Source organism: Pirellulales bacterium (genome assembly GCA_019636335.1).
Lineage (GTDB): Bacteria > Planctomycetota > Planctomycetia > Pirellulales > JAEUIK01 > JAHBXR01.
The window spans coordinates 1-57,671 of sequence record JAHBXR010000026.1 but is presented as its reverse complement, the minus strand read 5'-3'; the positions used below and the strand labels follow the sequence as shown (position 1 = coordinate 57,671).

Annotated in this window: 50 protein-coding genes (1 of these 50 running past the window's edge); 23 read left to right on the top strand and 27 right to left on the bottom strand. The window is 63.1% G+C overall.

Annotated elements, in window-relative coordinates:
• Positions 1–714, top strand: partial view of a hypothetical protein gene (locus tag KF708_20955; GenBank protein ID MBX3415167.1) — the 3' portion only. Its footprint begins 705 nt before the window's first position; the window shows 714 of its 1,419 coding nt (coding positions 706–1,419); its start codon lies beyond the left edge, outside the window; it ends in the stop codon at positions 712–714.
• Positions 715–725: 11 nt separating this feature from the next.
• Complete coding sequence (locus tag KF708_20950) at positions 726–1,838, top strand: aminotransferase class I/II-fold pyridoxal phosphate-dependent enzyme (GenBank protein MBX3415166.1); 1,113 nt, start codon at positions 726–728, stop codon at positions 1,836–1,838.
• 71 nt (positions 1,839–1,909) lie between these two features.
• Here KF708_20950 and KF708_20945 read toward each other — a convergent pair whose 3' ends face one another.
• The 7 genes from KF708_20945 to KF708_20915 form a co-directional block, all read right to left on the bottom strand.
• A complete protein-coding gene (locus tag KF708_20945; GenBank protein MBX3415165.1) occupies positions 1,910–2,344 on the bottom strand; it encodes a hypothetical protein in 435 nt (144 codons plus the stop codon).
• Positions 2,345–2,357: 13 nt separating this feature from the next.
• Positions 2,358–2,894: a CBS domain-containing protein gene (locus KF708_20940; protein MBX3415164.1), complete on the bottom strand. Its 537-nt coding sequence runs from the start codon at positions 2,892–2,894 to the stop codon at positions 2,358–2,360.
• Positions 2,895–2,925: 31 nt separating this feature from the next.
• Positions 2,926–3,369: a universal stress protein gene (locus tag KF708_20935; protein ID MBX3415163.1), complete on the bottom strand. Its 444-nt coding sequence runs from the start codon at positions 3,367–3,369 to the stop codon at positions 2,926–2,928.
• A 61-nt stretch (positions 3,370–3,430) separates the two neighbouring features.
• A complete protein-coding gene (locus KF708_20930) occupies positions 3,431–3,889 on the bottom strand; it encodes a hemerythrin domain-containing protein (GenBank protein ID MBX3415162.1) in 459 nt (152 codons plus the stop codon).
• Positions 3,890–3,951: 62 nt separating this feature from the next.
• Positions 3,952–4,290 carry a thiamine-binding protein gene (locus KF708_20925; GenBank protein ID MBX3415161.1) on the bottom strand — a complete coding sequence of 113 codons (339 nt, stop codon included), beginning with the start codon at positions 4,288–4,290 and terminating at the stop codon, positions 3,952–3,954.
• Between the two features lie 241 nt (positions 4,291–4,531).
• Complete coding sequence (locus tag KF708_20920; GenBank protein ID MBX3415160.1) at positions 4,532–5,233, bottom strand: response regulator transcription factor; 702 nt, start codon at positions 5,231–5,233, stop codon at positions 4,532–4,534.
• Positions 5,223–6,254, bottom strand: a complete 1,032-nt coding sequence (locus tag KF708_20915; protein ID MBX3415159.1) for a PAS domain S-box protein — start codon at positions 6,252–6,254, stop codon at positions 5,223–5,225. The genes KF708_20920 and KF708_20915 overlap by 11 nt, the downstream gene beginning before the upstream one ends.
• Positions 6,255–6,488: 234 nt before the next feature.
• On the opposite strand from KF708_20915, the gene KF708_20910 reads away from it, so the two are divergent.
• From KF708_20910 to KF708_20865, 10 genes are all read left to right on the top strand, one after another.
• On the top strand, positions 6,489–6,776 hold the full coding sequence (locus KF708_20910) for a hypothetical protein (protein ID MBX3415158.1): 288 nt from the start codon (positions 6,489–6,491) through the stop codon (positions 6,774–6,776).
• A 135-nt stretch (positions 6,777–6,911) separates the two neighbouring features.
• Positions 6,912–7,289: a hypothetical protein gene (locus KF708_20905; protein MBX3415157.1), complete on the top strand. Its 378-nt coding sequence runs from the start codon at positions 6,912–6,914 to the stop codon at positions 7,287–7,289.
• A gap of 63 nt (positions 7,290–7,352) precedes the next feature.
• Positions 7,353–8,516 (top strand): c-type cytochrome, encoded by a 1,164-nt coding sequence (locus tag KF708_20900; protein MBX3415156.1) that lies wholly within the window; start codon positions 7,353–7,355, stop codon positions 8,514–8,516.
• 5 nt (positions 8,517–8,521) lie between these two features.
• Positions 8,522–9,136, top strand: a complete 615-nt coding sequence (locus tag KF708_20895; protein ID MBX3415155.1) for a hypothetical protein — start codon at positions 8,522–8,524, stop codon at positions 9,134–9,136.
• Entirely contained in the window at positions 9,133–10,539 is a 1,407-nt protein-coding gene (locus KF708_20890; GenBank protein ID MBX3415154.1) for a cbb3-type cytochrome c oxidase subunit I, read from the top strand. Before KF708_20895 ends, KF708_20890 begins: the two co-directional genes overlap by 4 nt.
• Positions 10,540–10,570: 31 nt before the next feature.
• Positions 10,571–11,224 carry a cbb3-type cytochrome c oxidase subunit II gene (locus KF708_20885; protein MBX3415153.1) on the top strand — a complete coding sequence of 218 codons (654 nt, stop codon included), beginning with the start codon at positions 10,571–10,573 and terminating at the stop codon, positions 11,222–11,224.
• Positions 11,221–11,538, top strand: coding sequence for a hypothetical protein (locus KF708_20880; GenBank protein ID MBX3415152.1), 318 nt, complete (start codon positions 11,221–11,223; stop codon positions 11,536–11,538). The genes KF708_20885 and KF708_20880 overlap by 4 nt, the downstream gene beginning before the upstream one ends.
• A gap of 30 nt (positions 11,539–11,568) precedes the next feature.
• On the top strand, positions 11,569–11,757 hold the full coding sequence (locus KF708_20875) for a hypothetical protein (GenBank protein ID MBX3415151.1): 189 nt from the start codon (positions 11,569–11,571) through the stop codon (positions 11,755–11,757).
• Complete coding sequence (locus tag KF708_20870; GenBank protein ID MBX3415150.1) at positions 11,754–13,970, top strand: cation-translocating P-type ATPase; 2,217 nt, start codon at positions 11,754–11,756, stop codon at positions 13,968–13,970. The genes KF708_20875 and KF708_20870 overlap by 4 nt, the downstream gene beginning before the upstream one ends.
• Positions 13,930–14,709: a sulfite exporter TauE/SafE family protein gene (locus KF708_20865; GenBank protein MBX3415149.1), complete on the top strand. Its 780-nt coding sequence runs from the start codon at positions 13,930–13,932 to the stop codon at positions 14,707–14,709. Before KF708_20870 ends, KF708_20865 begins: the two co-directional genes overlap by 41 nt.
• Before the next feature lie 91 nt (positions 14,710–14,800).
• Here the strand turns inward: KF708_20865 and KF708_20860 are convergent, their stop codons facing one another.
• The 3 genes from KF708_20860 to cadA form a co-directional block, all read right to left on the bottom strand.
• Positions 14,801–16,141: a DUF1552 domain-containing protein gene (locus tag KF708_20860; protein ID MBX3415148.1), complete on the bottom strand. Its 1,341-nt coding sequence runs from the start codon at positions 16,139–16,141 to the stop codon at positions 14,801–14,803.
• A gap of 10 nt (positions 16,142–16,151) precedes the next feature.
• Positions 16,152–18,032 (bottom strand): DUF1592 domain-containing protein, encoded by a 1,881-nt coding sequence (locus tag KF708_20855; protein MBX3415147.1) that lies wholly within the window; start codon positions 18,030–18,032, stop codon positions 16,152–16,154.
• Positions 18,033–18,607: 575 nt separating this feature from the next.
• Positions 18,608–20,587, bottom strand: coding sequence for a cadmium-translocating P-type ATPase (gene cadA / locus KF708_20850; GenBank protein MBX3415146.1), 1,980 nt, complete (start codon positions 20,585–20,587; stop codon positions 18,608–18,610).
• 234 nt (positions 20,588–20,821) lie between these two features.
• Between cadA and KF708_20845 the strand changes: the two genes are divergently transcribed.
• Both KF708_20845 and cls read left to right on the top strand, forming a co-directional pair.
• Positions 20,822–21,076: a hypothetical protein gene (locus KF708_20845; protein ID MBX3415145.1), complete on the top strand. Its 255-nt coding sequence runs from the start codon at positions 20,822–20,824 to the stop codon at positions 21,074–21,076.
• Between the two features lie 173 nt (positions 21,077–21,249).
• Positions 21,250–22,686 carry a cardiolipin synthase gene (gene cls, locus KF708_20840; protein ID MBX3415144.1) on the top strand — a complete coding sequence of 479 codons (1,437 nt, stop codon included), beginning with the start codon at positions 21,250–21,252 and terminating at the stop codon, positions 22,684–22,686.
• A 60-nt stretch (positions 22,687–22,746) separates the two neighbouring features.
• Here the strand turns inward: cls and KF708_20835 are convergent, their stop codons facing one another.
• From KF708_20835 to KF708_20815, 5 genes are all read right to left on the bottom strand, one after another.
• Positions 22,747–24,231 carry a DUF1501 domain-containing protein gene (locus KF708_20835; GenBank protein MBX3415143.1) on the bottom strand — a complete coding sequence of 495 codons (1,485 nt, stop codon included), beginning with the start codon at positions 24,229–24,231 and terminating at the stop codon, positions 22,747–22,749.
• Between the two features lie 4 nt (positions 24,232–24,235).
• Positions 24,236–26,755, bottom strand: coding sequence for a PSD1 domain-containing protein (locus tag KF708_20830; protein MBX3415142.1), 2,520 nt, complete (start codon positions 26,753–26,755; stop codon positions 24,236–24,238).
• Positions 26,756–26,959: 204 nt separating this feature from the next.
• Positions 26,960–28,471: a GTPase domain-containing protein gene (locus tag KF708_20825; protein ID MBX3415141.1), complete on the bottom strand. Its 1,512-nt coding sequence runs from the start codon at positions 28,469–28,471 to the stop codon at positions 26,960–26,962.
• 27 nt (positions 28,472–28,498) lie between these two features.
• Positions 28,499–29,716, bottom strand: a complete 1,218-nt coding sequence (locus KF708_20820; GenBank protein ID MBX3415140.1) for a DUF697 domain-containing protein — start codon at positions 29,714–29,716, stop codon at positions 28,499–28,501.
• A gap of 123 nt (positions 29,717–29,839) precedes the next feature.
• The gene (locus KF708_20815; protein MBX3415139.1) at positions 29,840–30,547 is read right to left on the bottom strand and encodes a TetR family transcriptional regulator; all 708 of its coding nucleotides are present in this window, start codon (positions 30,545–30,547) and stop codon (positions 29,840–29,842) included.
• Between the two features lie 146 nt (positions 30,548–30,693).
• Here KF708_20815 and KF708_20810 point away from each other — a divergent pair, with 146 nt between their 5' ends.
• The 7 genes from KF708_20810 (at position 30,694) to KF708_20780 (ending at position 40,747) form a co-directional block, all read left to right on the top strand.
• Positions 30,694–32,124 carry a c-type cytochrome gene (locus tag KF708_20810; protein MBX3415138.1) on the top strand — a complete coding sequence of 477 codons (1,431 nt, stop codon included), beginning with the start codon at positions 30,694–30,696 and terminating at the stop codon, positions 32,122–32,124.
• 68 nt (positions 32,125–32,192) lie between these two features.
• Positions 32,193–33,875 (top strand): DUF3556 domain-containing protein, encoded by a 1,683-nt coding sequence (locus tag KF708_20805; protein MBX3415137.1) that lies wholly within the window; start codon positions 32,193–32,195, stop codon positions 33,873–33,875.
• Positions 33,868–35,310, top strand: coding sequence for an NAD(P)/FAD-dependent oxidoreductase (locus tag KF708_20800; protein ID MBX3415136.1), 1,443 nt, complete (start codon positions 33,868–33,870; stop codon positions 35,308–35,310). The genes KF708_20805 and KF708_20800 overlap by 8 nt, the downstream gene beginning before the upstream one ends.
• A 403-nt stretch (positions 35,311–35,713) precedes the next feature.
• A complete protein-coding gene (locus KF708_20795; protein MBX3415135.1) occupies positions 35,714–38,137 on the top strand; it encodes a hypothetical protein in 2,424 nt (807 codons plus the stop codon).
• Positions 38,138–38,583: 446 nt separating this feature from the next.
• Entirely contained in the window at positions 38,584–39,009 is a 426-nt protein-coding gene (locus tag KF708_20790) for an Rrf2 family transcriptional regulator (protein ID MBX3415134.1), read from the top strand.
• A gap of 59 nt (positions 39,010–39,068) precedes the next feature.
• On the top strand, positions 39,069–39,455 hold the full coding sequence (locus tag KF708_20785) for a DUF488 family protein (protein MBX3415133.1): 387 nt from the start codon (positions 39,069–39,071) through the stop codon (positions 39,453–39,455).
• Positions 39,452–40,747: a hypothetical protein gene (locus KF708_20780; protein MBX3415132.1), complete on the top strand. Its 1,296-nt coding sequence runs from the start codon at positions 39,452–39,454 to the stop codon at positions 40,745–40,747. The genes KF708_20785 and KF708_20780 overlap by 4 nt, the downstream gene beginning before the upstream one ends.
• A 30-nt stretch (positions 40,748–40,777) precedes the next feature.
• Here the strand turns inward: KF708_20780 and KF708_20775 are convergent, their stop codons facing one another.
• The 5 genes from KF708_20775 to KF708_20755 are packed head-to-tail and all read right to left on the bottom strand — an operon-like array spanning position 40,778 to position 44,716.
• Entirely contained in the window at positions 40,778–41,494 is a 717-nt protein-coding gene (locus tag KF708_20775; protein MBX3415131.1) for an MOSC domain-containing protein, read from the bottom strand.
• Complete coding sequence (locus KF708_20770) at positions 41,491–41,817, bottom strand: cupin domain-containing protein (GenBank protein ID MBX3415130.1); 327 nt, start codon at positions 41,815–41,817, stop codon at positions 41,491–41,493. Before KF708_20770 ends, KF708_20775 begins: the two co-directional genes overlap by 4 nt.
• A gap of 26 nt (positions 41,818–41,843) precedes the next feature.
• The gene (locus KF708_20765) at positions 41,844–42,059 is read right to left on the bottom strand and encodes a DUF542 domain-containing protein (protein ID MBX3415129.1); all 216 of its coding nucleotides are present in this window, start codon (positions 42,057–42,059) and stop codon (positions 41,844–41,846) included.
• Entirely contained in the window at positions 42,056–44,281 is a 2,226-nt protein-coding gene (locus KF708_20760; protein MBX3415128.1) for a nitric-oxide reductase large subunit, read from the bottom strand. The genes KF708_20765 and KF708_20760 overlap by 4 nt, the downstream gene beginning before the upstream one ends.
• 27 nt (positions 44,282–44,308) lie before the next feature.
• Positions 44,309–44,716: a heavy metal-responsive transcriptional regulator gene (locus KF708_20755; protein ID MBX3415127.1), complete on the bottom strand. Its 408-nt coding sequence runs from the start codon at positions 44,714–44,716 to the stop codon at positions 44,309–44,311.
• 336 nt (positions 44,717–45,052) lie between these two features.
• Here KF708_20755 and KF708_20750 point away from each other — a divergent pair, with 336 nt between their 5' ends.
• Positions 45,053–46,762: a hypothetical protein gene (locus KF708_20750; GenBank protein MBX3415126.1), complete on the top strand. Its 1,710-nt coding sequence runs from the start codon at positions 45,053–45,055 to the stop codon at positions 46,760–46,762.
• Between the two features lie 52 nt (positions 46,763–46,814).
• Here the strand turns inward: KF708_20750 and KF708_20745 are convergent, their stop codons facing one another.
• The 4 genes from KF708_20745 to KF708_20730 all read right to left on the bottom strand — a co-directional run bounded on the left by KF708_20745 (position 46,815) and on the right by KF708_20730 (position 53,356).
• The gene (locus tag KF708_20745; protein ID MBX3415125.1) at positions 46,815–47,741 is read right to left on the bottom strand and encodes an ABC transporter ATP-binding protein; all 927 of its coding nucleotides are present in this window, start codon (positions 47,739–47,741) and stop codon (positions 46,815–46,817) included.
• A 118-nt stretch (positions 47,742–47,859) separates the two neighbouring features.
• Entirely contained in the window at positions 47,860–50,193 is a 2,334-nt protein-coding gene (locus KF708_20740; protein MBX3415124.1) for a hypothetical protein, read from the bottom strand.
• Positions 50,190–50,519, bottom strand: coding sequence for a nucleotide pyrophosphohydrolase (locus KF708_20735; protein ID MBX3415123.1), 330 nt, complete (start codon positions 50,517–50,519; stop codon positions 50,190–50,192). Before KF708_20735 ends, KF708_20740 begins: the two co-directional genes overlap by 4 nt.
• Complete coding sequence (locus tag KF708_20730; GenBank protein MBX3415122.1) at positions 50,516–53,356, bottom strand: tetratricopeptide repeat protein; 2,841 nt, start codon at positions 53,354–53,356, stop codon at positions 50,516–50,518. Before KF708_20730 ends, KF708_20735 begins: the two co-directional genes overlap by 4 nt.
• A 329-nt stretch (positions 53,357–53,685) precedes the next feature.
• On the opposite strand from KF708_20730, the gene metG reads away from it, so the two are divergent.
• Positions 53,686–54,021, top strand: coding sequence for a methionine--tRNA ligase subunit beta (metG, locus tag KF708_20725; protein ID MBX3415121.1), 336 nt, complete (start codon positions 53,686–53,688; stop codon positions 54,019–54,021).
• Positions 54,022–54,088: 67 nt separating this feature from the next.
• Here the strand turns inward: metG and KF708_20720 are convergent, their stop codons facing one another.
• The 3 genes from KF708_20720 to KF708_20710 form a co-directional block, all read right to left on the bottom strand.
• On the bottom strand, positions 54,089–55,453 hold the full coding sequence (locus KF708_20720; GenBank protein MBX3415120.1) for a hypothetical protein: 1,365 nt from the start codon (positions 55,451–55,453) through the stop codon (positions 54,089–54,091).
• Between the two features lie 302 nt (positions 55,454–55,755).
• The gene (locus KF708_20715; GenBank protein ID MBX3415119.1) at positions 55,756–56,757 is read right to left on the bottom strand and encodes a lipid-binding SYLF domain-containing protein; all 1,002 of its coding nucleotides are present in this window, start codon (positions 56,755–56,757) and stop codon (positions 55,756–55,758) included.
• A 300-nt stretch (positions 56,758–57,057) separates the two neighbouring features.
• The coding region (locus KF708_20710; GenBank protein MBX3415118.1) for a hypothetical protein at positions 57,058–57,671 on the bottom strand (614 nt) is incomplete at its 5' end.

The following is a 57,671-nucleotide window of genomic DNA, read 5'->3' as shown; positions in this document are numbered from 1 at the left end:
GCGCTGCGCCCCTTGCGGTTCGTCCTCGATACGTCGTGCCAACCGTTGCTCACCGCGCTCGAACAACTCACACGGAACGTCGCGTGCGAGGTGATTTCGCTGGGCTTTGGCAGCCGCACGACCGCTTCGCGGAACGCGAACGCAACCACCGAATTGGCAACGACGGTGCGAGACAGGCGTCGCTCCCCCCCTGCCCTGCCCCGCGCTTCCTTGCCGGCCCTGGTCGCGCCGGATGAGGCGGCTCGACGTGCCGCGGCCCTCGAGCAGCGCGTCCGCTCGGAGCGCGCCCACTTCGGACTGGCGATCGACGCCGCCGGCGAGGCCTGCCGCATGGTGGACGAGCTGGGACGCTCCATCGACGGGGACCACTGGTTCGCAGCGCTGGTTCAGTTCTGGCACGAAACCCATCCCGGCATGCCACTGACGATAGCCTTGGAAGAAAACACCTCGTCCAAGGTGCGAGTGGCTCTAGCGGCTCGTGCGGCTCGGGTCGCGGTCGGCGGCGCATCGCGCCAGGGCATGCACGCACTCGTTCGTACCCAGCAAGCCACCCTGGGGGGCGGCCCAAGCGGCCGCGTCTGGCAAGGCAAGGGGGGGGTCGCGGCCGATGCCCTCGCAACGCTTGGGCTTTGGCTCGCCGCGCTCAGTCAGACCGATCGTCCCGTCTCGCAGGTCGTGGCCGACGCCCTGGCGACCGAGGTGTGCCCGAGCTAAAATCGCCCCCCATGGCACACCAATGGATCGCAGATCGGATGGGAACGTTCGACAGCTCGGGCATCCGTAAGGTGTTCGATCTGGCGGCGAAATTGCAGAACCCGGTCAATCTTTCGATCGGACAGCCCGACTTCGACGTGCCCGACAAGGCTCGCCAGGCGGCCATTCGAGCCATCGAGTCGAGCAAGAATGCCTACACGCCTACCCAAGGGTTGGGCACGCTGCGCGAGCGGCTGCTCGCCCAGGTGCAGGCCGAGTATCCCGACTCGGGACGACAGCTCGTGGTGACCAGCGGTACCAGCGGGGCACTGGTGCTCGTGCTGATGTCGCTCGTGAATCCGGGCGATGAAGTGATCGTCTTCGATCCTTACTTCGTTATGTACCCAGCGCTGGTCTCGCTCGTCGGCGGCAAGATGGTGCTCGTCGACACCTATCCCAATTTTCGCATCGACCTGGATCGCGTCCGCCAGGCGATCACGCCCCGCACGAAGGCGATCCTGTTCAACAGCCCGGCGAACCCGACGGGAGCCGTCGCGTCGGAAGCGGAAGTGCGCGGATTGGCTGAACTGGCCAAGGAGCACGACGTCGCGCTCGTCAGCGACGAGATCTATCGCCTCTTCTCCTACGACGCCCCGCTCGTGTCACCGGCGCGTTACAACCCCGACGCGATCGTCATCGATGGCTTCAGCAAGACGTACGGCATGACGGGGTGGCGAGTCGGATTCGCGCACGGGCCCGCCGCCGTGATCCAAGAGCTCATCAAGCTGCAGCAGTACACGTTCGTGTGCGCGCCGCAGCCGATGCAGTGGGGCGCGTTCGAGGCGCTCGACGTCGACATGAGCGGCTACGTCGCCGCCTACGCCAAAAAGCGAGATTTTCTCTATCAAGCCCTCCGTGACGACTTCGATCTGGCCCCCTCCGGCGGCGCCTTTTACATGTTTCCGCGCGCGCCGTGGGGAACGGGCACCGAGTTCGTGCATGAGGCCATCGAGAACGAATTGCTGATTATTCCGGGCAACGTCTTCAGCCGCGCGGACACTCACTTCCGCCTGTCGTATGCCGCCTCGGACGAAACCCTCGAGCGCGGCGCAGAGATCCTGCGCCGACTGGCTCGCGCGAGGTAGATTCACGCGTCGAGGGAAGCGATTGTCACCCACCGATCGCGACAGATACGCTCAGGCCTTGCGCGGCATGTTCAAGGCAGCCGGACCATGCGAACGCCACGCACGTACTTGTGGCAGTGGACGCACTTCATGGTCAATTCGACATAACGAATCGCGGCCGCGTCGAGATTTTTTTCCTTGGCGGCCTTGGTCAGCGCATCGGCCGTGCGGCGGAACTCGCCACTCTGCTGCAGATATTCTTCGGTCTGCAGCACGTTCCAGCTTGCCGCCTGGCTCAACAAGCTCAAGTCTTGTGCGTTCTTGGCGATCTGGTCGAAATCCTCGACGGCCAGACCTTCGAGAACCTCTTGCGAATGCCGCAGCTTGAGCTGCATGAAGTCGGCCACCTCGTTCGGTTTCGCTCGCTGCGGCGGCGCCGAGCGCACGCTCGAGACCAGTCCCAGCATCGCGACGACGGCTACCAGAACGAATGCCACCAGCATGGACGTGTTCATCATGCTTTTCACGGAAACGCATCCTTTACGTGGGAGTTACCGACGGTTGAAGTCGAGTTTGCTGACTCGGTCGTTGTTCTTCGACTGCATTGAAAAGTGCCGCTACCAGATCGAGCGAGGTAATCACTCCACACGGACGACCGCTCGCGTCGATGACGGGCAAGCGATGCACGTGTTCGGCGCACATGATCTGCGCGGCGCTGAGCAGGCTGGCGCTGGCCGCGATCGTCTGCACCCCCGGCGACATGAAGCGCGACACATGGTCGTGCGGCAACTCGTCCACGCGATACGGACGGTCATCGCCTGCCTGCCCCAAGGCGTTACCACCGGCCGAGGCGATCTGGGGAGCATCGCAACAATGTGCGCGCCGCACGAAATCGATGGCGCTGAGCATGCCGACGAGTCGCCCTTGCTCGTCGACGACCGGCGCCCCGCTCACTTCGTGCGCGAGCAAGGTCGCGGCCGCGTGCGTCATGCCATCGTGCGCGGCAACCGTCACGACGTCGCGATGCACGAGATCCGCGACCTTCAGCGAAAGCAGACGTTCCCAAGCGTTCGACACGATCGTCTCTCCCTCTCGAAGCACAGCCGACTCAGGCAGTGGCTGCCTTCGGGATCGATTCTTTGAGGGTAAACACCGGGCATGGCGCATGCCGCACCACGGCCTCCGCCACGCTTCCCATGAGCATCCGTTTCAGGCCCGTACGACCGTGCGTGCCCATGACGATCAGGTCGACCCCTTCTTTCTCGGCAAGCTGCACGATCTCGGCTGCCGGCTCCCCCACGACGAGGCGATGTTCGTAATGCACCTCGGGCGAAGTCGGCACGACCGCCTTCAGCATCTCGGCAATGGCCGCGTGATCGGGATTGGGAACGCCGTAGTACATCTCACCGCCGCCGTAGGCCAACGGCGGTTCCTCGACATGCACGATCAACAGCGTGGCGCCCGACTCGCGCGCCAGCACGGTCGCGTGTTGCAGTCCCGCGTCGCTCGAAGTCGAAAAATCGGTCGGGAAGAGAATCTTCTTGGCGTTCATGGCATGCTCCTTTCCTCGGCCATCGCACACGGCTCTAAGAACTCACGCGTGTGCAGGTCGATCACGTATCATCGGGGGCTACGTTGAAGACTTCCGCGATCAAGCGCGCTTCGCGCTGTTCGTGGTTGCCCAACTGCGCAAGCAATTCCTCGATCTGGCCGGCGAACAGATTCCAATAGTCGGGCCGGTTGTCATCCAGATCGGCCGCGTCATGGAAGCGGTCGAGCGCCGCCAGGATCTCATGGTGCTCCTCGCGCAAGTCATCGATACGCGGCGCGCAAGTCGGCATGATCGCGACCGCGTCTTCAAAGCAGCCGTCCTCTTCTTCGTGCGCAAAGTGCTGGGTGGCATAATTCCTCAGTTGGCACAAGGCTCCCCCCGCTTCCAGGGCAGCCTCTTCCGTCCAGCCATGCAGCCGGCCCTGCTCGAGCTTGTCGCGCAAAGTCTGGGTCAGCTTGTGCATCTGCTGGTGCTCACGGACCAGGTCATGGAGGAACGGTCGTAGCGTTTCGTGGATCATCACACACCTCCTTCTACCTCGTTCCCCACGTCCCGTCCCAGGTTGTTAACCTCAACCTCGCTTCAGAAATCTCGGTCGACCGATGATGCCCAGTAGGCACTCTGCCGCGTCTGCCGCCACAACGGTCGCTCAGCGTTCTTGACCATTTCGTCGATATCTCGCGGGCCGTTGGCCTCGTCGTCGATGACGATGGTCGTGACTACATGCTTGTATTGCGCAGCCGTGGCGGCGTGACACTGCCGAATGGCCGCGATGATTTCGTCCCATTCTCCTTGCACCACGGTACCCATCGGGCCGACGCGGTACTTCAAGCCCGCTTGCTCCAAAATACAACTCGAACGCGAAGCGCCATTACCGCCAGGATCGACATCCACCGGCTGTATCGTGAAGATGACAAACATGGCGGCAATGTCGCGTCACGAAGGTCTCGCGCCGGCTGCTCTCGACGGAGCCGCTGGCGCCTGTTTCCAGGCATTTCCTCATCCTCCTATTGAATCATCGCCATCCGCGAGCTTGGGAGGTATCAGGAGCATGCCCGTAGTCTCCTAGAGACTTTCTGCAATGCGACATCGGGGAATCCCCGATAGTCCGTTGCGCTGGTGGAGAAGAAAAGGACCGAGGGTCCAGCCAGACGCGCGCCGCTCAGCCCTGCTCGAGCATCCAGCGGACGGCGTGCTGTGTCAGCTCGGACGAATTCTTCAGATGCAGCTTCTTCTTGAGGCTTTCGCGGTAGGTCTCGATCGTCTTGACGCTGAGCTTCATGCGCCGGGCAATCTCCCGGGTCGTCGCGCCGTTGCCGATCTGCTGAAATACCTCGAGCTCGCGATTCGAGAGCGTCTGTGTGGGATCGACATGGGCGTCGTGCGGCGATGCCGCCAGCCGGCCCAGAATGCGGTTCTTCATGACAGGGCTGAGATAGATCCCCCCGGTCAAGATCTCGCGAATCGCCACGATCAGCACGTCGAGCGCGTTCTTCTTCGAGACGAAGCCGTGGGCGCCGGCGCGCAGGGCACGCTCGGCATAGAGCTCTTCGTCGTACATCGACAGGGCCAGGGTCCGCGTCTGGGGAGCTTCGTCGCGGATGCGTTCCATCAGGTCGATGCCGCTGCTCTCTTTGAGCGAGACATCCACGATCGCCAACTCGGGTAGTTCGGCACGCAGGATGGCAAGCGCTCCTTGCACGTCCTCGGCCTCGCCGCAGATCGATAAATCGGCCTCGGCCCCGATTAAGCCCGCCAGGCCCGATCGCACGATCGGATGATCGTCGACCAACAAGACCTTGAGCTTGCGCTGCAGCGCGCGAGCGCCATTGGTCCGGCCGGTAGAGCTCTTCTTAGCGTTCACGATTGCTATCCACGGGAAGTATGCATTTGATGATCGTGCCGTGCGTGGGGGCGTTCGTCACGCTGAACTGCGCGCCAATGATCCCCGCCCGATAGCGCATCGTGTGGAGGCCCAGGCCTCCTTGGCGCCCGCGGCCGGAACCGATCCCGACCCCATCGTCCTCGATGGCGAGCGTCAACTGCGTCGTTTCGCTACGGAGCGTGATGACGACCTCGCTGGCCTGGGCGTGTTTAACGACATTTTGTAACGCCTCCTGCGCAATGCGGTAAAGGTGGGTTGCCGCGTGGCGCCCGCTGAATTCAGTGAACTCGGTGCTGTTCACGCGACATCGGATTCCCGAGGTAGCTTCGATCTGGTGGGCCAGTGCCTCGAGAGCTGCCACCAGGCCCCGCGGATCGATATCGACCGGTTGCAGCCCGTGCGCGAGTCGATGGGCCTCGTCGAGCGCCAGACGCAACTGTTCGGTTACTTGCCTGGCTGTATTCGCGTCGGGGAGTTCCAAGGCTTCGAGCTTGCGTTCCAGCGCCTTGGCCAGCATGGCAGCGCCGGTGAGCCGTTGTCCCAGATTGTCGTGAATCTCCTGCCCGATGCGTTGCTGTTCGAGCGTCGTGCATTCGATTACCTCGCGTTCCAGCGCACGGCGCGACGTCAGATCGCGGAGGATGCCGGTGAAACGCCCCAACCGATCCACCTCGCTGACGGCCAGGTCGATGGGAAACAGGGTACCGTCTTTGCGCCGGGCGACCGCTTCGCGACCGACACCGATGATGTGCGCCTCTCCCGTCCGCAGGTAGCGTTCGAGATAGCCGTCGTGCTCCGAGGCATAGGGCTCGGGCATCAGCATCCGCACGTTCTGTCCGACGACCTCTTCGGCCGTGTAGCCAAACATCCTGGCGGCCGCCCGATTGAAGCCGCGTACGACGCCGTGCAAGTCGATCGTGATAATCGCGTCGACGGCCGTGTCGAGAATGCTGCGCAGCACATACTCGCGTTCGGAAGGTTCGTTCGGTCGGTTCGACATGGCAAAAATGCTTTGGAGAACTGACGTACGGTAAATCGCGGCCGGCCCGCAAACCGTGCCGGTGAGCCTCTCTATCGGGGAATCCCTGAGGCTCACTTCCGAAAGCCCGTAAGGGAGATCCATACATCACCCGATTTGGCGCCGCAAGTCGCACAGTAGGATCAGCGTAGAGAAAATGAGAAAGTCGCACGGAGAAACGCTGGCGGAGCGGATGGCAAGAGGCCGGAGGTACCTATGATCTGTTCCATGCATGTCACCCCTCCCACGGGCCTGTCGCAACTGGGGCTGGCACGTCAGCTTGAGAAAGCAGCCCGTGCCTGCCTGGCAGGGTCGGGCTACGCCGTGCTGCGGCAGGTGAAGTGCGAATATCACCAAGGCACGTTGACGCTGCGCGGACGCGTTCCGAGCTATTACCTGAAACAGATCGCACAAGCGAAGGTCCTCAGTTGCGTGGGAATAATGCGGATCGAGAACAGCTTGCAGGTAGAGGACGGCAAGTCGCCCGGCGCCGTCAAGACGTAGCGTGTGGGTTCGTCCCGGGCCAGAAGCCATCCTTCTTGGCAAAAACCTGAACCAGGCGTTGAGACGAGCGCCTGCTGAAACCAACGAGCAAGAGGAATCGCCATGAAGCCTTGGCGAATGATCGCGGCGGCGGCACTGATCGTGGGAATCGCCTCGGCCAGCCTCTCCGCCCAGGAAGGCGAAGAGGAAAAGCCCACCAGCTTCTGGATGCAGAAGAAGCTCGAGTATTCCCAGCGCATTCTGAGCGGCCTGGCCACCGAAGATTTCGAGGCCCTACGCAAGAACGCCACGGCCATGCAGAACCTCAATCGCATCGAGGGGTTTGCCCGGCGCCGCGATGCCAAAGAGTATCGCACGCAGTTGCAAATCTTCGAGTACGCCAACAGCGAGCTGATTCGGTCGGCGAACCAGCAGAACATCGAAGCGGGTGCGCTCGCCTTTACCCAACTGACGCTCAGTTGCGTGAACTGCCACAAGGTGATTCGCGAGCCCGAGTTGGCCGAGAAGAAATAACACCGAGCAAGATCGTGGTCCCTTTCGTTTCGTGTACCCAGGCATGAGCGGGGTTTGTCGTCCGTGAGAAGTGGAGTCTTTCTGGCCTTGGTCGGCCTCCTGGCCCTGGCAGGGTGTCGCCCGGCGGCGCCAGCGCACTACGTGCCGAGCGAGCAGGTCTCGGCTCTCAGCCCCGAGTTGCAGAAGCAGATCGAGCAGATCCTGCGCAAGAACTGCGGCACGCCCGCGGCGCCGCTTCTGCTGGGGAGCGATCGCAACGACAACGCCTCCTTTCGCCGGCACTTGCAGCATGGCGCCGCGGTGTATGCCGAGCGTTGCCTGGCGTGTCACGGCGTGACAGGCGATGGGAACGGCCCGGCGGCTGCCTTTCTTCAGCCGCGGCCACGCGACTATCGCCGCGGCATCTTCAAGTTCACCTCTACGCCCTACGGGGCCAAGCCGCGACGCGAGGATCTCGAGCGCACGATCCGCCGCGGCATCACCGGCACCTCGATGCCGTCGTTCGCGCTGCTGCCCGACGAAGACGTGCAAGCGGTGGTCGATTACGTGCTAGCGCTCGCCATGCGGGGCGAGCTCGAGATCCTGCTGGCCAGCACGGCCGAAAGCGAGGATGAACTCGATCCCGACATGGTGCCCGATCTGGTGGCTGGCGTCCCCGAATTCTGGAACGCCGCCGGGGATGAAGTCGTGCTGCCCGCCGTGGCCATGCCCCCCTTCAGCGAAGAAACGGTCGCCGCCGGCAAGGAGGCTTTTCTCACGAAGGGGTGTTCCAAGTGTCACGGCGAGGATGGCCGCGGCCTGACAGAAGACAACGTCGGCACCGATGCCTGGGGATTCTCCACGCGTGCGGCCGATCTGACCTCAGGCATGCTGCGCGGCGGGCGCCGCCCGCTGGACATCTACCGCCGCATCTCGTCCGGCATCAACGGCACGCCGATGCCCTCGTTCCACGACGCCCTGGCCGACAATCCGGAGACCATCTGGAAGCTGGCCCATTATGTGCTCTCGGTCTCGAACCGGCGTCGCGAAGGCATCCTGCCGAGCGAAGTACACGCGACTCCAGCACAGGCCGAGACCGTGGAATCCACCGCGCCTACGGAAACGACTACGTCCAGCGAAGAGGTGACACCGGTGAACGAAGAGGCGACACCATCCAGCGAACCGGCGCCCTCCGATGTCACCGAGCCTGCCTCTGCCGCTCCTCCGGCCGCCGAGCCCAGCGAGTGATTGCGATGATGGATATCGACGCCAAGACGCGCGAACTCGAAGAACTGCACGAACGCATTCGCCAGATCGAATCGGAACTGGTCGAAGAGGGGCTGCGCACCCGTTGGCGCCCGCGCGAGTACTACGCGGCCTATTACGCGACGACGGGCTTCCTGCTCGGCACCGTCGCCGCCGCGGCCAGCCTGCTGTTCAACGTCGTGGGCGCGCTGCTCTTCGGCAAATATCCGCTCGAGCTGATTCGCGTCTACCTCACGTTCCCCCTGGGCGAACAGGCCCTCGAGATCGATAGCGGAATCGCATTGGCGATCGGCTGTTGCCTGTACCTGGCGACCGGCATGTTGCTGGGGGTGCCCTATCAATTGGTGCTGACGCGATTCTCGCCCAGCTCGTTCGCCGGCCGTTTCATCCTGGTGACCGTCATGTCACTGGGGCTCTGGCTCTTGAATTTCTACGGCATTCTCTCCTGGCTTCAGCCGCTGCTCTTCGGCGGCGCGTGGATTGTTGAGCAGATTCCGTGGTGGGTGGCAGCGCTCACGCACCTGGTGTTCGGGTGGACGATGTTGCTGATCTACCCGTTGGGCCTCTACGTTCCTTACGAACTTCCTGCGGAGCAAGCATGACGACGGACGCGACCAAGGCAGTTCCGATCGACGGGCGCGAGCTGGTCGATGAACGGCTGGTGATCTGGTATTTCCTGGCGGCACTGGCCTACCTGGCCGCGTCGATGCTGGGTGGCCTGCTCATGGCGCTACAACTGGTGCGCTGGAATCCGCTGATGGATATCGAGCTGCTGTCACCGGGCCGTTGGCGCATGATCCACACGAATGCCATCGCCTACGGCTTCCTCGCCAACAGCTTTCTCGGTGCATTGCACTGGTCCGTCCCCCGCCTGACGCTCAAGCCGGTCGCCAGCCGCGAATTGTCGTACTTCATCTTCCTCGCCTGGCAGGTGGTCGTCGTCAGCACCGCGGTCGGCATCATGTTCGGGCAGGCGCAGGGCATCGAATGGGGCGAGACCCCCGTCTGGATCGACCCCTTGGCGCTGGCCGGGTTGGCGCTCGTGGCCTTCAACTTCTTCGTGCCGATCGGACGCACGAAGGGGCCCCTCTACGTCACGCTGTGGTACTTCATGGCGGCCTTCGTCTGGACCTTTCTGACCTACGCCATGGGCAACTTTCTGCCCCAGTACTTCGTGCCCGGCACGAGCGGCGGCGCCATCGCGGGTCTGTTCATTCACGATCTCGTCGGTTTGTTCGTCACGCCGCTGGGCTGGGGCCTGATGTATTACTTCGTGCCCATCATGCTCGGCAAGCCGATCTGGAGCCACGGACTCTCGCTTGTCGGCTTCTGGGGACTGGCGTTCTTCTATCCTTTGAACGGTATCCACCACTTTCTCTACACGCCGATCCCCATGTTTCTGCAGTACGGGGCGGTCATTGCCACCGTGGCCGTCGAGCTGGTCGTGACGACGGTGATCATCAACTTCTTCGGCACCATCTGGGGATCGAGCCGCGCATTGGTCACGAACTTGCCCCTTCGCTGGTTCTATACCGGCATGATCTTCTACTTCCTGACCTGCCTCCAATGCTCGATGCAGGTCACGCTGACCTTCCAGGCCTTGATCCACTTCACGGACTGGGTCGTCGGGCATGCCCATCTGGTGATGTTCGGTGTCTTCAGCATGTGGCTGCTGGGGATCATGACCTATCTCTTCCCGCGCCTGCTGCACACCGATTGGTACAGCCGCGAGCTGTGCGAATGGCATTATTGGCTGTCGGCCGGCGGTCTGCTCGTCATGGCGAGCGATCTGATCTTGCTGGGGGTCTTCCAAGGTTACTGGTGGGGATCGCTACAACCGTGGGATGTCTCGACGAATGGTTCCACGCCGTTTTGGATCATCCGCGTCTTCGCCGGGCTGGCGATGCTCGCCGGACAACTCTGCTTTTTCTACAACCTGTACATGACCTGGCAGTCGTCGCGAGTCGTAGCGCGGAATGCCGCGATCGCTTATCCCGCCACCTAGTCTTCCCGGATGCTGGAGAGTTCGACGAGCCATGTTTGAAAGTAAATCGGGGGTGTTGCTGATCGGCGGTCTGGGGTTCTTCTTCTTCGCGTTCCTGTCGAACGCCGTGGTGCCGGTGCTGATGTATCGCAATCTGCCCGAGAAGACCGCGCGCGAAGTCGTCAACCCGAACCTCGTCTACCAGTTCGAAGATCTCAGCCGCCGGTATCCCGACCAGTTTGCGAAGTACATCGGCAAGCCCACCGAAGACAACTGCGCCGAGGCACTACGCACGGGCTACGGCATCTACGTCGGCGAAGGGTGCTGGCACTGCCATAGCCAGTTCGTACGTCCCGTTTCCAATGAATCGCGCCGCTGGGGGCCGGTGTCCGAGACGATCGAGTACCAAAACGAGCTGCAGCGTCCCGTCATGTTCGGCACGCGGCGCGTTGGCCCGGATCTGAGCCGCGAAGGGGGGCGGCGTTCGAACGATTGGCACGCGGTCCATTTCTTCCAGCCCACGCTGGTGTCGACCGATTCGCCAATGCCCAACTATCCGTGGCTCTTCGACGGATCGCCCGACAAGCCGAACGCCCGGGGCCTGGCGCTGATCACCTACGTGCAGTGGTTGGGTTCGTGGCTGGAAAGTTATCCCGATTACGAAAGCTATGTTCCGCTGGCGGAACTGACGAAGGAGAGACCATGAACCCCGACGGCGCCCCGGCGGCCTGGCTGTCGCGCGTGCTGATGATCCTGCTGGCCATCGGCATTCTCGTGCCGAGCTTGTGGGGCTTCGGCACCAAGCTGCTCGAGTTCGTGGCGCTCGCGCGCGGCGAGGCCGACGGCGCCTTTGCCGTCACGCCGCTGGCCAACTATCTGCTCGCCAGCACGGGCTTTCTGCTGCTCTTCTGCTGGGCGGCCATGAACGGCATGTTCCACGACATCGAACGGCCCAAGCAGACGATGCTCGAAAATGAGAAGTGGCTCGACGAGCACTACGACTCGGGTCGCCTGCACTAGAATTCGCTTCCCCCACAGAAAGTACGACGCATGCCCACCTATCCTGAAGGTGACGCGCGCACGAGCGCCCAGCACGAGAACCGCTTTCACGACTACGTGGGAAACCGCATTCCCTGGTATGTGCGTTTGATCTGGGTGATGTTCTGGTGCTTTGCGGTCTATTACACGATCGCCTACCTCTTCCCCGCGATCCGCGTGGAGCTGTTGACGCCTCCATGACTTCACACGCCGACGATCGCTGCGACTACTGCGGACTTCCTCTCGCGTCCCGTTGGTGGCGTCCGCCGTCGACACATGCGAGCGAAGGTACCGTGGCCGAGCCGGCCTATTGTTGCGTCGGCTGCCGCATCGCGGCCTCCATCGCCGGCGAAGGAGGTGAGACCGGGGCGGCCCGGTGGGCGCTCGCTCGCCTGGGGCTTGCCATCTTCTTCACGATGAACGTCATGGCCTTCACCATGGCGCTCTGGTCGTACGAAATCTATGAAGCGGAGTTGGGCCAGACCGACCGCTGGACCGCTTCGCTCATCGAGTTGTTTCGCTATGCCTGTCTGCTGCTGTCGCTGCCGGTGCTATGGCTGCTGGGGGGCACGCTGTGGCACGATGCGTGGAGTCAAATGCGCCGCGGCGTCTTTTCTACCGATCTGCTCCTCGTGCTGGGCATCGGGGCATCGTACGTCTATTCGGTACTGGCCGTCTTTCGCGGATATCCACACGTCTATTTCGAAGTCGGCTGCGTGGTGCTCGTCATGCTCACGCTCGGTCGCTGGCTCGAGGCCACGGGCAAGCTGCGCACCACCGCGGCGCTCGATGCGCTCGAGAAGCTGCTGCCCGAGCAGGTCAGGCTCGACACCATCCCCGAACGTTGGGTCCCGCGACAACTGGTCGCCGTGGGCGATACGTTGCGCGCGCTGCCGGGCGAGCGCGTGCCCCTCGACGGGGTCATCGTGCGTGGCTCGGCCACAATCGACGAACAGGTGATCACGGGCGAAAGCAGGCCGGCCATTAAAGAAAGTGGCGACGAAGTCTACGCGGGCACGCTGAATCTCGACGCCGAGCTCGTCGTGCGTGCCACCTGCGCCGCCAACGAAGGTTCATTGCGCCGGCTGATCGACCTCGTTCGCGCGGCCCGAGAGAAAAAAGGACACTATCAACGTCTGGCCGACCGCATCGCTCAGGCCTTCTTGCCCTTGGTGTCGCTCATCTCGCTGGCGGCGGCGTTCTATCACGGCACGCGCGCTGGTTTCGACACAGGGTTGATGACGGGGCTCAGCGTGTTGTTGATCGCCTGTCCCTGTGCCCTGGGCCTGGCCACCCCTTTGGCCGTCTGGGCAGCCCTGGGAACAGCGTCGAGGGCGCAGGTCCTCTTCCGGCACGGCGAGGCGCTCGAACGCTTGGCAACCGTCCGGGCCATCTGCTTCGATAAGACCGGCACGCTGACCATCGCCGAGCCCAAGGTCGAGCGATTCCTCGGCGACGGCGACGAGCGCGAGATACTGTCGGTCGCGGCGGCGATGGCCACCGCCTCGTTGCATTCGTTCTCGCGCGCCATCGAACTGTTCGTCGACGAGAGCAGCGGCCACGTGCGGCGAAAAGGCGCCAGCGACGCCGTGCAGCAAGTGCGCACGCTACCGGGCCGGGGATTGGTGGCGCAACTCGGAGAAGCGGAACGCTCGCCGGCGATCTATCTCGGCAGTTGGCGACTCATGCAGGAGCAGGGACTTCTCCCCCAGGGCGAAATAAGGCTAGCCATCGAGCGGGCCCTGGCCGGCGGCGAATCGATCTCCTGCCTGGGGTGGGAGGGCGTCGTGCGCGGCGTCTTCAAGTTTCGCGAACAATTGCGTCCCGAGGCCCGTGCCGCGATCGAGGCGTGCCGCGCCCTGGGGTGCGAGCTCGTGATGCTCACCGGCGATCACCAGGCATACGCCCACCGAATCGGCCAGCGACTGGGACTCGCCGTGCGTGCCGAGTTACTTCCCGAAGATAAAGTCCACGCCGTGCGCGAAGTGCGCCAGACGCTTGGCCAGGTGGCCATGATCGGCGACGGCATCAACGATGCGCCGGCACTCGAGTCAAGCGACGTGGGGGTGGCCCTGGCCTGCGGCACGGATCTTTCGCGGCAGTCGGCCTCGGTCTGCCTGCTGAGCAATGATCTGCGGCGACTCCCCTGGGCCATCGAGCTTTCGCGGCGCGCGCTGCGCACCATCCGCTTCAATCTGCTCTGGGCCTTCGTCTACAACGTCGTCGGCGTGGGGCTCGCCGCCGCGGGCTGGCTGAATCCCGTGTTCGCCGCCGTCGCCATGGTGGGAAGCAGCATGATGGTCATCGGCAATTCCCTCTTTCTGGCACAACGCGATGTCCCTCTGGCGCACGTCGCCGAGATGGAGCAGCAAGATGCCCCCGCCGCGGAATGGGAAGAGCTCGTCCGCGCGTAACGCCGCGCTCTGGGATTACGAGAGGAAACATCCGTTGCTCGATCTGCCGCTTATTTTTTTGGGGGGGCTGCTCGGCTCGTCCCACTGCATCGGCATGTGTGGCGGGTTCGCCTTGTCCATCGGCGGCACGGCCCCCAGCGTCGCGCGCAACCTGTCGCGGCAGGCGATCTACAGCAGCGGTCGAATCTTCAGCTACGCCTGTGCCGGCGCCCTGGCAGGCTACGGCGGCATGCGGCTGGCTGATCGCGCCGCAGAATGGGTCAACGTTCCCGCCTGTCTGGCGGTCGTGGCGGGCGTGCTGCTCATCTGGCAGGGACTGGTCGCCGCGGGGGTCTGGCCGCGACGAGTCACCCCCGCTAGTGCGCCACCCTGCCTGAGCGGTTCGCTGCTCGCAACCTTTCTGCGCTCGCCCGAACCGACCCACGTCTTTCTCGCGGGGCTCTTTACCGGTCTGCTGCCGTGTGGGCTCGTCTATGCCTACTTGGCACTAGCCAGCAGTTCTGGCGGCATGGCAGCCGGTCTGGCCACCATGGCTGCTTTTGGCCTGGGCACCGTGCCGCTGATGGTCCTGACCGGCATCGGAGGCTCGTTCATCAGCCTGGCCACCCGCCAACATCTGTTGCACATCGCGGCATGGTGCGTGGTGCTCACGGGCATCGTCGCCGTCGCACGCGGCCTGGGATTCGTCCACCTCGACGGCTTGTGGCTGGGAGGGGGATGCCCCGCCTGCCAGTCGTGAACGCGTCGCCGTCGCTCGCGGCGCGGTCGTCCTGCCCCCCCCTGCCCTGCCGTTCTTCCAGACAGAGCGACGGAATCGCTCGTGCTGGAATCTAGGCCGGCGCGAGCAGTTGCTCGTGCAAGTTCCCCTTGCTGTCGCCGAACTTGTCGACATTGATGTCGAGGCAATCAAGCATCGTGACCAAGAGATCGGTCAGCGGCGCCGCCTTCTCGAGCTTGACGTGTTGCCCCGACTGGAGGCGACCGCCAGCACTCCCCGCGAGCACCGTGGGCACCTGCATCGGCGAGTGCGCGTTGCCGTCCGAGATGCTCGAGCCGAACATGACCATCGAATGGTCGAGCAAGGAGCGTTCGCCTTCCTGCGTCGCCGCCATCCGCTCGAGCAGGTAGCGATACTGCTCGACATGATAGCGGTTGATGCGCTTGTACTGCTCCTGCTTGTCGGCGTTGTTCTCGTGGTGGCTGAGGGGGTGGAAACCGTCGTTGACCCCTTCGACGAACGAGAAGTTACGCCCCGATACGTCGTTGGCGAACATGAACGTCGCGATGCGCGTGGCGTCGGTCCAGAACGCCATGTGCAGAATGTCGAGCATGAGACGGACGTGCGTCGTGTAGTCGCCGTACTCGGCGCCAGGGCGTTTCAGATCGGCGGCGTTGACGGCCGGCTTCCAATTGCGATCTTCGGCCTGGGACGCGGCCTCGATGCGTTGCTCCAGCGCGCGGACCGAATCGAGATACTCGTCGAGCTTCTGGCGATCGCTCCCTCCGAGATTCTGTCGTAGCTTCCCCGCGTCCTCGCGGACCAGGTCGAGCACGCTCCGATCGGCCGGGCTGCGGCCGAACTGCGTCGAGCGAAACAAGCGATCGAACGCCTGCTGCGGATTGATCTCCTTGGTCGCGGGCAACGTCGGCGTGCGCCACGACACGTGGCAGCCGTAGACGGTGCTGTAGCCCATGTCGACCACGTTGTGGACGGGATCAATCCCCAATTCGAGCGACGAAAGTGGCGTCGACTGCCCGATCTGCTGCGCGGCGAATTGATCGACCGAAATGCCCGCGCGTATCCCCTTGCCGCTGGTGCGCACGGCCTGCGCGCCGGTCAGCCAACTGGTGGTCTTGGCGTAATGGCCATCCCCCATCAGGCCGGCCGTGTTGCGCAGATTCGATAAGACGACCAGCTTCTCCTTGAGCGGTGCCAGGGGTTCGAGGATGTACGACAACTCGTAATCGCGTCCCTCGCCCGAGACATTCCACGCCGCGGGGAGCGCCCCATTCGGCATGTACAAAACGGCCATACGGACCGGCGGCTGGGCGGTACTGGCAGCACGCGCCTGGCGAGGCAACATCGCCTCGAAGAACGGCAATCCCAGCGCCGCGCCGACGCCGCGGAGGATCGTTCGTCGCGAGAGGGGCCAGCGATTCGAATCGGCCATGTCAGCGTTCCTAAGGGGCATTCTTCTTATGACGGAAAGGATAACTCTCGACCACCGACAGAATCAATTCGTGGCTGCGGTGGTCCCCTTCTGCCAATCTTGATATCGCCTGGCGGATCGTACACTCATCGTAAAAATCGACCGCCCGCCCCAGGGCGTAGGTCAACGTTCGTTCCACAAGTTGACGCAGAAACAGCTCTTGCCGCGCCAACAGGGCATCTTTCAGATCGGCGATCCCGTTCAGTTCCCTGCCGTCGGGCAGGGCCGCCGCGGCATCGATATCGATGCCATTATCCTGATCGCGCCATTTTCCGATACCGTCAAAATTCTCCAGGGCGAAGCCCAAAGGGTCCATCTTGGCATGGCAACTGGCGCAACTCTCCTGGGCGCGATGCCTTTCGAATCGCTGTCGCAGCGTCAACCCATCCTTGACCTCGTCGCTCTTGGAGATCTCCTTCACATTCGGAGGCGGCGGGGGCGGGGGGGTGCCGAGGATCGTCTCGAGGACCCACTTGCCCCGCAACACGGGGCTGGTGCGCGTGGGATACGAGCTCACCGTCAGCGTGCTGCCCATCCCGAGCACGCCGCCGCGGCGGCGGTCGGCAAGCTCCACCTTGCGCAACTGCCCCCCCTCTACCTTCGGCAGGCCGTAATGCTCGGCCAGCCGATCATTCACAAAGGCATAGTTGCAGTCGACGATGTCGAGCACGCGTCCATTCTCGCGGAAGAGCGTGTCGAAGAACATCCGCGACTCTTCGTACATGGCATCGCGCACGCCGTTGAATCCGCCGAAGCGCCGGATATCCATCTCGTGCGTGCGCAGGTCGCGGTAGCCGAACCACTGCGAGGTGAATTCCTCGGCCAAGGCAATCGACTTCGGATCGGCCAGCATGCGCGCGACCTGCTCGCGCAGCACCTCGGGCTGGCTCAATCGGCCCGCGTCGGCCAGTTCGGTCAACTCGCCGTCGGGCATCGTCGACCAGAGAAAATACGACAACCGCGTCGCCAACTCATGATCCGTGATCGGATACGCCTCGTTCGACCCCTCGGGGGCCTGATCCTGTTCGATACGGAACAAGAAGTGAGGCGAAAGGAGTGTCGCCAGCAGCGCGGTCTGCAGCCCCTGTTCGAAAGATTCGCCGCGCCCGAGGGCCTGCTCGACCAGCGCGACCCGCGCCGCTAGTTCATCGTCCTTCACGGGGCGACGAAATGCCCTCGGCAAGAACGCCCGCAGGTTCTGGCGTGCCACCTCCGCCGGCGAGACCGACTCCGACGGCGTCACGGCGAGCAGCATCGCACGCGCGGGGGCCCCCTCGGCCATCGCCTGTTCCAGCAGACGCTTGGTCGTATCGAGATATTTCTCCATCAGCACGGGAGGGATGAAGAGCGTATCGCCCTGGTTATCGAACCCGTTCCCCGCGGCATCGGCGGGCAGGTCGCGGGCCGCGTCGAGATCCATGCCGAAGAGATCCCGAATCGTGTTGCGGTACTCGACACGGTTCAAGCGGCGGACGGTGACGTGACCTGGCTCTGTCTGTCCAAGGCAGTCGTGGTTGCGAAACGACGCCTCGATCCATTCGAACAAGAGTTGGCGGTCTTCGTCCGACATCACCGCTTCGCTCTTGGGGGGCATCTCGTGCGAGCGCACGACCCGCAGCACTTTGTTCCAGGTTCGTCCCTCGGTGAAGATGTCTTCCTGCGTTTGGGCCGAGGCGAGATCGATGCCCGCCGTGGCCTCCTCCCCCGCGTGGCAACTCGTGCAATGGGTCTCGAGCACCGCCTGAACGGCCTGCGGCATCTCGGCCGGATCTGCCCCAGCCACGGGGGACAAAACTCCTATCGCCAGAGCCATTACCAGCATGCTGCTCGCGCGGAAAGACATGCGTTTCACGGATACTACGAGGATCGAGGGGCGGGACGATCGCAAGGATCGCTGAAACGGCGAGGAGCCACGATCGACACCGGCGTCAAAGACCATACCGCCCGTCGACCGCAACGGGTTTCACTATAGCCCAAAAGAGGGCCGGCAGCCATGTGGCGCAGCGTCTCGTCGCGCGCCGAAAGTTGGTGGACTTAGGGGGGGTAGCACCGACGAGTTTCCGCAGCAGGCTTGAAACTTATCTCGCTTGAGTCGGAAGCTCGTCGGTGTCGCGCAGCGACAAGAGGTTCGTTTCGACCGGACCGGCGTTGTGGCGAGGCTGTGCTACTGAAATGCGCCTGCCCGATCGACCCTCTGGTTGCTGCGCAACACCGACGATGATGCGACTCGAGTGTGTTGTCGTGCGCGACGTCGCGCCGCACCATCGTCGGTGCTACCCGGCTGGGATTCAATTGCACCCGAAAATTAAGGTTGGACACAGCCCTAGGCTCATGGGCTGCGCGGAGTGGAATAAAGCCGGTAGCCACCGGCGAGTTTTCTGGTCGCGATGCTGGCGATTGTCAGCCTTTAAGCCGCGGCGGCCGAGATTACGAAGCGTTGGTTTTATCGACGGATGATTCCATAGCATCCAGCGATTCGTAGTCGCTCAACGCCCCGGGATACCACGCCGCGCGCAGGGCGTTGAGCACCGCGACGACGTCGATCACCTCTTGCGCAATCGCGCCCGCCACCGGTGGCAGCAGTCCCGCGGCGGCCAGCAGCATGCCGCCGATACTGAATGCCATCCCTCCCACGGCGCTCTGCAGGGCGATGCGTCGCATCCGCCCGCCGATGTGCAGCAGTTCGTCGACGCGCCCCAGCATGTTGTCCATCACCACGGCGCCGGCTGCTTCGGTGGTCACCTCGCTGCGTTGCCCCATCGCCAGCCCGACCGTGGCAGCCACCATGGCCGGCGCATCGTTGATGCCGTCGCCGACGTAGACCGTGCCCGCGCGGGCCGTTTCGGCGCGAACGATGTCGAGCTTCTCTTCGGGGCTCTTACCGGCGTACACCTCGCTGATTCCGACACGTTGAGCCAGGTACTCGGCCTCGGACGGGCGATCGCCCGACACGAGCATGACCTTCTTGAAGCCATGCATGGGAGAGAGGTGACCGATAAACTCCGCTCCCTCGGCGCGGGGCTCATCGCGAAAGCGATAGGTCGCGGTGTAGTGCCCGTCGACCACGACGACGCACTCGAGCCCGCCCGATGAAGGGGGTAGCACGGCGGTCGTGGTGGGATCTTCCGCCGCCAACTTTTTGGCGCTGGTGATACGCACCGCTCGATCGCGAACCATGCCCAGCAGCCCTTCGCCCGGATGTTCTCGCACGTGTTCGGCCGGCAGTAGCATGATCTTGCTCTTCCGGGCGGCGTCGAGCACCGCCACCGCCAATGGGTGCTTCGAGTATTGTTCGAGACTCGCGGCAAGCTGCAGTATCTCCTCCGACGAAAACTCCGCGACGACGTGTTGCTCGACCAGACGGGGCTCGCCGTAGGTCAGCGTGCCCGTCTTGTCGAAGATCATGGTCTGACAGCGGCCGATCCGCTCGAGCACGGCCGGATCGCGAATGATGATGCTGCGCCGCGCCGCGAGCGAGATCGATCCGATGATGGCCACCGGAATGGCAATCAGCAGCGGACAAGGGGTGGCAATCACCAGCACCGCGAGAAAACGAATGGCTTCGCCGCTGGCCAGCCACGCCGCCAGCGCAATGGCCACCGCCAGCGGCGTGTAGAAGGCCCCCAATTGATCTCCCAGCCGGCGCAGCCTGGGACGCTGTTGCTGCGACTCTTGCATGACGCGCATGATGCGCGCGTAACGCGAGTCGATCGGCAGCCGCACGGTGCGAATGCTCAAGGCCGCCTCGCCGTTCATGGCGCCCGAGAAGACTTCGGAGTCGATCGATTTCGACACGCGGTAGGGCTCGCCCGTCAGGTAGGCCTCGTTCATGCTGCCCCGTCCCTCGACGACGATGCCGTCGACCGGGCAGACTTCGTGCGGCAGTACCACGAGGACGTCGTCGATGCGGATGCGATCGAGCGGCAGGTCGACCAGACCACCGTCCGATTTCTGATGCGCCACGGCTGGCATGCGCCGCGCCAGCGCGTCGAGCACCGAAGAGGCCCGCCGCACGGCAAACGACTCGAGCGCCGCCCCTCCCGACAACATCAAGACGACAAACGTCCCAGCCAGATACTCCCCCAGCAGCACTGCCGTGACGATCGCGATCCCGGCCAGAAGATCGGACCCAAATTCGCGCAGCAGCACTCGCCAGGACAACTCGAGAACGAGCGGGCCACCCCCTATCACGAGCGCCACCCAGAGAAATCCAACCGCGTTCGTCTCCGGCCAGGCGAGGCCCCATCGTGTTGTCAGGTAGGCCGCGATACACATGGCGGCAACGATGGCGATGACCGTGTGGCGACGTTCCCACAATCGGCCGAAGCTCAACGAATGGCCGCTCGGCACAAGCGATGCGACCTGCGACGACTGCTTCGTGAAATGTCGTTCTCCTGGATCACTCATAGCCTGGGATTTGCTCGGCGACGCGTTCTCGGCAGCAATCAAAATCCGATCATCGCGAATAACTAGGGGTTTTACCACACGGACTTGCCGTGTTCGCTTCACGGCTCGCTTGGCTTTTAGCCTTCTCGCAATGGTCGCCAGCCGGAATTCGTACGCCGTCGGAGCCCGTGGCGTGGACTGCCCGGCGTCGCTACACTGTGGACGATATTTCACTAATCGAGGGGAGAGTTCGATTTGAATCGAGGTAAGAATATCGCGGTCGTGCTATGCCTGATGGCCATGGCGTCATTTATCAGCATCCCGATGTGGAACTGGCTTACCTCGCGCGCCGCAAGCGCCAAGCTCCAAGCCCGGACCAAGACCCTCGTCGACCGCAATCCACAGCTCGAATTGGCGTGGAAGGTCGCGATGCTCGACGACGTGTTGAGCTATGCGGAAGCCAAGGCCCTGGTCGAAGCGGCTGGCGAACAGGTCGATCCGAACGAATGACGGCGTGCCGAGACGATCGACGGCAGGTAGGCGCGCCAGCGAGTCTGCGCGGATCCGCAGACTGGCGCTCCGTGAAGCATAAGTGCCAGCGCACCGCCCGCACGGACGGCGACTGGCCGGTGCAAGCTCGCTCCGCTAGCCGTCCTGGCGCTGCGTATGGGTAGGCGATCTCCATGAGCTGGAATGATCTGACCGCGCTGGCCTGCCTCTTTTTTGTCAGCGAATGGACGATCCGCCTGGCGATGTTGGCCGTGGTGCCCGTCCGCCGAGCGCCAGCCGCCGCCAAAGGATGGCTGCTGCTGATCTTCTTCGAGCCCTGGGTGGGCTTGTTGCTCTATGTGCTCATCGGGCGGGCACGTCTGTCGCGCAAGCAGCGCGCGAAGTTCGCCGAACTCCCCAGGGCGATGTCCCAGGTGCTGGCGCGGTTCGTCGACCATCCCAATATCTTTCACCCCGAGGTCGGCCCTGCCCTGTCCCAGGCCGTCAGCCTGGCAGAGCGTCTCGGGGGCTCGCCGATCCTGGGGGGCAACTCGATCGAGGTCCTCGTCGACTACGACGATACCGTCGCGCGGCTGATCGCCGATATCGACCAGGCCGTGCATCATGTACACCTCGAGTTCTACATCTTCTCCGACGACGAGGTGACGGGGCGGGTGATCGCCGCCATGGAGCGGGCCACGCACCGAGGCGTTCGCTGCCGGGTGCTTGTCGACGCCATCGGCTCGCGTACGGCGCTGCGGACACTACGGCCGAAGCTGCGCGGATTGAATATCGAGCTGCACGCCATGCTGCCCGTGAGCCTGCTTCCCTGGCGAAAGGCACGCATCGACTTGCGCAATCATCGCAAGATTGCCGTCATCGACGGACGCGTGGGCTATACCGGCTCGCAGAACCTGGTCGCCGCCGGCTTCCAACAAGGCATCCGCTACGAAGACTTGATGGTGCGAGTCCACGGCCCGGCGGTCTTGGAACTGCAATACGTCTTCGCCTCGGACTGGTTTTTGGAAACGGGAGAGATCCTCGACGGCGAGCGCGAGTTCCCTTGTCCCACGATCGCCGGAGACGTGGCGGCGCAGGCACTGCCCAGCGGGCCGGCGTTTCCTACGCAGAACAATCAACGACTCTTCGTGGCGCTGGTTCACGGCGCCGCGCGGCGCGTCGTGCTGACGACCCCCTACTTCATCCCCGACGAACCCTTGCTCCAGGCGATGCAAACGGCGGCGAAACGGGGCGTCGACGTCCATCTCGTGGTCTCGGAGACCGGCGATCAGGCTTTCGTCACGCTGGCGCAAGAATCGTACTACGAGGAGTTGCTCGAGGCGGGCGTCCACGTACACCAGTTCCAACAGAACTTCCTGCACGCCAAGCATCTGAGCATCGACGATGCCGTGGCCCTGATCGGCTCTAGCAATCTCGACATCCGCTCGTTCGCCTTGAATGCTGAGCTGATGCTCGTGATCTACGATCGGGGCACGGTCGCCCGGCTCGCGATCGAGCAGGAGCGATATTTCCGCGAAAGCCGGCTGCTCACGCACGAGGGCTGGCGACAGCGGTCCCTCGGCCGCCAGTTGCTGCAGAATACGGCGCGACTGTTCAGCCCGCTGCTGTGATCGGGAGGAACGCACGACGTCTCTCGCAGCGCCGGAGCGAGGCCCTCGCTGGCACGAGCGCTACGCCATGATCTCCACGATCGGCTCCGCCCCCTCGACGCCGACCAGCTTTTGATCCAGGCCGTTGTAGAAGTAAGCGAGACGATTCGGATCGAGCCCGAGTTGGTGCAGGATCGTGGCGTGCAGATGCTTGACGTGCAGTCGATTCTCGACGGCGGCACTGCCTAATTCGTCGGTCTTGCCGTAGCTGATGCCCCCCTTGATGCCCCCTCCGGCCATCCACATGGTGAAGCCGTAGGCGTTGTGATCGCGGCCCGTCCCCTTCTCATACTCGGCCGTCGGCTGCCGGCCGAATTCGCCCCCCCAGACGACGAGCGTCTCGTCCAACATGCCGCGCTGCTTCAAGTCTTTCAGCAGGCCAGCAATGGGCTTGTCGGTCTCGCCAGCGTGCAGGTCGTGATTCGATTTCAAATCGCCGTGAGCGTCCCAGTTGGCATCGTTGTGGTTGCCCCCCGAGTACAGTTGGACGAATCGCACGCCCCGTTCGACAAGACGTCGTGCGAGCAGGCACTGGCGACCGAAGACTTCGGTCCGCTTCTCATCCAGGCCGTAGAGCGACAGGGTTTGCGCGTCCTCCTGGCTCAGGTCGACGGCGTCGGGGGCCGCGGCCTGCATCTTGAAGGCGAGCTCGTAGCTGGCAATTCGCGCCGCCAGCTCCGAGTTGTCGCGCCGAGCCAGTTGATGCTCGTCGTTGAAGCCGCGAATCGTATCGAGCATCTCGCGTTGCATGTCGCGCGTCACCCCCTCGGGAGATTCCAGATCGAGAATCGGAGCCCCCTGCGATCGCATCACCGTGGCCTGGTAGGTGGCGGGCATGTAGCCGCTGCTCCAGTTCTTCGCCCCACTGATCGGCCCGCCGCGCGGATCGAGCATCACCACGAAGCCGGGCAGATTCTCATTCACCGTGCCCAGCCCGTAATTCACCCACGAACCAAGGCAAGGGCTGCCGCTGAGGATCTTGCCCGAGTTCATCATCAACATCGCCGAACCATGAATCGGCGAGTCGGCCGTCATCGAGTGCAGGAAGGCGATGTCATCGACGCACGTGGCCAGGTGCGGAAAGAGCGTCGAAACCCACTGGCCGCATTGTCCATGCTGGGCAAAGTCCCAGCGCGTCTCGACGATGCGTCCCTGGTTCTTGTGGCCACCACGGCCGAACGTCTTCACGTCGACCGTCTTGTTGTCCATGCCCTTCATGGCGGGCTTGTAGTCGAACGTATCGATGTGACTGGGACCGCCATACATGTACAAGAAGATCACGCTCTTGGCCTTGGCCGGAAACTGCGGCGGCCGCGCGGCCAACGGATTGTTCCACGCCGTGATGCCGTCGGCGGCCACCGACTGGCGGGCCAGGAAACCGTCGTTCCCCAGCAGGGCCGCCAGTGCCGTACCGGTGAAGCCCGCGCCGGTCTGCCAGAGGAATTCTCGTCGCGTGCGACCGCAAAAGTTTTGACCCACGCGTTCGCGCTGCATCTTCTCATTCATGCGTTCAATCCAGATAGACGAATTCGTTCAGGTTGTACGCCGCGACGCAGAATTGCTTGAGTGCCGTCTCAGGCGACAAATGATATTTCTGTTGGAGCGTCGCGATCAGATTCATTCCTCGCTCGATCTCTTCCGGCGTCGGCTGACGCTGAAACAGACGCCGCAGCGCGAGCGACACCTGTTCTCGCAGGTCCTCACCAGCTCGCTCGCGAAGATAGCCGGCAAAGCCCTCGGCCTGTTCCTGGACGAAGGAGCTGTTCAGCATGCCCAGGGCCTGCGTCGGCTGGGTGGTAATGAACCTTGCCGGGCAGCTCGCGTCGCTATCGGGTCCGTCGAAGCTGGCCAACAGCGGCACGGCCAGCGATCGCTTCGCATGAATGTAAATGCTGCGCCGCGCTTGATCGGCCGGAGATGATTTTCCCCAGCCGGCGCCGGGCATCGACTGGCCCGCGAGCACTTCCTTGGGAATCTTCACGTATATGCTGGGACCAAACATGGCGGAGAGGTTCAGGCTGCCGTTGACGGCCAGCACCGAATCGCGAATCTCCTCGGCCGAAAGCCGCCGCATGTCGAATCGCCACAACAGGTCGTTCAACGGATCGACGGACAACGCCTGCTCGTTCGACTGCGACGACATCTGATACGTGCTGGAGAGCATGATCAGCTTGTGCAGAGGCTTGAGCCGCCACTCCTGGTCCACGAACTCTGACGCGAGCCAATTGAGCAACTCGGGATGCGTCGGCCGAAGGCCCTGAAAACCAAAGTCGCTGGTCGACCGCACGATGCCGCGGCCGAAATGGTAATGCCAGATGCGGTTCACCATGACGCGCGCCGTGAGCGGGTTGTCGGCGCTGGCGATCCATTGCGCAAGCGCGCGGCGGCGCCCCGTCGAGGCGATACCTTCGGCCGGAAGCGCAATCTGCGGCTCAGGCGGCGAGAGGACTGAAGGAAATCCTGGCTCGACCTCGGCTGCAGTGGCATGCGCATTGCCCCGCACCAGGACATGCGTCGGAGGGCTTTCGCGGCCATGCTCTTTCACGCACAGGGCCTTTTCGAGTCCTGCCGGGCGGAACCTGGCCAGCTCTTCCGACGTCGCGGTCAACTCCGCGTAACGATCGAACTCTTCCTGCGAGAGGATCTCGCCGATTTTCTTCCTGGCGATGTCGACGCGCATCGCCTCGGTCTTCCAGTCGTCTCGCTCGACTCCCACGAGCCCCGCTTCGATCTGCTCGTTGAGCTTCTCGAGCGCGGCACGCACTTCCTTCTGCTGCTGCTTGTGACGCGCGATCTGTTCTTCGTTGCGGCGGCTCTCCTCCTCGCTGGTCAGCGTGCGGACCGAGGCCTCGTCGATGCTTTCCTGCGAGCGCACGCCAAAGCGGCGCACGTTGCGAAAGAACGCCAGCAAGCGGTAATAGTCGGCCTGGGGCAGCGGGTCGAGCTTGTGATCGTGACACCGCGCACAACCGATCGTCAGACCCAAAAAGACTTCGCCCGTGGTCCGCACGAGATCGTCCAGGTCTTCGAACAATTCCTGCTCGGGATCGACCGGCTCGTCCTGCCAGATACCGAGGCGATAGTAGCCAGTGGCGATGAGCGAATCGCGCGTGATGGTGTCGAGTTCATCGCCCGCCAGTTGTTCGGTGAGGAACTGATCGTACGGCTTGTCGTTGTTGAGCGACTGGATGACGTAGTCGCGATAGCGCCAGACGAACGGTTTTGGTCCATCCCGTTCGTAGCTGTTCGTTTCCGCATAGCGCACCAGATCGAGCCAGTGCCTTCCCCAGCGCTCGCCGTAATGGGGCGACTCGAGCAACTCGTCGACCACTCGTTCGAAGGCGTCGGGCGCGGGATCGGCCAGGAATGCCTCGACCTGCTCGGGCGAAGGAGGCAAGCCAATCAGGTCGTAATAAGCGCGTCGCAGTAAAGCCGCTTTATCGGCTACCGGTGCCGGCCGTAAACCGGCCTGCTGCAATTTCGCCAGCACAAAGGCATCGATCGGAGTTCGTACCCAGGGATCGACGATCTCCGGTGTCGCGGGGCGCTCTACCGGCTGAAACGACCAGAAGGCCTTCGACGTTTCGTCCACCGCGGGGGGGCCATGGTCATCATCGGTCGAGCGCGGCGCCAGCTCGCGTTCGCTACCCCACGGAAGTCCCAGGTCGATCCACTTCGTGAGCACGGCAATCTGCTCGTCGCCCAGCTTACCGCTCGGGGGCATTTCGAACCCGGTATAGTTGACCGCCTCGAGCAGCAGGCTTTCGTGCGGCGAATCGAGCGACACGGCCGGTCCCGAATCGCCCCCCTTGAGAATCTCGTCGCGACTCGTGAGGAAGAGCCCCCCCTTGGCCTTGCCAGTGCCGCCATGGCACTTCAGGCAATGCCCCACGAGCAGCGGTTTAACTTCGCTGTCGAAAAACGCCACCGACTCGGCAGCGGGAGTCGGAACGGGTTCGGTCCCGCGCGCGACCGCCGCCAGACAGAGGCCCACTGCCACGGCGAACGCAGTAGTAAAGCGACTGAACATGAATTCCGCGTTCTCCCGAATCGACTCCTGGCCCCACCAGCATTGGTAGGGCAGCCCTCAGGCAGCATTTATGTTGACTGCGCCCTGCCTGGAACGCAATTCCCAGCGGTGGGCCGGCCCAATCTACTCACCTTAATTACCGGCCGCCGAGGACCACCTGAAGTGGGGCGGCCTTGAGCGGCCAGGAAGCCATGAAAATACCCGCTATCGCGATGCCGGCCTCAGCTTATTTCGCACCACGTAGGCGCCCAGTTGAGCCAGGCTCAAGCCCGCGTTCACCAACTGGCGAGTCAAGGCCTGGCGCTGTTCCGCGTCGCGAGCGTCCATCAACAGTCGCAGTAACTTTGCCCGCTCGGTGTCGGGCAGGACTTGCATGAACAGCGGGACCAGCCCCTCCTCGACGTTGTAGACGGAATCTTCCCTCAGACAGACCGGCACGATCAAGTCGCGCGAGACTTGCAGGTCCTGCGACACGGTATCGACCGCCTCGCGCACGTTCCGTTCCTTGGCCGATTCTCCCTGAAGAAAATCGTACGGCGGTCGCCACTCGTTGATCGGCCGAACGCGATCGATGTGCGACAGCGCGACAACCACTGGGGGCGCCGCGCGACGAGGCAAGGCAGCAAAACGCTGCCGAACTTCCTCCAACAAGGCATGATCCACATCACGGGCCGCATTATTCGCCGACGAGACGAGCACGATCAGGTCGCAACGGGCGATCTCCGCATCGAGCTTCTGGCGGGCCTGGGCGTCTCCCTTGCCCGCCAATCCGATCGTATCGAGCACGATCGCTTGCGGAAGATCCTCACGTCCCAGCACGTAGGGCGTGATCGAATCGGTACAAGGGAGCACGTCGGTGGCGGCCTTGATCCGCCCAAACAAGGCATTGATCAGGCTCGACTTGCCCGCCTTGGTCTGGCCCAGGATGACCATGCGAATCGGTTTGTCCGCGCCGAATTCGGTCCACTCGGCGTCCGCCAGCGACATCTGTCCGCTATAGAGTTGAATGGCATACTGACCCGTTTGACGCACGACATAGCCCGCCGCCATACGGGGCAAGTCGGCCACGACGTTGGCAATATCTCCTCCCAAGAGCGCCGTCTTGGCCTCATTGGCCAGGGCCGCCGGCGGATTGATGACCAGCCGAGCCAGCCGATAGACATTGTACGCGCCGCCAGCAAGTTGCTGCGCCAAGGGACGCCATTGCAGCACGCGCTGGATGTTATGAATCGTGATCCGATCGGAACCGGGCACCTGCTCCTGAAGAAACGTGCGCAGATCGCGCGCCACGAGCTCCGCCACGCGCAGCGCCTCGGCGGCAGAAACCTCGAGCGCCGGCTGCTGCGACTGGGGATGAAACTGCCGGGCAACGACTTCAAACACCTGTCCAAACAACTCGACCCAGGCATTCGCTTGGTCGAACGGCGGCGGAACCGCCTCGACTTGAATCCGCAGCCGCTCGACTTCGGACCAGGCCTTTTGACCCGCTTCGGGCCAGGTCTCGCTCGGCGGCGGGGTGGAACGCGGCGGCGTCGGGCGCGATTCCAGCCACCACAACAGCACCCAGCCGAGCGCCGCCAGGGCGATCGATCCCAGCGCGAAGGGCAGAATCAGGCCCTGCTCGTACAGCCACAGTCCACCCACGGACATCAACAGCAAGTAGGGAAGTCCGAAGACCGCCACGCGCAGGGCCAATTTGAGTTGGAGAGAATTCATGCGTTCGTCGGACGCGGCGACGTCGGGCTAAGGCGTGGTCGAACGAGGGCGTGCCTGCAAGTATTCTTTGAACAGACGCCGGCCTTCGGCAAGTTCCTGTCCATAAAATCCTCGTAGCATTTCTGGGCTGGGGATCAGGCCGTTTCGCTTCTGCGCGAAGTACCAGCAGAGCGTACAACCGAGCGCATAAGTGGCCGCCGCGGTGTAGACCGCCGCCGTAGCGGTTCCAATGACGGGAATCATCGCCAGGAGCGAACGCCCCATCATCCGCACGGCGAAGTGCGCGGTCACCCCCACGCCTAACGCCCCCCCCAGCTCGCTCATGACCTTCGAGTTCAGCGGTTGCTTATAGATCGAGGCGATCGTGTGGAACATCTTCGCCTGCACCGCCACGACCGAAGGCAAGCTGACGACCGGCAACGGCACGGCCCCGGCCGCCGCAGCCGCCAGGGAGTAAGCGATAACATGGGGGCGCGCCTTCTTGAAGTGCAACGTAAAGAGCTCTTGCTGCAACCCCGGCTGTTGACGCAACATGCCCTGCAGGCCGAGCGGCAACTCCGCCTCGATGGCTTCCCAAAGCTCCTCCAGGCCATAGAACTCGGGCGACAAGCCATCTTCAGGCAAGGTGAAGTCGACCGCCACGAAGCGACCATGCAGGTCGGCGAACTGCTCATGCTGCGAAGCCAGCGAACGAGCCAGATCGGCCGGCACCGTCGCCGGCCAGGGCTGTTGTGCGAATGGATACGGCAACGGGTGCCCTGCTCCCTCCAGATAACCGTCGTGCAGAGCCGTTTGCACAATGAGCAGGGGCCAATCCGGCTTCTGACGGCGAATCGTACGGACGGCGTCGAGCAGGCCCTCCAGCGCGTGATCCATCGCGCGCACCACCACCATCAGCAGATGAGCCTGGTCCTGGCAGTATTCCAGATCCTGCGAAGGATCGTAGCTGACTTCCCCCAGCCCACGCGTATCCAGAAAACGGAGGAAACATTCTTCCTCGTTCGGAAAGGGATAGAACTGCGAGGTCCGCGTGCAGGGGCGAAATCCGCTGCCGATCTCGGCCTGCGTGCTACCGGTCATCGCGCGAATGATCGACGTCTTGCCCGACTGAGTCTTGCCGAGCAACCAGATCACGGGCCGCGGCAGTGCCACACTCGCCCGGCGCAGCAGTTCTTCCGAATCGGCCGAGGTGACCTGCGGAGTAAGCACTCGCTCCGAGAGCAGATTCCAGAAAGATTTGAACATGGCAGCCGCAGTAACTCGTTCCACGCCGACTCGCTTTCAGTGTAGCGGATCGGCAAGAGTGTTTCGCCGGCTGGGCGATCTTCATGAAGAGCACGGCAACCAACGGGCGATCGCGGACTCGCCCTAGGTCGATCTGGTGTTTTTCCGTGGGGCAGCGTCGCCACGGGCCAAGGGCCAGTCGGCAGCCGGATCGTCCATCAGCGCCTCGAGCAGATGGCGCAGTGTCCGCTCGAACAGCGTGAAGTAGTCGAGATCGAGGAATTTCAGCGCGGCGTCGCCGTCTGCCGCGGCCGCCCCCGGCGCCATGGTGAACAACCCCGAGGCCAGCGCCTGGTGTTGGTACATGAACGCGATCGCCTTGCCCCCTGCCAGCGCGGGACAAGCCTCGGAAATGGCCGCGACGATGCGCCCCAAGGACAGGCGGAACGCACGGCCGAACTCGGCCGTCCCACGGTCCGTGGCGGCGATTCGCTCCAGCACGGGACTGGCGATCGCATGCAACCGCAAGATGTGCCGATGTGCCCGCAACGCCTCGGTAAGACAGCCGGCTATCCCGGCGGCATCAGGGCGCTGTAGCTGTTGCAGGCCCGCCACGGCGGTAGAGCACCAGGCCTCGACCTCGCGCAGGCACAAGGCGAGGAACAAAGCCTCTTTCGTATCGAAATAGCCGTAGATGCTCGCCTGGGCAAGCCGCACCTGGCGACCGATCGCGGCCATCGAGACGCCGTCGAAGTCGCTGCGTTCGAAGAGCTTTGCCGCCGCGTCGAGAATCGCCGTCACGCGCTCCTCTCGCTGCTCTTGCCGCCGCGCTCTTTGCCATTTCGTCCGCATGCCGTTCGAACGCCATTGATTACCGAATCGGGTTCGGTTACAAGTATAACCGAATCCGGTTCGCTTACCATCCCCGCGTGAGACAGCGGCCGGTCGACGCTCCTATTTATTGCCGTTGCGGTATTTCTCGCACACGGGAGAACACCATGTTTGCCTGCAGGTCTCTAGCCGTCGTTTTGGCCCTGGCTCTGCTCGTTGTGGCAACCCTCTTCGGAACGTCGGCCTCGGGCGCCGAGCCGAGCGAGCCGCAGGATATCTTCCTGGGGATCAAGCCCGACGCCAACCAAGGCTACGAGGCCATCACCAACATGATGCGCGATCGCGGCGCACGCGGCATGTTCAAGGTGGACGATCTCGATCGCTTGTGGCAGGTCTGGGAGGAAGAAGAGCGCGCGAAAGCCGAGCAGGCCGATCCCGCCGAACGGCGCCGCCTGACCTTCGAGCGCTACGGCTGGGTGAAACAGCCGGGCGACGAGACGCCGAACATCCCCTTCGGCTTCACCGAGCTCGACGACGGCGGGCTCGTCACGAATTGCTTCTCGTGTCATGCGGGCAAGGTCGCCGGCGTGACGATGCCAGGTGTCGGCAATACCCACGTCGATCTCACTACCTTGTTCGTCGATCTGAAGCGACTCCGCACTCTCGACGCCGGCAAAGACCCCGCGAAAGTCAACGAGACACTCGCGCTGGGCATGGTCGCCAACTACCACAAAGGCTTCACTAACGCGGTGATCTTCGAGGTACTCGAGTGGGTACAAGCCAACCTCGACGTAACGATCCGCGTGGCGAAGGACCCCGATATGCTGCTCCATCACGACATGAATCCGCCGGCGTGGTGGACCACGAAGAAGAAGACCCGCCTTTATACCGACGCGTTCGCCCCGAAAACTCCTCGCCAGAACATGCCCTTTGCCCGAGCGCGCGGTAGCAGCAAAGACTGGGAAGAGAAGTGGCACGCCCTGGAGCCGCAGTTCGTACACGTTTACCAGTACATCGAAGAGATGGAATCGCCTAAGTATCCCTACGAAATCGATGCCAGCCTCGCCAGCCAGGGACGCCTGCTCTTCAACGAAACCTGTGCCTCCTGCCACGGCACCTATGGCGAAGGGGGAGAATACCCGAACGTCATCGTGCCGATCGAAGACGTGGGCACCGACCCGGTGCGGCTGCACGCCGTCTCGAAAGAGAATCGCGAATGGGACAACAAGACGTGGCTGCAGTACAACGGCGAGCATCCCGTCTGGTTGGAATCGAAGGGCTACCTGGCGCCTCCGCTCGACGGCGTTTGGGCCTCGGCGCCTTACTTTCATAACGGGGCCGCGCCGACGCTTAACGCGGTGATGAATCCCACCGAGAGGCCCAAGGTCTGGAAACGCACCGAAGATGGCTACGACCAGGTGAACGTCGGCCTCGAAGTGGAGGTGTTCGATGCCGTCCCCGAGGGGCTCTCGCCGCGCCACCGCCGCATGTACTACGATACCTCGCACGTTGGCAATAGTGCCCAGGGGCACCCTTACCCCGATCAACTCAATGCCCAAGAGAAGCGCGCGGTCATCGAGTATCTGAAAACGCTCTAACAAGGTGCTGGCGGCGACGTTCTGACGAGATTTTCACGCGTGTCTCCGGCGCAGGGGGAAGGTCCGGCATGGCAGTCGATCACGATCTCTCTCCCTTCGCGCCCAGCGAATGGGCCAAGAAGGACTACACCGAGCGCGTCCGCACGGCGTCGCAAGTCTATCTCGCGCGCGGCCTGGGCTACCGACTGCGCGATTACGGTTTCCACGCCGCCAAGGTCGTGCTCTTCGTCGCCGGCTGGATGTTCTTCTGCCGCTGGACACCGGGGCTCGGCACGCTGGCCAACTTCACGCAGTGGATCTTCGAGCCGACAGCTTTTCAAAAAGCGATCCTCTGGGCCAGCCTGGTCGAAGTCACCGGCTTCGGCTGCATGAGTGGTCCGCTCGGGCTGAAGGTCTGGCCTCCCTTTACGGCCTGCCTCCATTTTCTCCGGCCGGGCACGACCAAGCTGGCTCCCTTTCCCCGCCTGCCCCTCTTCGGTGGCACGACGCGAAGCATCTGGGACGCGAGCCTCTACGCCGGGCTGGTGATCGCGCTCGTCGTATGCCTGCTGCAGGAGCACGTGGAAAGTTCCTACTTGCTGGCCGTGGTCGTTCTCTTCGTGCTGGCCGGCCTGGGTGACAAAACGATCTGGCTCGCCGGTCGCGTCGAGCAGCACTTCGCGATGATTCTTTGCTTTCTGTTCGCCGGCAACTGGATTGCGGGGGTCAAGTGGGTGCAACTGGCCATCTGGTTCTGGGCCGGCGTGTCGAAGCTGACGCCGGCCTTTCCCTACGTCGTCTCGATCATGGCCGCGAACAACTCGTTGGTGAAAAGCCAGCACATGCGCCAACGTATGTTCGTCGATCCCCCCGACGAACTGGGCCCCTCGCGCGTGGCGCGCACGATGGCGTTCCTCGGTGGATTCCTCGAGTTTGCCACCCCCATCACCTTGCTCTTCGTCACGCACGAGGGGCCCCTGCTCTATCTCGGGCTGACGTTTGCTCTCATGCTGCACGGATTCATCCTCAGCAATCTCCCCATCGCGGCGGTCTTCGAGTGGAATGTGCTCAACATCTACGCGGCCTTTTTTCTCTTTGCCGGCCATCCCGAGGTGAGTCTGTTCGACATCGGGTCGGTCCCGCTGACGATCTATCTGCTGGTGGCGCTGGTGGTGTTACCGCTGGCGGGCAATCTGTTTCCCGCCTGGGTCTCGTTCCTGGTTTCGATGCGCTATTACGCGGGCAACTGGGCCTGGAACGCGTGGCTGTTTCGCGACGAGAGTTACCACAAGCTCGAGCGGCTGAAACGCGCCGCCCCCTTGTTGCTCGAACAGCAGTCTCGAGCGCTGCCCCCCGATGAAGCTGTGCGGGCCGACGCCACGCTGCTGGCGTTTCGCGCGTTGCACCTGCAGGGACGCGCCTTGGGACAACTGCTCCCACAAGCGATCGGCCCCCTCCCCTTTCAACGCTTCACCTACGCCGATGGCGAAACGGTGGCCGGCTCGGTGCTCGGTTGGAATTTCGGAGAAGGCCACCTGGCCGATGAAAGGCTCTTGGCGGCGATTCAAGAACAGTGCGGCTTCGAAGAGGGAGAGTTGCGCGTCATCTGCGTCGAAGCGCAGCCGCTCTTCGGTTCGACGCTGCATTGGCGCATCAACGACGCCAAACGTGGCCTGCTCTCGGAAGGCTACCTCTCGATTCACGACCTCGCCGAGCGAAAGCCCTGGGATTGCGGCCCCGTCGCGGCCAACGATCGAGGCGCGTATGGGTGACACCGATGCGGTGGTGATCGGCTCCGGGCCCAACGGGTTGGCCGCCGCGGTCGCCCTAGCGCAGCAGGGGGCATCCGTCCTGGTGCTCGAACGTCACGACCAGGTCGGCGGCGGCACTCGCTCGGCGGAACTCACCCTGCCGGGCTTCATACACGATGTCTGCTCGGCGGTTCATCCGATGGGCATCCTCTCTCCTTTCTTTCGCCAACTCCCGCTGGATCAACAGGGTCTCACTTGGATTCGCCCCGCGGTCTCCGTGGCGCATCCTCTCGATGACGAACCGGCGGTCATCTTGCGACGCAGCGTCGACGATACCGCGCGTGAGCTGGGTCCGGATGCGGCCAGTTATCGATGCTTGATCGAGCCGCTGTTGCGCAATCCCAGCGGTCTGCTCAGTGACGCGCTCGCACCGCTCGGCATCCCGCGGCATCCGATCGTCCTGTTGCGCTTTGGCTGGCGCGGCATGCGCACGGCGAACCACTTGGCACGTCAATTCGAGGGCACGCGGGCTCGCGCTCTCTTCGCCGGCTGCGCGGGACACTCGATCCTCCCCTTCGATCGGCTACCATCGGCCGCCATCGGCTTGATGTTCCTCTTGACCGGACATTGCGAAGACTGGCCCGTCGCGGCAGGCGGTTCGCAGTCGATTGCCGATGCGCTCGCAAGCCTGCTGGTTTCACTGGGGGGCCGCATCGAGACGAGTCGCGACGTGCGCTCCGCGGCCGATCTTCCGCCGGCCAAGGTGTGGCTCTTCGATACCGATCCGCATCAACTGGCGGCCCTTGCTCACGACGTCCTGCCGGCCGGCTATGTGCGACGATTGCAGCGTTATCGCTACGGCCCCGGTGTCTTCAAGCTCGATTGGGCGCTGCGCCGTTCCATCCCCTGGCGCGATCCTCAATGCCTGCTCGCGTCGACCGTCCACCTGGGAGGCACGTACGAAGAGATCGCCGCGGGCGAGGCCGCCGTCTGGCAGGGACAGCATCCCGAGCGGCCGTATGTCCTGGTGTGTCAGCAGAGCGAATTCGATCCCCAGCGTGCCCCGCCCGGTCAGCACACCGGCTATGCCTATTGCCACGTTCCACCCCATTCGGACGTCGACATGACCGAGGCGATCGAACGGCAGATCGAGCGCTTCGCGCCGGGCTTTCGCGATTGCATCCTTGCGCGACACGTCACGACCTGCGCCGATCTGGAACGTTACAACCCGAACTATGTCGGCGGCGCCATCGCCGGTGGCGCCGCCGATGTGTACCAGGCTTTCACCAGGCCCGTCGCGCGAATGAATCCCTACACCACGCCGAACCCACGGGTCTTCATCTGTTCGGCGTCCACACCGCCGGGGGGTGGTGTACACGGCATGTGCGGCTACCACGCCGCGCAAGCCGCGATGAAAAAGCTCGCCAGATATCGCGTCTCGAAGCTGCACTCGTAAGACATGGGGCGGAAAGTCGCCCGTCGTGTGCGGACGCGCAACCCTCGTAAGTCTTCCTCCTGCTCCGCCGGTCGGCCGGCAGAAATACCAGGTTGGTCTTGCAGCGATCAGCCTGCTTTCCTAGATACCGATTCATCCGCGTGGCTGCCGCGCGGCAGAATCGAGAATTTCTCGATTCTCGTACCGCAGAGTTGGCGCATTTCGCGGTTTTTGGCCCTATTTTCCGTGCATAGAGCTAGGCAGGCTGCGTACTATAGGGACGACCACAGCGGCCACGGGGCTACCGGCCGAAGAACTTTTGGGGGGAGATTCGATCATGTGGAATTTGCTGGCATCCGCCTTCACTCACGGGACCGCATCCCGAGTTGCTCGGTCTCGCTCCGCCCGACGTTACTCGCGAGAAATGCCGCGTCGCCGCCTCTCGGTCCTTGGTGGCGAACCACTCGAACAGCGCCGCCTGCTTGCGCTGACGCCCGTTCAGTTCGATCAAACGCTCGACATCGAGGTCGTGGGAGACCGGCTCTATTTCTCGAGCGCCTATGAGTTCATTGACAATACGCCGGGCAATACCGGCGTCGAGTTGTGGGTCTCCGACGGCACCACGAATGGCACTCGGTTGGTGAAGGATATTCGCCCCGGACTCGCCAGCTCTTCTCCCGAGAACCTGACGAACGTCAACGGCACGCTCTTCTTCACGGCGCGTACCGATAGCTTCGGGGTCGAGCTCTGGAAGACCGACGGCACCACGGCCGGCACCGTGCTGGTCAAGGACACGAGCCCCGGAACGAACTCGGGCGATATCGGCGAATTGGCCAACGTCAACGGATTGCTCTTCTTCCGGGCACGAGGGCCGAATGGAACGAATGCGGCCTGGGTCAGCGATGGCACGACCGCAGGAACGGTGATGCTGCGCGAGTTCTACGCCGGCGAGACGCGTCGCACGCTCGGCCCCTTCGTCGAAATGAACGGCGCCGCATTCTTCGCCGCGGAAACGGCCGCCGAGGGAGTCGAGCTCTGGAAGAGCGACGGCACCATCGGTGGCACGGTGATCGTCAAAGATCTCAACCCCGGCAGTGCCAATGGACTGGCGGTCAACTACACGAACGTCAATGGCACGCTGTTCTTCAGTGGCTGGGATGGAACCAACGGAGTCGAGCTCTGGAAGACCGATGGCACGGGCACAGGCACGGTGCTGGTCAAGGATATTCAAAGTGGCAACGGAAGCAGCAATCCTAGTAATCTGGTCAATCTGAATGGCGTGCTCTATTTCGGCGCCTTGTTCGGATCACCCGGAGCAACCAACCGCCTTTGGCAGTCCGACGGTACCTCGGCCGGCACCGTCATGGTCAAGCAGGTCAGCACCAGCAACATGACCAATGTCGGGGGAACCCTCTATTTCCGCTCCAATGGGCTGTCGAGTAGCGACGGTACGACTGCCGGCACGAACGTGGTTACCTCGTCGATCACCCCGAATCTGCCACTGAATTTCCAAGGACCAACATTCGTCGGCGCCGCAAACCTGGTCTTCTTCCCGGCAACCGAGCCGAACCGAGGGACTGCACTTTACAAGACCGACAACACGCTTGCCGGCACGGGGCAGGTCGCGTTCGATACCGGCATTCCCTCGAATCTGACGGCCTTTGACGATCTGCTCTACTTCAGGGCCGAGAACGATCAGCGTTTGCTGCGCACCGATGGCAACACCACGATACGTTTCCAAGGGCTCAACCCTGCCGATACGAACGGCGTGCCCGTCTCTCCCTTCCCCTATGCCGACTCGTTCACCCGCCCCGACAGCAGCTCGCTCTCGGGACCGTGGCTCGAGCAGCTCGGCGACTTGCGCATCGCCAACAATCGTCTCGAATTGGCGGCGAACGCCGAAGCGGTCGCTTCCCTGAATGGCCTGTTTCAGACCGATATCTCGGTCCGCGTGGATTATGATCTCACCGGCGACGACGTAGGTCGTAGCGTCGGCGTGCTCGCGCGCTACACCGGCCTGGGCGATGCCAATACGTACATGGCCCGAGTGATTCGTGATTCGAGCAATACGTTCAGTGCGCAAATCTGGGTGAATCTGAACGGCGTTTACACCCCCTTGGCCAGCGTGCCCACGAGCGCAAGCGCCGGCGCGTTGCAGTTCGACGTCGTCGGCGATCGTCTGTCCCTCTCGGTCGATGGCGTGCTCCTCGCCAGCGTTACGAATACCAGCATTACCGGCGCGGGCTCCGCCGGCGTGCGGATGACGGGGGGCCGGGTCGACAACTTCCTGGTGACGGCGCCGACGGTCATTCCCCCCGTCAACGTCACGCTCCCCTTCACGGACAACTTCAATCGAGCGAATAATCCCCACCTTGGCGCCGAGTGGACCGAACGGCTGGGCGACTTGCGCATCTTCAACAATCAGCTCGTGCAACAACTGAATGCGGTCAGCATCACCACGCTCAACGGTCCGTCGGTGGCGAATGTCGATGTACAGGCCTTCATCGATCTGACCACCCTGGCGGACACCGGCAGCAGCATCGGCCTCTTGGCGCGTTACTCCGGTCCAGGCGATTCGAACGGCTACATGGCGCGCCTCTTCCGCAGCAGCGGGGCTCAATACTTCGTGCAGATCTGGCGCAATGCCGGCTCGGGCTGGGAATTCCTCGACCAGAATCCTGTCGGCAGCGGCGCCGGTTCACTGCGATTCCTACTCAGTGGCACCACGCTCGAGGCCTACTGGGACAACGTGCTGACCGTCAGCGTCACCGATAGCGCCATCGCCGGCGCAGGCCAAATCGGTATTCGCCATGCCGGCGGCGCGCTCGACAACTTCGCCGCCGCCTAGGGCTCTGTCAAAGCCAGAAGTTCGGGTTCCCCAGCCGGGTGGCACCGACGATGGTGCGGCGCGACCCTGCGCACGACAACACACTCGAGTCGCACCGTCGTCGGTGTTGCGCAGCAACACGAGGGTCGATCGGGCAGGCACCTTTCAGCAGCGCAGCCTCGCCACAACGTCGGTCTGGTCGAAACGAACCTCTGGTCGCTGCGCGACACCGACGAGCTTCCGACTCGAGCGAGATAAGTTTCACGCCTGCTGCGGAAACTCGTCGGTGCTACCCTCCTAGAACAGCGTCAACCCCTTTTTTCTGGTTCCCAAGTTCCACACGCTCGCGATGCGAGGACCAGGCACTAGCGGGAGCGGTCCACGCCTGAAATAGATTGACGGTCGTTCGCCGCGCCGCTAAAAGATGTATAAGTGATATATGTTTTACCTTTTTTGCCGAGCGCCCCATGCGGTTGACCACGCAGACCGATTACTCGCTCCGCACGTTGATGTACCTCACCGCCCGCTCGAGGCGCGCCACCATCGCCGAGGTGGCCGAGCTGTTCGGCATCTCGACGCATCACGTGGCCAAGGTGGCCAATGTCCTGGCGCGGCTCGGATACATCCGCAGCATGCGTGGGATCGGGGGGGGCATCGAACTGGCACGCTCCCCCGAAGAAATTCGCATCGGCGAGGTCATTCAGGCCATCGAAGGAAACACGCATCTTCTGGAGTGCGTCGGCACGGACGACGTCTGTGCCATTCAATCCTTCTGCAAGTTGAAAGACACCCTCGCCACGGCCGAACGCCTGCAATTGCAGTACCTCAACACCGTCACGCTGCGCGACGTGACTCCCACCAGGCGGCAACTCAACCAGCTAGAACAGATTTGACTTCGATCGGCGCCGTGTCGCACGAGAGGGCCCCATCCGTCTCGAAGGAAACACACCCCATGGCGAAGAAACTTCCCGAGATTCAGTTAATTCGAGCCTACGACGCCGGCCAGCAAGACTGCGGCTATCGCGTGCTGGTCGATCGACTCTGGCCGCGTGGTCTCTCGAAAGAGGAGTTGCACCTCGACGAATGGGCCAAAGAGGTGGCCCCCAGCACCGAGCTGCGCCAATGGTTCGGCCACCGCCCCGAGCGCTGGCAGGAATTTCGCCGGCGCTACCGGCAGGAGCTGCGCGAGCGACCGGAACCGATCGATCATCTCGTGCAATTGTCGAAACGACGCCGCGTGGCGCTCCTCTACGGCGCTCGCGACACCGAGCACAACCATGCGATCGTGCTGTGCGAGCTGCTCGAGTCCAAACGTTCTGCGCGCAAAGGGTCCCGATGAACTGGCTGCCGTGGCATACTTGTTTGCTGGCGATCGTCGGCGTGGCTCTTTGGGGGTCGCCCTCGTCGGGGGCCGATGAGTACGAGGCGCCGCCGATCGAGTACAGCCTCGGCACGCCCGACAACCGCATCTCGCAACTGCAAGGGGCCCTCGAACGTCGCGAGACGTCGCTCGAGCACGAACCCGAGCTCGGCTACTTGCGCGATCTTCTACGGAAGCTCGAAATCCGCGAAGACTCGCAGATGCTCGTCTTTTCCAAGTCGAGCATGCAGCGGAATCGTATCTCGCCCCACACGCCGCGCGCCCTGTACTTCAACGACGACAGCTACCTCGGTTACTGCCGCGGTGGCGAGGTGATCGAGCTCGCCGTGGCCGATCCCCAGCTTGGAGCGGTCTTCTATACCCTCGAGCAGACAAAGCAGGAGGTGCCCGTGATCGAGCGCCAAACGCACCAGTGCCTGCAATGTCACGGCGGCTCGCAGACCGACAACATTCCCGGGCTGCTCGTCCGCTCGATGATCGTGGGGCCCAGCGGTCTGCCGATTCTGTCCGAAGGGAGCCACTTCGTCGATCCGACGACCCCCCTCGCAGATCGCTGGGGAGGCTGGTACGTCTCGGGCACGCATGGTACGCAAACGCATTTGGGAAACTTCATCCTTCGCAGCCGGGACGAGAAACGCCCCTGGAATAACTCGCAAGGCCTGAATGTAACCGACCTCGGCGATCGATTCGCCGCCGAGCACTATCTGAACGCGCACAGCGACCTCGTCGCGCTCATGGTATTCGAACATCAAACGCACGTTCACAATTTGATTACCAAGGCCAACTTCACCACGCGCCAGGCGCTCGAGTACGAGCAGGTGTTCAACAAGGCGCTAGGAGAGCCCGCCAGCCACCGCCTCGACAGCACGACACGGCGCATCGCCCATGCCGGCGACAAGCTCCTCGAAGGCTTGCTCATGGTAGATGAAGCAAAATTCTCGAGTCCGCTGGCGGGCACGAGCACCTTTGCCCAGACGTTCGCCCGCCCAGGCCCGCGCGACGCGCAAGGGCGATCGCTCCGCGATCTGGATCTACAGCAGCGAATGTTCAAATACCCTTGCAGCTATCTCATCTATTCAGAAGATTTCGACGCCTTGCCTTCGGAGATGATGGTCTATCTGCGCACGCGGTTGGGCGAGATCCTCGCCGGTCGCGGCGGCGAGCGGTTCTCCCACCTCACGCCTCAAGATCGCGCCGCGATCCGCGAGATCCTGCAAGACACCAAGCCAGCGTTGCTCGAGGCTCTCTAACGCGCGGATTGCAACTCGCACAGTCCGACGTCAGCCCTCGTTGGGACCGATCAGGCGCCGCGCGGAATCGGCTTCCACGTGTTGCTCGATGCGGCGACGAAGCGTCGCCCGCCAGTTGGCGGATAAGGCTGATATCGCCCCCAATTGTGCTGCCGCGTCGAAGTCGTGCTTGTCCGTGTGCATCACGTGGTTGGCTCGTTCCACGGTCCACGCCGGGTGCGATCGCTCGAGCAAGACGAGCGGCATCTCGGCCTGCACAAAGCCTTCTTCCAGCACGCGAAAGTACCAGCCCGTCCGTCCCGACTGCTGCACTTCATGTGCCAGCGGCTTGATGCGCCAGCGACGGGCCAACTTCCAGCAGGGCTGGCGAGGCTGCGACACCTGCACCACAACCTCCTGCCCCACGCGCCACACATCGCCGATGCAGACGTCGGCCTCGGTCAAATTCGCTACGGTAAAGTTCTCGCCGAATGCTCCGAACGGGAAAGCCGGCACGGCAAGTGTCTGGCGCCACGCTGGATAGTGATCGGCCGAATACGCCAGCACCGCCTTGTCGGGTCCCCCATGATGGACGAGGTCGGCTTGTCCGTCTCCCGCCAGGTTCGTGCGACCGAGAAACACGGGACCGGTCACTGCTTCCTTGAAGAAGCCCGTCGTCCAGCGACGGTCCAACGGGTCAGCGGCTCCTGCGCCCCCGTATTCTTGCGGCAAACCCACCTGAATCGAACGTAGAACGGCAACCGTCATGCCAGCAGGATCGTGAGCAAGATCGAGGCATCCTCCAGACAGTTTACCGCGTGAAGTTCGCCGGCGTTCAGGTAAAGGAGCTGTCCGGCGGTAAGTTCTTGCGTCTTGCCCTGCGCCGTGAAGGCCACTTTCCCCTCCAGGCATTGGACGGTGATCTCCCCCGGCGCCCGATGGGCGGCAATCTCCTTGCCCTTGCTCATGACCAAACGTACGACCTCGAGCCGCGCCGTCTTGATCAGCGTGGTGGTCATTGCCCTGTCCAGCGAGGCCCCTAAGGGACGCACCTCGATCACTTCACCCGGTTGTGCATGTGGAATCGCCATCGTACGGCCCTCCCTTGTGTGAGAAATTAACCCCCTGCCCCTTCCGCTTCTGCGTCGAGCAAACGTTGCAATCGCGCGAGTACGAACGGTGCGTCGAGCCCCCGTTCGCGGCAGGCACCAGCCAACGACTTGCCCCCGCAGGTATAGTCGATCCCCAACTCCTGAAACACGAGCAACGCCCCCGGGCATTCGATCACCCAATCGGGCACCGCCGTGTCGAGATCGCATTTCGAGGCGGTCATGCATTCGCCTTTCGAAACGAGTGCCCCGACTTCAAGCCGGCGACAAAGCAGACCAGTGCTACCGCCCCCAGGAAGAACACCGTATCTCCCAACACGCGCATCCAGCGCAGATTCTGCATCACCGGCGTCTGCATGAATTCGGCACTGCGCGCGTACCAGTAGCCATGCTCGACCGAGGCCCAGGTCTGCAGCAGTCCGACGGGCAGTAGGCTCAGCACGCACATGGCCATCAGCCCACCATTCAGCGCCCAGAAAGCGAACTTCAGCAGTCCGTCTCGCCATTCTCGGCCCGGAAGGAGTGCCCGCAGGCAGACCAGCATCAAACCGATGCCCAGCATGCCGTAGACGCCAAACAACGCCGCATGACCGTGTACCGGTGTGGTGTTGAGGCCCTGCATGTAGTAGAGCGCGAAGGGTGGATTGATCATGAAGCCGAACAATCCCGCGCCGATCATATTCCAGAATGCGACGGAGATAAAGAAATAGATCGGCCACTTGTATTGCTGCACCCAGGGAGTGAGGCGCGAGCGGCGCAAGTCTTCCATGGCTTCGAAGCCGACGAGCGTGAGAGGCACGACTTCGAGGGCGCTGAACACCGCGCCCCAGGCAAGCGCCACGGTCGGGGTGCCGGAGAAGTACAGATGATGGCACGTGCCGATGATGCCGCCAGAGAGAAAGATCGTCGCCGAGAGGAGCGCGGCCGCCGCGGCGATCCCCGGACGAATCAGCCCCAGCCGCATGAAGAAGAAGGCAATCACGGTCGTGGCGAAGACCTCGAAGAACCCTTCTACCCACAGGTGGACAACCCACCAGCGCCAGTATTCGACGATGGAGAGATGCGAATGCTGCCCCCAGGTGAGCCCCGCCCCGTAGAAGAGGGCGATCGCCGCGCTCGCCACGGCGAGCAGCGTGACCAGTTGCTTTTGCTCCCCCGGCCGGCGCAATGCCGGCAGCAATACCCGCACCATCAGCACCAACCAGAGCAACAAGCCCACGAACAGCGCGATCTGCCACGCACGGCCAAGATCGACATATTCGTATCCCTGGTGCCCGAGATAAAACGACACCCGATCGGAAAGATGATTCTGCACGCTCAGCCACTGGCCGGTCAACGATCCTACCACGACGACGAGCAGCGCGAGAAAGAGCAGATTGACGCCGAAGCGTTGTCCCTTGGGCTCGAATTCGCTGACCAGCGGCCCGATGAACAAACCGGCGGCCAGCCAGGCCGTGGCGATCCAGAACAAGCCGGCCTGCACGTGCCAGGTGCGCGTCACGCTGTAGGGGAGCCATTTCGAGAGTGGGATGCCGTACAGGCCATCTCCTTCCACGCCGTAGTGCGCGGTGATGACCCCCAATAGCATCTGCACCAGGATCAAGGCCGCCACGACCCAGAAGTACTTGATCGTGGCACGTTGCGACGGCGTCGCCACCCATTCGCCCAACGGATCGGCGTCGGGCAGCGGCATCGCTTCCTCCTCTCGGTTACGCGCCGCGTGCCACCAGACCATCGCCGAGATGCCAGCCAGCAGCATGATGATGCTCACGCCGGTCCAGACGACCGTCTCGCCGGTCGGGCGATTCCCCACCAACGGCTCGTGGGGCCAATTGTGGGTATAGCTGATCGAAGATTCCGGCCGATTCGTGGTGGCCGCCCAGGCCGTCCAGAAAAAGTACGCCGCCAACTTCTGCAAGCGCGCGGGATCGGTGACGGCGCCTTGGGGAATTGCATACTCGGACCTGCCATTCGCGAAGACATCGGAGTAATGCTCGAGATTCGACTGAAAGGCCTCCGCGCGCAGAGGAGAAATCGTGATCGCGTTCGTCGCCGGATCGTAGGTATTGGTTCGAATCTCCTCGGTGAGCCTCCCCTGGAGCTGCGCCTGCTGCTCTTCGCCGAGCTGCGCATAATCGGCGCCAAACTCCATCGTCCCCCATCGATCGAGCACGAACACGGCCTCGCGATGCAGCCAATCGGCGGTCCAGTCGGGGGCGACATAGCTGCCGTGCCCCCAGATCGAACCGACCTCCATCCCCCCCAGCGTCTGCCAGACATTCTGTCCGGCCTGGATCTCCCCCGTGTCGATGACCACCTGGCCATCGCTCGAGAGCACCTTCGCCGGCAGCGGCGGCATCTCCTGGTAGATCCTCGTGCCGATCCACCCCAGCACGAGAAACGAAAGTCCCATGACGAGGGTAAACGCGATCCAGAGTCGTCGCATAGCATGATCTCCGCCTGAAGTTCGTTGCTACGTCGCCGATCGTCCCTTGGTCTTGTGCAACAGGGGGCAATCGACGCTTGGTTCGTTCGCTCGGCAACGCTTCACGATCCTGCCGAGCGAACGTTTCATTTGCTGCAGATGACGCACCTTGCTTTCGATGTCCGCCATCTTCGCCTCGGCGCGCTGCCGGATATGATTGCAGCTCGAATGCGCGGACGAGAGTTCCAGCAGTTCGCGAATCTCGGCCAGCGTGAAACCGAGATCCTTCGCCTGCCGGATATACTTCAGCCGCTCGACCGTGGTCTCGTCGTATTGTCGGTAACCCGAGGGGCGACGTTCCGGCTCGAGCAGCAGGCCTTCCCGTTCGTAATAGCGAATCGTCTCGACGCTTGTGCCCGAGAGCCTGGCGATCTCGCCGATTTTCATGGGTTTCATGGCTTTGTTCTCCGCGCGGTCGCGCCATCATACAGTCTGGAGTATGCTACAGAGTCAAGGCTGGACATGCTCCTTCCTGCGGGTGGCGCCCATCGCCTGGCGGCGATTCTTCTTGCCATCTTTGCCGCGGATTGGATAATGAGGGCGCTTGTCTCATTTCTGCGACTCGTCGATTCCGATGGTGGCCGGGCGCTGTTTCGTAGCGTTGCTGGGTGCCGCGTTTTATCGGGCGTCTAAAGTAGCGCGCCGCTGCGCAACGCAATCTGCTCCTCGCGTCCGCCATCGTATCGAGGCACGACGTCGCCTGTCTGCGGAACAGACGAAGGGGAGATGGTCATGGAGAAGCGGCAAGAATCGCTCGCCGCGCCCTCGGACGGGACGCAAGGCCCAATCCGCGGCACGCTGCCTTCCGGGCCAGGGCCAACGGCGGCATGCAGCCCTCTGCGCTGGCTCTACGTTCACAATCCGTTCTATGCGATCAGCGCAGCGCTCGTATTCGCTGGATTGCGCGCCTCGTTCGACACGACGGGCGCCTCGTTTGAAACCGGATTGTTGCTGGCCTCGCTGGCCGCGTACACGGTGCTGCTGGCCGCAACGGCCCTGCTGATCGTGCGTTGGGGGCAAGTCTGGGAAGACGCCCGCAGCCTGTTGTTGCTCGTCGTGATCGGCCTGCTGGCCATGTCGGTCACGTTCGACGATGTGCTGGCGAGAAACCCCCGACTGGGATTCGCCTACAACCTGCTGGGATGGATCTTTGCCATCGTGGTCAGCGAAGCGCTGCTCCATGGTCTGCGGATTCGCTTGAGCTTGCTCTATCGACTGCCGTACTACATGCTCCTCTCGCTGTTCTTCTTCTATCCGCCCCTTCTCGTCACTTGGCTTGCGGACCCCAACAGCAGATCTCTCGAATTCGGCCTGTTCGGCTTTGCGCCGGCGATGTCACTGGCTTTCCTGTTGTTGCTGCCCGCCGTTCGACGCGGCGCCGCTGCCGTGCGCGAGAACGGCACCCCTTGGCCCTGGCCGTGGTTTCCCTGGACCTTGTTCGGAGTCTTGGGCTTCTGTGCCTGCGTCCGCGCGTACTACCTGTGCGTTTCGCTGCACTTTGTGCCGGGGAACCAACTCATCTTCGGCCCCTGGTTCCTCGTGCCTCTGTTGCTGGCGCTGACGATCCTCGTGCTCGAAGGCGCGATCGTCTCGCGCCGCAAAGGGCTCGAGTATCTCGCGTATGCGCTGCCGGTGCTGGCCGTGGCGATTGCCTTCTATCCCCTGCGTCCCGATACGCTTGCTGGCATTTTCTATCACGACGCTGCCACGCGACTGCACGGCACGCCCGCCTTCTGGACACTCGCCGCGGCAACGGCGTTGTACGCCTACGCGGCACTTCGTGGCGGTGGATTTGCCACGACGGCCCTGACGGGATCGTTGCTGGCCTGGTCGTTGATCGGCCCAAGCACTTCCGATCTGGAATCACTAACCGTTCCGCAGGGGTGGCCCCTACTGCTGGCCGCGACCGTTCAAGCCTTCCAAGGCTATCGTCAACGAGATGCGCTGCACTGGTTGGCATTTGCGGCCCTCGTCACGCTGGGGCTGTCGCTGGAGTTTTCGGACTCGTCCCTGGCACGATATGGAATCTTCGTGCCGCTGAATCTGGCCTTGGCGCTTGTCTTGGTTCTGGCCGGACTCGTGCGCGGCCCGGCGAGAAAGCCGCTCTATGGGGCGGCAGCAGTGCTCGCCCTGGCAAGTTGCTGGTCGGCCTTATCGCAGTCCCCACTGCTGATCGGCGATCTGCCCGCGTGGCTGGCCAACACAATCCCGCTCGTGGTGGCGGTGCTCGCCCTGGCCTTCGGTCAACTCGTCCGAGAGCGCGTGTGGACCGTCGCCGGGGGCCTTGCGGCGGCGAGTTGCCTGCTCGTCTTCGGCGCACGCGCGTACGACAACGCACGCTATGAGATTGTCGGCCTGGACCGCATTCTGTTGGGCCTGACCTTCTTCCTGCTCGCGGCCGGCATCAGCGTATGGAAGGCACGCTGGGCCAGAGAACCGTAATCGCCGTCCTCAACAAGCTGCATGCGAGTGAATCGAAAGCAACAAAAAGCACTCAGGCCGTGATGCCCTTGGTCAGTGCCATGAAGGCCGTTTCCAGGTTCAACTCGTCTTCTTTGAAGAGCGTGAGCTTATGCCCGGCCTGGATCAGCAGCGTGGGCAGCTCGCTGTAATCGGTCACGCCGTCGGCCAGCGTGGCCACGATCATCTTTTCTTGCAGGTCGACTTTCTCGACCGAGGCGTGCCCCTCGAGCAGCTTGGCGGCAGCCGCCAGATCCCCCGCCACGGCCACGTTGAGCACCACCTGGCGGCGAACCTGCTTCATCACGTCGGCCACGTCCGAGTTGATGATCAGCTCGCCACGCTCGATGATCCCCACCTTGTTACAGATGTCGGCCAGCTCGGGCAGGATGTGGCTGCTGATCATGATGGTCTTCCCCATGTGACGCAGCTCTTTGAGCAGCCCGCGGATCTCGATGCGTGCGCGCGGGTCGAGCCCGCTCGCCGGCTCGTCGAGCAAGAGCACCTGCGGATCGTGCAGCAGCACGCGGGCCAGGCCCAACCGTTGCGTCATCCCACGCGAGAGGCTCGTCACGTAGGCATCGCGCTTGTAGGTCAAGTCGACCAGTTCGAGCACCTCGTCGCAGATCTTGCGCCGCGCCGCCCCCTTGATGCGATAGGCCGCCGCGAAGAACTCGAGATATTCGATCACCTTCATGTCGTCGTACACGCCGAAGAAGTCGGGCATGTAGCCGATCAGGCGGCGGATCTCCTTCGGCTTCGTGTAGATCGAGAAGCCGCAGACGTACGCCTCGCCCCAGGTCGGGTTCAAGAGCGTGGCCAGGATGCGCATCGTCGTCGTCTTGCCGGCGCCGTTGGGGCCGATGAAGCCGAAGACATCTCCCTTGTCGAGCTTCAACTGCAGATTCTTGATGGCGTACAGATCGCCGTAGGTTTTCGTCAGGTCGCGAGTTTCGATCACGGTGCTGGCTTTCTTCGAGCAGTTGTCGGCGGTACTTGTCGCTGTCGCGTCGGGGTGTGCTGTGGTGCGTCGCACCCTGTCGAGCAAACAAGGGATGCACAGCTTCATGTCTGCGTCGTTATTCATCCTCGACGGGCAGCAGGAACCGATAGAGAACCCAATGTTTGTCGTGTGGGCCGCGGATGACCTCGCCGTCGAGCAGCAAGTTGGCCGCGGCCGCTGGTGCATCACCCGTGGGCTCGACCCGCCCGACAAGAATCGCCCGGCGGAAGCCGGGGCGCAGATTTCGGCTCAGATCGAGCCGATGCTCATATTGATTCACCATGCCCAACTTCGCGTCGCCCCCCGCGGCCTTGAAGAAGAGCATGCGCAAGACCAATTCGGGGGCGTTTATTTCAAACACTCCCGGCGTCAAGGTGACGTTCAAACCGGTGGCATTCGGTTCGGCCGGCGTGCGATCGCCTTGCGAGAGCCAACGCTCGAGCCGGATGCGTCGTTGGGCCAGATCGGACAAATCGATCTCGTCTCCCGGCCGGCCTTCCTCGGCCGCGACCAGCTTGCCAATGGGGTAAGCCCAAATGTCGTGGGCGATCACGCAATCGGTCAGCGACATCTTCAAGCGGCTGCGGATCGTGCCGGCCAGCACGTCGCTATTCTCGTACCGTAACGAAGATTCGATGACCTGCTGTCCCACTTCGTCGGTCAGGTTCCACTGCGATGTGAAGCTCTTGGTCGACCACACCTGGATCGGCACGCCCAACATTTCGTCCAGTTGAGGAGCGAACGCATAAGGACGTGCCCAGAGAGGCGGATCCCCCGCCGAGCTGTATGCCCCCCCCAGGCTCGAGCCGATCGCTCCCATCCAGGAGACCAGCTCTTCCGCTTTGTCCGTCGTCTCGCCATTCGGCAAGACGGGAGCGATCTTCACGTCGTACGAGCTCGAGGTGGGGCTGAAGACATTCCACCAACTGGTGCCGCGCATCTGGCCGGTGGCGACATCAACGTCGAGCAGATCGATCTGGTTCACCAGCAACTGATCGCCTTTCATCCAAAAGGCCAGCGCATACGCGCCCACGCTGATTGTGAGCACCATCGCGGGGAAGGTGATCCAGGTCAGTTCCATGCGTTTGAAGACGTGCCGCACCAGGAAGTAATCGACCGGCCCGATCAGCACGATATACCCGAACACGAGCATCGCCACGAACCAGAACGGCGCAATGCGCACCCCTTCGAACGCGTCGAGCACGCTGCGTAGCGCCGCCGCGATGTCGCCATACGACTGGCCCGACAGCATCGTGAGAGAGTCGTCGGCCGATTGCGGGGCGCGCGTGGGATAGCCCATCAGTCGGCTGACGAACTTGTCGCGCGCCCCCCAATTGCTGAAGGGAGCGCGATCCAGGTCGATCGCCACGAAGGTGATCTGCCCCAGGCCGTACGCGCGCCGCACGACCAGCGGAAGATCCGAGCCGGCGCTGGCCTCGACATCTCCCTCGACATGCGCGAGTCGCGGCACTTGAATGCGGCGCACCTCGTTGCGGGCATGGGGGGGGACGATCGGCGAGTTCGTATCTTCGGCATACTCCTCCAGCGGAGCGAGATTGGGCATGGGCACCATCTCGACAAACTCCCCCGGCGCGAAGCGGGCCAGCGGTGCTCCCACCGCCAGGATCTCGGGCGCCTGCGAGCCCACGAACATTAGCAGGTTGCCCCCCCGTTTGACCCACTCGTCCAGTGCCGTCACTTGCGCACTATCGGTCGCCAGCGGACGAAAGAGCGTCGCGTCGCTCGTCGACAGCACGAGCAGATCGACGCCGTCGTACCCGATCCAGCGCGAGGGCAACTGGTTCGCGCTGCGGAACGTTGCGATGGCATTCGTGCGCGGGCCATCCGCCATCCCCTGCAGACGCATGGCCGACTCGAGCCCGATGCCGGGCCCCATCATGACCATCAACAGGTCGTCCGACGCGAGCGCCATCATGGGGTGCATGGCATCTTGTTCGTAACGCGTGTCGAACGTGTGGCGTGCCACCTCGCGCCCGTTTTCGACATTCACAAGCCTGGCGGTAAAGTTGCCGTCCACGCGCCCTGGCTTCACGTTGATCGAGAGCCTGGTCTCGCGCCCCGGCACAATCACCGTCGGCTGCGTGGAAGTCACTTCGCTCGGATAGCCATCGCCATCGGCGACCGTGACCGACAGCAAAACGGTGAACGGTTCGCTACCTCCCGCGACGGTGAACTCGACGGGTGTCCAACTGGCGGTCTTGTAGCGATGCTCGATGCCCACCGAGATCGCCTTGAACTCCGGACGGTCGCTCGACTTGGCCGCTGGCGCGGAGGCCCCTCCTTGCGCCAGCACCGCCGGCGGTGTGGCAAGTGCAAGAAGCGCGAGCGCCAGCGAGAGATACACCGGCCAACACGAGAGAATTCGTGGAAAATAGATAGAACAGCTCACGGCTTCTCCGCATTGGCGCAAGTGCAAACGAACGCGCCACAACCGGGACAGCCCGAGCCGTATTTGCGTTGGACGGCCTCATTCAAATCGACGCCGACGACATTGGCGATCGTGGCGAGCCAGGCCAGCACGTCGGCGAATTCGCCCAGCCGCTCTTCGTGCGTGCCGTTACGCAGGCAGCCCGCCAACTCTCCCACCTCTTCCATCAGCCACATAAACGTGCCGTCGACTCCGCGAGCCAAATCCTTTTCGAGGTACATCTCGCGGATCAGACCCTGAAAATCGGCGATCGATATCTGCGGCGCACTCTTCGTCTCGCTCGTCATGGTTGCAAACTCTCTAGTAACGTCGCCGCGCCCGGGTAGTCGGGCTTCATCTCAATCAGCACTTCGAGAGTACTTCTCGCCTTGTCTTTCTGACCGTCCTCGACGCAGGCGTCCGCCAGCGCCATGCGCAAGCCCGGTTCTTCGGGCGAGAGTTCGACCGCGACCTCGTACTCCTCGACAGCGGCCCCATGTTTTTTCTGGGCGACCAGAGCCTCGGCCAGCATGCGATGGGCATCCACGTCCAGCACGTTGACATGTATCGCCTTCAAGGCCCAATCGGCGGCGGCCGGGTAATTCTTATCTGCCAGGGCGAGTTGAGCCAGCTTCTTGCGGTACGAGGCGTTATCCGCCTCGAGCAGCGATAGTCGCTCGAGCACCTGCGCCAGCGATTGATCGTCTCCCGTCGCAAGATAAACCCGGGCCAGTCCCTTTTGCCAGCGGGGATTCGCCGCGTCCCGTTCGGCCGCCAGCCGGTACCAGCGGGTCGCATCGGCGTGACGCCTTGCCTTGAGCAGCTCGCCGGCCAGCAAGGCCAGCGTTTCTTCCTCGGGAGACTCCGAGTCGATCGCCCCCTCGAGCGCCGCCAGAGCCTCGTCGGTGTCGCCTACCAGCAGGTGCAGCCTCGCCACGACCAGCGCCGCCGTCTGCTCGTGAGGATCGATCGCCAGGGCCGCACGCGCCAGTCGCCGAGCGTCGGGATAGCTCTCCCGATCGAGATGCGCCCGGGCCAACCGGGCCGCCGAGTGCGCGTCTTGCGGGTCGGCATCGTGCGCCTTTTGCAGTTCAGCCAACGATTGTTCTTTGGTCCGAGCGGTGGACGGCAGCGCGTCGACGATCTTTTTCACGTAGTCCGCGTAGCCCGCCTCGAAATCCTCCTGCCGCACGCCGAACGAACGCTCGAGCGCCCGGCGTGTGTCGAGATTATCGGCATACGCGGCCAACATCTTGGCCAGCGCATCGTCGCCATAGGTGGCGACCATGTATTCGGCGTAGAGCTCGGCCTGGCAATAGGCCATCTGCCAGTCGACCCCCGACTTGGGACGGATGAATCCGAGATTGATCGTATCGAGGTTGAACGTTTCGCCCTTGGGCACTCGCTCGCTGAGCATCTCGTTCCACTCCTGCTGGCGAGGATAACCCTCGTTCAGCACGGCCAGCGCCTCGGTGTACCAGTGCGGAATGTTGAAATGCGTCTGCTGCAAATTCACCACGTGGACGAACTCGTGTTCGACCACGCGCGCCCAGTTGAAGGGGGACTTGAGGGACGTGGGCGCCGTGAGGGCCACCATCTGCCCGGCGCACGCGCCGACCGTACCCACGTACGGCAAGCCCACCATGCGGGCACTGAACCACTGGTGGCCGGTGCTCTTGCGGGCATTGTTGAAGATCTCGAACAACGACTTTTCCGCGGGTTCGTAGCCCAGCGTCTGACAGAGCTTCGGATAGGCCGCTTCGAGGTGCTTCGCGATGTAGCGGGCCAGCACGCGGTCGTGCTGAGGGTCGAACTTCACGACGAAATGCTCGGTCTCGATCGTCTCGAAGCCTTCCAGGACATCGAGCACTTCCAGCATGTTCTTCGCGCGGACGTGGTAGGGATCTTCGGCGAACGAGGCTTCGAGCAACTCGCGCGCTTCCGCCTCACGCCCCATGCGCATGTACATGAGTCCCAGGGCCGAGCGCGCGTACAGCAACTGTGGCATCTGCTCGATCGCCGCGCGATAGAAGCGTTCGGCCGAGGGAAATTTCATCCGTTCGCCCAGGGCCGTGGCCAACGTGTAATAAAAGATTCCCGCTCGGGCATTGTGCTGTTCCACTTCGGCGATCAACTGGCCGGCGCGAGTCTCTGCAAGATTGTCCGCCAGGCCATCGAGCAGGATGTAGCAGGCGGCCAGCCGCCCCAACGTCTCTTCCGAACGTGGGTTCAATTCCCGCACCCGTTCCAGCGTCTTGATCGCTTCATCGAAATCGAAATTCGCCATCAACAAGTCGGCACGGACCTGGTATCCCTCGACCAGCTTTGGGTTCAGCTCGATGGCGCGAGCCGTGGCCAGCCGCGCGTTTTCCATATCGAAACTCGCCAGCGCCATCCGTGCCAGCGCCGCATGTACTTCGGCCGAGCTCGGATTCAGCTTCAACGCCGCTCGAAACGACTTCGCCGCTTCGGCATCGTTGTACTTTTCGAGGAACAGCAGCCCCGTCTCGTAATGCGCGGGCCAGTATCCGGGCTCGGCGACGAGAATGGCGGGATAGAAGTCGTTGACCAGCGTATCGAATTGCCTGGTCAAGCGATTCCAGCGCACATGCTCGGCGACGGCGCGGCCGATGAGCCGCAAGTCATCGGCCGCGGCGATGTCTTGCTGGTTGTAGTAGTCGAAGAACCACCGATACGCCGTGGCGGCTTCCTCGAGTTGGCCAGAAGTGCGTAACAACTCCGCATCGACCCAGCGGGCAGCGACGGAGTTGTCGTCCAGCTTGCGCGCGGCGGCCGACCAGCGTTTTGCCGCTTCATAATCGCCGCGTTCGTATGCCGAAAGCGCCAGCTCCGCACGTGGCTCGGCTGCGTCAACGTGCGCCTCGGTCAGCGTCTCGAGGTCCCGCTCGGCCAATTCACGTTCGCCGATGGCGATGCGGCAACGGGCAATCCCCAGTCCCGAGGCCAGCGCGTCGGTGCTGCTCGCCACCTCGAAGGCGTCGATCGCTTCGGCATACTTGCCGGCCAGTTCGAGCTGCCGGGCTTCGGACCGTGGCGAATCTTCCGCCGCTTTGGCAACGCTCCCGAGACCGACGAGCATCAGCGCAAGTGCCGCGAGCATCTGCCTCGAAAGTGTCTGTGTCATGGGGGTCCGATCCGGCGGAATCGCAAGCGAGAGTCGCGTTGCCGTCGTCGAGCGGCATCCGCAAGCGCTGCTTCACTTTACGGTAGCCGAAGGCGATACAATCCTCAAGCGAAGCGATGCCCACTCGGTGTTTGACAGCCTGCGCCGTCGAACCGTAAGATGCCCCCCTGCCCTGTCGCCAGAGTGAGCTTCAAAACGCCTCTCTTCGCGTGGCACTACGACGCTCCTTGTGCGAGCCGTGGCGGGTGCTGGCTGCCACTTGTGCCCTACTGCCGCGACGTTGCTCCTGCAACGAATTGCCGAGTCCGAAAGAACCAAGAAAGCCCCAGATGGATCCCAAGCCGCTCGTATCGTACGACGATTTCGCCAAGCTCGACCTGCGCGTCGCCAAGGTATTGGCTGCCCGCGAGCATCCCAACGCCAATAAGTTGTTGCTGCTGCAACTGCAGGTGGGCGAGGTGGAAAAGCAGATCGTGGCTGGCATCCGTGGGCACTACGAGCCCGAGAACCTGGTGGGCCGCCAGATTGTGATCGTCAACAATCTCGAGCCCGCCGTGATCCGGGGCGAAGAGTCGAACGGAATGCTCCTGGCCGCCAGCGATGCGGGGGGGGTGGTCTTGCTTCGACCCGACCGCGACTGCGAACCGGGATCCGGCATCAAGTAGCAAATAAAGATGGGTGTTTGGTCGCACGGCCGCGACCTATCAGGCTGCTGAAAAAGTCAGCAGCCTACTAGAATCGCCACTGGGTCTGCGTTTCGATGCCGACGCCGTTGTTGTCGTTGAGCGCGAGATAGTTCGTATCGCGGAAGGTCAGTTCGATCCCCAGGCGGATCGATGGGCTCACGTCCCAGATCAGGTTGGCGAAGACCGTCCGGTTCATGGCGATCTGCGTGTCGCTCAGCTCGTCGTCGACGGGATCATCGATGCCGACGCCGCCGTGCGTGTGTACGCACGGAGTGAAATAGTAATACAGCTCGAGCCAGCCCCCGGTGGCGTGTACCGATTCGCCCGTCAGCGAATTGACCGGCTGGAATACGGCCGCTCCGTAGGTGCCCAAACCCTGGCCGGAGAAGATCTCGCCGGCAAAGCCAAATCGTTCGGTCATACGCCAGCGGAAATCGCCGGCGAGGCCCCACACGTTTGCCGTCACCGAATCCGCAACGATCACCGTCCGTATCTGCCCCACGACCGTCGAAACGCCGAACTCGACCGGACGCGCTTGGACCAGCCCTACTTGCACCTCGTCCCCCAGGCCATACGCGGCGCGCAGCTCGATATTGGGCCAGCCCGCATCTTCGCCCAGCACCTGGTTGCTATAGACCGTGGCCCGCGGATCGCTGATGCCGGCGGTCAGCGTGATCTGGCGATCCTCGCTGGGGTAAAGGAATCGCTCGGCGCGAAGTTGACCGCGATACTCCCCGGCATTCCCCGAGGCGATCAGATAACTGAAGGGCAACACCGTGGGCAGCAGCGGCGCAAAGATATCCATCTGCAGGCCCGCCGCGAAACGCCAGTCTTCGTTCTTCGCCTCGCCATAGGCCTGATAGGGCAGAAATCCATAACGGTCGACGATCACCGCGTCGTTGAACAGATTCGCCGCCACAAGGCCCCCGGTCTGAAATCCAGCCACCTGCGGACCGACAAACGCCGCGAAGAGGGCCGACTGGCGCGCATGCGCGTCGAACGTCGACTGGTTGTTGCCCGAGACAGCCCCCGGAGCGAGGAAAAAGGGCACCCCCGGCGCCACCGGCCGCGCGCTGTTGTAGAGCATGTCGAGTTCGAGCCAGCCCGTGATCATCAATCGCCACGCTGGATTGATGAGATTGATGCGCGGACATTCATCGCACGGCGCGGGGCATTCCGGACACTGGCAACTCGCGCCGTGGCAACGCGGACAGTAAAGATCCCCCGCCGAACAAGAGGTACAAGTCTGCTCGTAACTGGCAGGCTGCACAGAGGACGAACCATCGAGCGGGGCCATCCCCTGCGGCCAGGGCGCGGGTGGCACCGGCGGCAAGCGCCGCAGCGTTTGCGCCGCGACTGGCGCCGCGCAGAGTGCTAGCCACAGGCCGAACACGACCACCCACATGCGCATGGCGATTCCCCCCCGAAACCTGTCCCTTCTACGGCTATTCGGACGGGGCAAATGTCAAACTTTAGCGGTTTTGCTGATTGTAGCGGCATCACCGCGACGAGGGACTGGCCCAGAGAAGTGCCGGAGAGTGACAGCCTGCTGGTTACAGGTTGGGCCTCTTGTCGAACAGGAAATGGCCGCCGCGCAATGTCCGCAAGCGTCGAAGATCGCCCACCAGTTTGCCATTCGGGACAAGTGCGAAGCGCCACCCGAACCGCGCACAGCGGCGGAAGCTCGAAGTCTGCCGCTCGCCAGCGTGACCTCTATTGCGGCGGAGGTGGCAGCGGCAGCACGTTGGCGGCCGCCGCTTCCTGGAGACGCGCGTGCCGATTGAGCATCGTCAGCGTCTCCTGAAACTCCTGCCGTTCGGCCAGCGCGCGAAATTGAGGATCGCTGGCAACCTGATTGTATCGCGCCAGCGTCGCGCGAAGACTCGCCTGCGCCTCGGGCGTCGGCGAGGTGACATTCGCCGGCAACGCCAGATGCTGCTGCCACGCCGGATCGAGGATTTCAGCCAGACGCTCGTGCGCCGCCAGTAATTCACGGCAGACCAATTCGTGATCGGTATGCGGCACCGGAACTACGGTGTTGACGTTGCCCGTCGAATGCGCCGTCAGCAGCGACACGAACTGAGTGGCCACGGCGGGCACGTGACCTTGCGGATGCGTGGGCGTCTGACCGTAAAAGATCGCCGTGGCGTTCGGATCGGGCTGCATCACGGCGCCGTCGATCGCGACGCCGGCGAACAATCCCCGGCTCCGCGAGTACGACAGGATCTCCGATCGAAGTTGCGCATCGGTCGCCGCCGACATGTCTCTACCGACGGGGCCCGCGGCAGCGCTCGCGCTGGCGCCAATGGTGAACCGCCCGCGCATCAACTCCTCGACCCGCGTCTGGTTGCGAAACACAAGCACCAGATCGGTGGCCTGCAGGCCAGCCTGAAATCCAATGTTCCCTCCCGTGATGCGCACAAAGACCGGATTCGTCCAGGTGCCATCGCTGTTCCGCGCCACCGCGATGCCGCGGCCATGTTTGACCCCCACGATGAAGCCGCCGCGGATCATACCCGGCACGACCACCAAACCTTGAGCATCGGCCAGGAGCGCCCGTGGAATGCCTTGCACGGGGATCGCCATGATCTCCTGCAGCACGTGCCGGGCCTCGATCACGATTTGCCGCTCCGAGGCCTGAGCCTGCACGATGGCCGGAAAGGCACAGCAGAAGATCGTGGCCAGCAGCGCCCGGCGGAGCAAAGGTCGTGACATCGCTTCCTCGCGAAAAAAAATCCTGTGAGTTGGGGCCGAGGAGGGCCCCGCTGAAACGGTCGCCCTGCGACGCACTCCAGTCGAAGGGGAATGAAATCTCGTCGGAGAATCGCCCGTCGGGCAGCCCTATTCGTGGGGCGGCCCCCCACCCCTCGATGGCGGATCATCTTATCCTCGGCAGGCAAGAACGCCTATCTCAGATGCCCGCGTACCGGGCGCAATCGAACCGCACTGTGCCACTGGCAACGACGAACGTCATCCGTGCCAGGGGTCCGATCCGCAACTCGCCCGCTGCCAGGTCTACGGCAATAGAAATCCCGCGGTGTCGGTCTTCTCCTCGTCCAGCTCGTAGTCGCTGAGCACGTCCTGGAGCAGGCTGTAGACGTACCAGTCGAGGTCTGTAGTGCCGCCGGTGAGTTGGTCGGTAGTCTCGTCGTCGAAGACGGTCGCGCCGGGCGTCAGATACGTCGCGCTATTGGCGCCCCCCGCCGTGCCAGTCAGATGCGCCACGCGATCCTCGTAGCTACCGGCCGAAATCCATTCGTTGTGAATGGCCGACAGCGCCGTGATGTTCAGGTCGAAATTCGTCTTGTCGGCAATCAGCAGGTCTTGGCCGCCGTCTCCCTCTAAGGTGTCGAGGCCGAGGCCACCCACCAGCAGATCCAATCCCACTCCGCCGGTCAGGCTGTCGTTCCCGTTGGCGCCGCTCAAGATATCGTTCCCGGCGCCACCGAGGAGCGTGTCGTTCGCCTCGGCGCCGTCACCGCCGGTGAGGAGGTCGTCGCCATCGTCGCCGTCGATGAAGTCATGCCCATGATGGCCGAAGATCTGGTCGTTGCCGTCGTCGCCGAAGAGAGAATCGGCCTTGCCTTCGGCGCCGTCGCCGCCGTCGCCGAGGATCGTGTCGTCTCCCT

Excerpts from the sequence above, each read along its gene's own strand:
- KF708_20950 (MBX3415166.1), top strand. The coding sequence starts at position 726 with ATGGCACACCAATGGATCGCAGATCGGATGGGAACGTTCGACAGCTCG.
- KF708_20935 (MBX3415163.1), bottom strand. The coding sequence starts at position 3,369 with ATGAACGCCAAGAAGATTCTCTTCCCGACCGATTTTTCGACTTCGAGC.
- KF708_20930 (MBX3415162.1), bottom strand. The coding sequence starts at position 3,889 with ATGATCCACGAAACGCTACGACCGTTCCTCCATGACCTGGTCCGTGAG.
- KF708_20925 (MBX3415161.1), bottom strand. The coding sequence starts at position 4,290 with ATGTTTGTCATCTTCACGATACAGCCGGTGGATGTCGATCCTGGCGGT.
- KF708_20915 (MBX3415159.1), bottom strand. The coding sequence starts at position 6,254 with ATGTCGAACCGACCGAACGAACCTTCCGAACGCGAGTATGTGCTGCGC.
- KF708_20910 (MBX3415158.1), top strand. The coding sequence starts at position 6,489 with ATGATCTGTTCCATGCATGTCACCCCTCCCACGGGCCTGTCGCAACTG.
- KF708_20895 (MBX3415155.1), top strand. The coding sequence starts at position 8,522 with ATGATGGATATCGACGCCAAGACGCGCGAACTCGAAGAACTGCACGAA.
- KF708_20890 (MBX3415154.1), top strand. The coding sequence starts at position 9,133 with ATGACGACGGACGCGACCAAGGCAGTTCCGATCGACGGGCGCGAGCTG.
- KF708_20885 (MBX3415153.1), top strand. The coding sequence starts at position 10,571 with ATGTTTGAAAGTAAATCGGGGGTGTTGCTGATCGGCGGTCTGGGGTTC.
- KF708_20880 (MBX3415152.1), top strand. The coding sequence starts at position 11,221 with ATGAACCCCGACGGCGCCCCGGCGGCCTGGCTGTCGCGCGTGCTGATG.
- KF708_20875 (MBX3415151.1), top strand. The coding sequence starts at position 11,569 with ATGCCCACCTATCCTGAAGGTGACGCGCGCACGAGCGCCCAGCACGAG.
- KF708_20870 (MBX3415150.1), top strand. The coding sequence starts at position 11,754 with ATGACTTCACACGCCGACGATCGCTGCGACTACTGCGGACTTCCTCTC.
- KF708_20865 (MBX3415149.1), top strand. The coding sequence starts at position 13,930 with ATGCCCCCGCCGCGGAATGGGAAGAGCTCGTCCGCGCGTAACGCCGCG.
- KF708_20860 (MBX3415148.1), bottom strand. The coding sequence starts at position 16,141 with ATGGCCGATTCGAATCGCTGGCCCCTCTCGCGACGAACGATCCTCCGC.
- cadA (MBX3415146.1), bottom strand. The coding sequence starts at position 20,587 with ATGAGTGATCCAGGAGAACGACATTTCACGAAGCAGTCGTCGCAGGTC.
- cls (MBX3415144.1), top strand. The coding sequence starts at position 21,250 with ATGAGCTGGAATGATCTGACCGCGCTGGCCTGCCTCTTTTTTGTCAGC.
- KF708_20835 (MBX3415143.1), bottom strand. The coding sequence starts at position 24,231 with ATGAATGAGAAGATGCAGCGCGAACGCGTGGGTCAAAACTTTTGCGGT.
- KF708_20830 (MBX3415142.1), bottom strand. The coding sequence starts at position 26,755 with ATGTTCAGTCGCTTTACTACTGCGTTCGCCGTGGCAGTGGGCCTCTGT.
- KF708_20825 (MBX3415141.1), bottom strand. The coding sequence starts at position 28,471 with ATGAATTCTCTCCAACTCAAATTGGCCCTGCGCGTGGCGGTCTTCGGA.
- KF708_20820 (MBX3415140.1), bottom strand. The coding sequence starts at position 29,716 with ATGTTCAAATCTTTCTGGAATCTGCTCTCGGAGCGAGTGCTTACTCCG.
- KF708_20815 (MBX3415139.1), bottom strand. The coding sequence starts at position 30,547 with ATGCGGACGAAATGGCAAAGAGCGCGGCGGCAAGAGCAGCGAGAGGAG.
- KF708_20810 (MBX3415138.1), top strand. The coding sequence starts at position 30,694 with ATGTTTGCCTGCAGGTCTCTAGCCGTCGTTTTGGCCCTGGCTCTGCTC.
- KF708_20805 (MBX3415137.1), top strand. The coding sequence starts at position 32,193 with ATGGCAGTCGATCACGATCTCTCTCCCTTCGCGCCCAGCGAATGGGCC.
- KF708_20800 (MBX3415136.1), top strand. The coding sequence starts at position 33,868 with ATGGGTGACACCGATGCGGTGGTGATCGGCTCCGGGCCCAACGGGTTG.
- KF708_20795 (MBX3415135.1), top strand. The coding sequence starts at position 35,714 with ATGCCGCGTCGCCGCCTCTCGGTCCTTGGTGGCGAACCACTCGAACAG.
- KF708_20790 (MBX3415134.1), top strand. The coding sequence starts at position 38,584 with ATGCGGTTGACCACGCAGACCGATTACTCGCTCCGCACGTTGATGTAC.
- KF708_20785 (MBX3415133.1), top strand. The coding sequence starts at position 39,069 with ATGGCGAAGAAACTTCCCGAGATTCAGTTAATTCGAGCCTACGACGCC.
- KF708_20780 (MBX3415132.1), top strand. The coding sequence starts at position 39,452 with ATGAACTGGCTGCCGTGGCATACTTGTTTGCTGGCGATCGTCGGCGTG.
- KF708_20775 (MBX3415131.1), bottom strand. The coding sequence starts at position 41,494 with ATGACGGTTGCCGTTCTACGTTCGATTCAGGTGGGTTTGCCGCAAGAA.
- KF708_20770 (MBX3415130.1), bottom strand. The coding sequence starts at position 41,817 with ATGGCGATTCCACATGCACAACCGGGTGAAGTGATCGAGGTGCGTCCC.
- KF708_20765 (MBX3415129.1), bottom strand. The coding sequence starts at position 42,059 with ATGACCGCCTCGAAATGCGATCTCGACACGGCGGTGCCCGATTGGGTG.
- KF708_20760 (MBX3415128.1), bottom strand. The coding sequence starts at position 44,281 with ATGCGACGACTCTGGATCGCGTTTACCCTCGTCATGGGACTTTCGTTT.
- KF708_20755 (MBX3415127.1), bottom strand. The coding sequence starts at position 44,716 with ATGAAACCCATGAAAATCGGCGAGATCGCCAGGCTCTCGGGCACAAGC.
- KF708_20750 (MBX3415126.1), top strand. The coding sequence starts at position 45,053 with ATGGAGAAGCGGCAAGAATCGCTCGCCGCGCCCTCGGACGGGACGCAA.
- KF708_20735 (MBX3415123.1), bottom strand. The coding sequence starts at position 50,519 with ATGACGAGCGAGACGAAGAGTGCGCCGCAGATATCGATCGCCGATTTT.
- KF708_20730 (MBX3415122.1), bottom strand. The coding sequence starts at position 53,356 with ATGACACAGACACTTTCGAGGCAGATGCTCGCGGCACTTGCGCTGATG.
- metG (MBX3415121.1), top strand. The coding sequence starts at position 53,686 with ATGGATCCCAAGCCGCTCGTATCGTACGACGATTTCGCCAAGCTCGAC.
- KF708_20720 (MBX3415120.1), bottom strand. The coding sequence starts at position 55,453 with ATGCGCATGTGGGTGGTCGTGTTCGGCCTGTGGCTAGCACTCTGCGCG.
- KF708_20715 (MBX3415119.1), bottom strand. The coding sequence starts at position 56,757 with ATGTCACGACCTTTGCTCCGCCGGGCGCTGCTGGCCACGATCTTCTGC.